The sequence below is a fragment of the Mycobacterium sp. 852013-50091_SCH5140682 genome (genome assembly GCF_001665685.1).
Taxonomy (GTDB): Bacteria; Actinomycetota; Actinomycetes; order Mycobacteriales; family Mycobacteriaceae; genus Mycobacterium.
This window is the reverse complement of record NZ_LZTB01000038.1, coordinates 55,301-111,233: the sequence shown is the minus strand read 5'-3', so window position 1 is coordinate 111,233 and position 55,933 is coordinate 55,301. Positions and strand designations below refer to the sequence as shown.

Sequence of the window (55,933 nt, the reverse complement as noted above, 5' to 3'; positions counted from 1 at the left end):
GGCAACATCGTGCGCGCCGAGGCAGGAGCGGTGTTCGACGACGTGGTGGTGACCGCACTGGCGCACGGATTGGGCGGGCTGGAATGCCTGTCCGGAATACCCGGCTCCGCCGGAGCGACGCCCGTGCAGAACGTCGGCGCATACGGAACCGAGGTTGCCGACACCATCCGGCGGGTCCGTCTGCTCGACCGCCGCAGCGGCGAAGACCGTTGGGCCGCACCGGAAGAACTGCGTTTCGCTTACCGGACCAGCGTGCTCAAGCACTCGGATGCCGTCATCGTGCTCGAGGTGGAATTCGAGCTCGACGCGCACGGCCGCAGCGCGCCGCTGCGCTACCGGGAACTGGCCAACGCACTCGGTGTGGAGACCGGCGAGCGGGCCGATCCGCTGCTGGTCCGGGAAACCGTGCTCAAGTTGCGGGCAGGCAAGGGCATGGTGCTCGACGCGGACGATCACGACACGTGGAGCGTCGGCTCGTTCTTCACCAACCCGGTGGTGTCGGCGGCCCAGTTCGACGCGTTGCGGAAATCGGCCGACGTGCCGCATTACCCGGCCCCCGACGGCGTGAAACTCGCGGCGGGCTGGCTCGTGGAGCATGCCGGCTTCGGCAAGGGCTTCCCCGGTGCCGACGCCCCGGCCCGGTTGTCGACCAAGCACGCCCTGGCCCTGACCAACCGTGGCGGGGCCACGAGCGCCGACGTGATTGCGCTGGCCAGACGTGTGCAGGCCGGTGTCCGCGAGGTGTTCGGGATAGATCTCACACCCGAACCAATTCTGATTGGCAGCTCGCTATCGGTACCCTAGGTCCACGTGAGCTCAGCCGGTTTTTTCCAGGTCCCGGCGCCGGTGATGAACCGGCGCCGAGCCCTGTCCACGCTTGCTGTCGGAGTCGGCGCAAGTGTGCTGGCAGCATGCTCGGGTAACTCGACGCCCAAGTCCGCCCCGGAGGCCGCCCCGGCGGCCCCGAAGGTGACCTACCAGCCCGGTGCTGACGCGTCCGATGTGATCCCGACCGCTGCCGTGGGAGTCCAGGTCGCTGACGGCTGGTTTCAGACCGTCAGCCTGACAAATCCGGACGGCAAAATCGTGGCCGGCGCGCTCAACAGCGACCGCACCGCCTACACGGTCACCGAACCACTCGGCTACGGCGTGACCTACAAGTGGTCCGGGTCAGTCGTGGGGCACGACGGCAAGGCCCAACCGCTGCAGGCCAAGTTCAAGACCATCGACCCGCAGAAGCAGGTCAACGGGCAGTTCCAGCTCGCCGACGGCCAGGTCGTCGGGGTGGCCGCGCCGATCATCCTGCAGTTCGACGCCTCCATCAGCGACGCCGACAAGGTGACCGTCGAAAAGGCGCTCAAGGTCACCACGGATCCGCCCGTGGAAGGTGCCTGGGCCTGGCTGCCCGACGAGGCTGCCGGCTCCCGGGTGCACTGGCGCACCCGCGAGTACTACCCGGCCGGAACCAAGGTCAACGTGAGCGCACCGCTCTACGGCGTGAAGTTCGGCGACGATGCCTACGGGGCCGCCGATTCCACGCTCAGCATCGAAATCGGCCGCCGCCAGGTGGTCAAGGCCGACGCGGCCAGCCACCGCATCCAGGTGATCAACGACGGCGGCGTGCTGTTCGACTTCCCGTGCAGCTACGGCGAGGCCGACCTGCCGCGCAACGTCACCCGCAGCGGCACCCACGTCGTCACCGAGAAGTACGCCGACTTCTACATGTCCAACCCGGCCGCCGGCTACAGCAACGTCCACGAGCGTTGGGCGGTGCGGATCTCCAACAACGGCGAGTTCATCCACGCCAACCCCGCCAGCTCCGGTGCCCAGGGCAACACCAACGTCACCAACGGCTGTATCAACCTGTCCACCGGTGATGCGGAGCAGTACTTCCACACCGCGATGTACGGCGACCCGGTCGAGGTCACCGGCACGTCCATCCAGCTGTCCTACGCCGACGGCGACATCTGGGACTGGGCGATCAGCTGGGACGAGTGGGTGTCCATGTCGGCCATCAACAACAAGAAGCCGCCGGAGATCCCGGTGAGCGCTCCTGCGACGCCCACCGATGCGCCGACCCTGTCGGGTACGCCGACCACCACGACGCCGCCGCCGGCCCGGGGGCCGGGCGGCTAATCCGTCCTGCGGTGGTACCGGGTGGCAGACGCCTGATCGCGCGGCCGGATCACGATCTGGTCCAGGTCGACGTGGCTGGGGCGGGTCGCGACGAAACCGATGACCTCGGCGATGTCCTCGGCCACCAGCGGGGTGAGCCCGGCGTAGACGGCGTCGGCGCGCGCCGCATCACCGTCGAAGCGCAGCAGGGAGAAGTCGGTGTGCACCGCGCCGGGGGCAATTTCGGTGAGCCGCACCGGTTTTCCCAGCAGCTCGCCGCGCAGGGTGCGGTGCAGCGCGCTCTGCGCATGCTTGGCCGATGTGTAGCCGCCGCCGTTGTCGTAGACCTCGAACGCCGCGATCGAGGTGACCGTGACGATCAGTCCGTCACCCGAGGCTTCCAGCGCGGGCAGCAACGCCTTGGTCACCCGCAGGGTGCCCAGCACGTTGGTCTCCCACATCCAGCGCCAGTGATCCAGGTCCGCCGCGGCCACCGGCTCCAAACCTCTGGCGCCGCCCGCGTTGTTCACCAACACGTCGACGCGATCCAAGCCCGCCGCCAGGGCCTCAACTGACGCATCGTCAGTGACGTCCGCCACAATCGCAGTCCCGTCGATCTCAGCGGCGACGGCCTCGATCCGGTCGGCTCGGCGGGCCACGCAGACCACGTGAAAGCCAAGGGAGGCAAGGGTTTTGGCGGTCGCTGCACCGATGCCCGCGCTGGCGCCGGTCACCACCGCCACCCGGCGGTCGTTCTGTGGTGTCGTCATCTGCCCAACTTTAATTGGCGTGCTAAGTTCGTCGTGTGTCTCGGAGTCCTCAGGCTGCCCTCGTGCGGCGTGCGTGTTGTTGTCGCGCACCCCGCCGCGCCTGATTCGTACCCGGACACCGTTTTCCTGTCCTGCTGAGTCGCCAGGTGTGGCCCCCATCCACCGGCCGACCTCCAGTAAGGACCTCTCACGTGACCACCGCTACCGCCGTCAGCACCGCCACCGCCGCCCCGCTGCGTCGTTCCACCCGCGCGGGCGCCGCGCACAACAAGCGCGTGCTCACCCCCGCGAGTGCCCGCTACCCCCAATCGCGCCTGCTGCACATCGTCGCGCCGTCGCTCAAGGTCGCCGACGCGGCCGCCGCATCGGTGTTCAGCGCTGCGCGGCTGCGCGGGCCGATCGCGCGTGACGCCATCGCCCAGCACACCCAGCTCAGCATCGCGACGGTGAACCGTCAGGTCACCGCGTTGCTGGAGGCCGGCATCCTGCGGGAACGCGCCGACCTCGCGGTGTCGGGCGCCATCGGACGCCCCCGGGTGCCCGTCGAGGTCAACCACGAGCCGTTCCTCACCCTTGGCATCCATATCGGTGCCCGCACCACCTCGATCGTGGCCGCCGACCTGTTCGGCCGCACCCTCGACGTGGTCGAGACGCCGACGCCGTCCGGCGCGCAGGCCGCGGCGCTGGCCACATTGGCCTCCAGCGCGCGGCGCTACCTCAGCCGCTGGCACCGCCGTCGCCCGCTGTGGGTCGGCGTCGCCTCCGGTGGCGTCGTCGACAGCACCACCGGCTACCTCGATCACCCCCGGCTGGGTTGGCACGACGCCCCGGTGGGGCCGGTGCTGGCCGAGGCGCTGGGCCTGCCCGTGTCGCTGGCTTCGCACGTCGACGCCATGGCGGGTGCCGAGCTGTTGCTGGCGGGCGCGCGGCGCGGACGTGAGGAGCAATTGGGCCGCGGACGCGAGGAGCAATTGGGTCGCGGACGTGAGGAGCAATTGGGCCGGGGCGCCGACGCCGGCCAGGCCAGGACCAGTCTGTACGTCTATGCCCGCGAAACCGTGGGCTACGCATTGTCCATCGACGGCCGCGTGCATTCCCCGGCCAGCGGGCCCGGCACCATCGCAGCCCTGCCCGCTCAGTCCGAATTGCTCGGTGGTACAGGGCAATTGGAGTCGACAGTGAGCGACGAGGCGGTGCTGACCGCGGCCCGTAAGCTGCGTATCGTGCCCGCCGACGGGCCTGCGTCCACCCTGCCGGCGGTGCTGCGCGCTGCGCGTGCGGGCAACACGCAGGCCGCCGAACTGCTGGCCGACCGGGCCCGCGTGCTCGGTGAGGCCGTCGCACTGCTGCGCGACATGCTCAACCCCGACGATCTGATCGTCGGCGGCCAGGCCTTCACCGAATACCCCGAGGGCATGGCCGCGGTGGAGTCGGCCTTCGCCCGGCGGTCGGTGCTCGCGGCGCGCGACATTCGCGTCACGGCATTCGGAAACCGGGTGCAGGAGGCCGGTGCGGGCATCGTCTCCCTCGGCGGGCTGTACGCCGATCCGATCGGTGCGATGCGGCGCGCTCAGACCCGCCGATCTGCCGCGGTGTAGACATGACGATGTGCGCCTAACTTCAGACGGTTCCGACGTCTCCGCGGAACGGCAGCGGCCCGACGGGCCGCGTCGCGTCGCGGTGCTGTCCGTGCACACCTCGCCATTGGCCCAGCCCGGCACCGGTGACGCCGGCGGGATGAACGTCTACGTGCTGCAGACGGCCCTGCAACTGGCCCGCCGCGGCGTCGAGGTGGAGATCTTCACCAGGGCGACGTCGTCGGCCGATGCGCCAACTGTCGCGGTGGCTCCCGGCGTGCTGGTGCGCAACGTCGTGGCAGGCCCGTTCGAGGGCCTCGACAAGTACGACCTGCCAACGCAGCTGTGCGCGTTCACCGCCGGGGTTCTGCGCGCCGAGGCCACCCACGAACCGGGCTACTACGACGTCGTGCATTCGCACTACTGGCTCTCCGGTCAGGTCGGCTGGTTGGCTAGGGACCGCTGGGCGGTGCCGCTGGTGCACACCGCGCACACCCTCGCCGCGGTCAAGAACGCCGCGCTGGCCGAGGGCGACGCTCCCGAGCCGCCGCTGCGCGCAGTCGGGGAACAGCAGGTGGTCGACGAAGCCGACCGGCTCATCGTCAACACCGAACATGAAGCGCAGCAACTTGTTTCGCTGCATCAGGCGGACCGCTCGCGGATCGACGTGGTGCATCCCGGGGTGGATCTCGAACTGTTCACCCCTGGCGATCGCCGCGAAGCCAGGGCAGCGCTGGGCCTCGCCGCCGACGAACAGGTGGTGGCCTTCGTCGGTCGGATCCAGCCGCTCAAGGCGCCCGACGTCCTGCTGCGGGCCGCCGCGAAACTTCCCGGCGTGCGGGTCCTGGTGGCCGGCGGGCCGTCCGGATCCGGTTTGGCCGAGCCGGAAACCCTGGTTCGACTCGCTGACGAACTGGGTATCACCGACCGCGTGACGTTCCTGCCGCCGCAGTCGCGAGCCGATTTGGTCAACGTGTACCGCGCCGCCGATCTTGTTGCCGTGCCGAGCTATTCGGAGTCCTTCGGGCTTGTAGCCATCGAGGCGCAGGCCTGCGGGACACCCGTGGTGGCCGCCGCCGTCGGCGGACTGCCGGTCGCCGTGCGCGACGGCGTCACCGGCGCGCTGGTCGACGGTCACGACATCGACGACTGGGCCGCGGCCATCGACGATGTGCTGCAACGCGATCCCGTCGCGCTGCGCCGCGCCGCCGTCGCCCACGCCGACGGCTTCTCCTGGGCCCACACCGTCGACGCGTTGCTGGCCAGCTACAGCCGGGCGATGAGCGACTACCGCGCCCGGCACGCCCAGCCCCCCGTACGCCGGTCCGGCCGCAGGTTCTCGATGCGTAGGGGAGTGCGGACATGACGGCGGTTCAGCAGGTCATCGAGGAAACCCTCGACGAGCACGGCCTGGAATACAGTCACCACCCGGGATCGCACGGCGGCCTGCCCGGCCTGGTGGTGGCGCTCCCCGGTGAGCGCAAGCTCAAGACCAACACCATCCTGAGCATCGGCGAGCATTCGGTGCGCGTGGAGGCCTTCGTCTGCCGTAAGCCCGACGAGAACCATGAGGGCGTCTACCGGTTCCTGCTCAAACGCAACCGCAGGCTCTACGGCGTCGCGTACACCCTCGACAACGTCGGCGATATCTATCTGGTCGGCCGGATGGCGCTCGACGCGGTCACGGCCGACGAGATCGACCGCGTGCTCGGGCAGGTGCTCGAGGCCGTCGATTCGGACTTCAACACGTTGCTGGAGCTGGGTTTTCGCAGCTCCATCCAGAAGGAATGGGCGTGGCGGGTGTCCCGCGGCGAGTCGCTGAAAAACCTCAAGGCCTTCGAGCATCTGATCGACGACGGCGACTCGTGAGAAGATCCTCTGGACCGCACGCGAGGAGGACAACCGAAACATGCCGACGCTGATCTTGCTCCGCCATGGTGAGTCCGACTGGAACCAGAAAAACCTGTTCACAGGATGGGTTGACGTCGACCTCACCGAAAAGGGCCGCGACGAAGCCGTGCGCGGTGGCGAACTGCTGGCCGAGCAGGGCGTGCTGCCCGACGTGGTCTACACGTCGCTGCTGCGTCGCGCCATCAACACCGCGAACCTCGCACTGGACAAGGCCGACCGGCACTGGATCCCGGTCCACCGGGACTGGCGGCTCAACGAGCGGCACTACGGGGCACTGCAGGGCCTCGACAAGGCCGCCACCAAGGAAAAGTACGGCGAAGAGCAGTTCATGGCGTGGCGGCGCAGCTACGACACGCCGCCGCCACCCATCGAGAAGGGCAGCGAGTTCAGCCAGGACGCCGACCCGCGCTACGCGGACATCGGCGGCGGACCGCTGACCGAATGCCTCGCCGACGTCGTGGCCCGGTTCGTGCCCTACTACGAGCAGGCCATCGTGCCGGACCTCAAGGCAGGCAAGACCGTGCTGGTCGCCGCGCACGGTAACTCGCTGCGGGCGCTGGTGAAATACCTCGACGGCATGTCCGACGACGAGGTCGTCGGACTGAACATCCCCACCGGCATACCGTTGCGCTACGACCTGGACGAGAACCTCAAGCCGCTGGTGGTGGGCGGGGAGTACCTGGACCCCGAGGCCGCGGCTGCAGGCGCGGCGGCCGTCGCGGCGCAGGGCGCCAAGAAGTAAGTCCGGACATTCGGCAAACAACCGGTGAACCCGGGTAAACGCAGACCGAACTCCTGTGTTTGCCTGTGTGACTTGTCCCAATTTGGCCGCACGCTGCTGGGATGACGTTCACCCGATGCGTACGCTTTTCGCGTGAGTGTTGTGTCGGCGCTACTGCTGACGGTGATCGTCGCAGTGCTTGCGCTGGCTCTCGGGCTGGGCATCGGTGTCGGGTTGATGCCCCGGATCAGGGCTAGGCAGGAGCGGCGGGCGGCCGACGAGGCGGGTCTGACCGTCTCGCAGATGCTGCAGCACATCGTGTCGCTCTCACCGGTGGGCATCGTGGTCGTCGACATGTTCAACGACGTGGTCTATACCAACGACCGGGCCGACGAGCTGGGCGTCGTGCGCGACCGACTGCTCGACGAACGGGCCTGGCGCGCCGCCGAGCAGGTGTTCGCGACCGGGCAGAGCATCGAGGTCGACCTGTCGCCGCTGAAGGTGGCCAACCCCGGCCGGTCGGGCATCTCGGTGCGGGGCACCGTGAAACTGCTCACCGACCACGACCGCCGCTTCGCCGTCGTCTACGCCGACGACCAGTCCGAGCACGCGAGGATGGAAGCGACCCGGCGCGATTTCGTGGCCAACGTCAGCCACGAACTGAAGACGCCGGTGGGCGCGCTTGGCGTGCTGGCCGAAGCGTTGCTGGCCTCGGCCGACGACCCCGACACCGTGCGGCACTTCGCGAACAAGATGGTCGCCGAATCGCACCGGCTGGCCGACATGGTCGGCGAGCTCATCGAGCTGTCCCGGCTGCAGGGCGGCGAACGGCTGCCCGATCTGGATGAGGTCGACGTCGACGCCGTTGTCGCCGAGGCGTTGTCCCGGCACAAGGTGGCCGCCGACAACGCCGATATCGCGATCACCACCGATGCGCCGACGGGCTACCGGGTGCTCGGCGACGAGGCGCTGCTGGTCACCGCCATCGCCAACCTGGTCTCCAATGCAATTGCCTACTCGCCCAACGGCTCTGGCGTGTCAGTCAGCCGGCGTCGGCGCGGCGGCAGCGTCGAGATCGCGGTGACCGACCGCGGTATCGGTATCGCCAAGGCCGACCAGGAGCGGGTGTTCGAACGGTTCTTCCGGGTGGACAAGGCGCGTTCGCGGGCCACCGGCGGTACCGGCCTCGGGTTGGCGATCGTCAAACACGTTGCGGCCAACCACAACGGAACCATCCGGCTGTGGAGTCAGCCGGGAACGGGGTCGACGTTCACGTTGTCGATCCCGGCCTATCCCCATCACGACCGATCAGATGATTCGTACGAACGAGAGGATTAGCGAGAACGATGACCAGCGTGTTGATCGTTGAGGACGAGGAGTCGCTGGCCGATCCACTGGCATTCCTGCTCCGCAAGGAAGGCTTCGAGGCCACCGTGGTGGCCGACGGCCCTTCAGCTCTGGCCGAATTCGAGCGCTCCGGCGCCGACATCGTGCTGCTGGACCTGATGCTGCCCGGGATGAGCGGCACCGACGTCTGTAAGCAGTTGCGGTCCCGCTCGAGCGTGCCGGTGATCATGGTGACCGCCCGCGACAGCGAGATCGACAAGGTCGTCGGGCTGGAACTGGGCGCCGACGACTATGTCACCAAACCGTATTCGGCGCGCGAGCTGATCGCCCGGATCCGGGCGGTGCTGCGCCGGGGATCCGATTCCGACGACACCGGCGCCGGTGACGGCGTGCTGGAGGCCGGCCCGGTCCGCATGGATGTCGAACGCCACGTGGTCAGCGTCAACGGGGAGCAGATCACGTTGCCGCTCAAGGAGTTCGACCTGCTCGAGTACCTGATGCGCAACAGCGGGCGGGTGCTCACCCGCGGCCAGCTCATCGACCGGGTGTGGGGCGCGGACTACGTCGGCGATACCAAAACGCTTGACGTGCATGTCAAGCGGCTGCGGTCGAAGATCGAGGCCGATCCGGCCAACCCTGTGCACCTGGTGACGGTCCGCGGGCTGGGTTACAAGCTGGAGGGCTAGCTAGCCCTCACCGCCGGTCGCGGCGGCGCGGGTCGCCGGGTGTATCGCGATGAGTCCTAAGCTGCTGCGCCGCTTGCACATTGCGGCCAGTTCGGCGTAGGCCTTCTCGCCGAGCAGTGCGGTGAGTTCGGGTGCGTAGGACTCCCACACCTGCTTCTCGCCGACGTGGGCGCCCGGATCGCCGGTGCAGTACCAGTGCAGGTCCGCGCCGCCCTCGCCCCAGCCGCGCCGGTCGTACTCGGTGATGACGGTGCGCAGCACCTGAGTGCCGTCGGGCCTGCTCACCCAGTCCTGGCTGCGCCGGATCGGCAACTGCCAGCACACATCCGGCTTCATGGTCAGCGGTTCGACGCCGATCTTGAGCGCCTTGCTGTGCAGCGCGCAGCCGATGCCCGCGGGAAAACCGGGCCGGTTCAAGAAGATGCAGGCGCCCTTGTACTTGCGGGTGCGCAGATTCGGCTTGCCGTCGTATTCGTCGTCTTCGAGATAACCCTTGCGGCCCAGGCCTTTGTCGCGGAACTGCCAGTCCTCGTCGGTCAGCTGTTTGACCGCATCGTCGAGCCGGGCGCGGTCGTCGTCGTCGGACAGGAAGGCGCCGTGCGAGCAGCACCCGTCGTCGGGCCGTCCGGCCACGGTGCCCTTGCAGGCCGGGGTGCCGAACACACACGTCCAGCGGGACAGCAGCCAGGTCATATCGGCCGCGATGAGATGCTCCGCGTCGTCGGGGTCGTAGAACTCCACCCACTCGCGGGCAAAGTCCAACTCGACTTCCCCAGGATGCACGTCTGTCACGGGGGGAAACGGTACTCGCATCCGGCTGAACCCGATTTATTTCGCGCTCGCGTCGAGCGGGTGGTCCGGGCACGGAACCGGGGCGCTCACCGGATAGGTTGTGGGCGTGCGGTTAGGCGTGCTCGATGTGGGCAGTAATACGGTCCATCTACTCGTGGTGGACGCTCGTCGGGGCGGCCATCCGACCCCGATGAGTTCGACCAAGGCGGCCTTGCGGCTGGCCGAGGCCATCGAACCCTCGGGCAAGCTCAGCCGGCGGGGCGCGGACAAGCTGGTCGAGACCGTCGATGAGTTCGCCAAGATCGCCACCAGTTCCGGCTGCGCCGAGCTGATGGCGTTTGCCACGTCGGCGGTCCGCGATGCCACCAACTCCGAGGACGTGCTGGCCAGGGTGCGCGCCGAGACCGGCGTTTCCCTCGGCGTGCTCAGTGGGGTCGACGAATCCCGGCTGACCTTCCTCGCGGTACGCCGCTGGTACGGGTGGAGCGCGGGGCGGATCGTCAACATCGACATCGGCGGCGGTTCGCTGGAGCTGTCCAGCGGCGTCGACGAGGAGCCCGAGGTGGCGATGTCGCTGCCGCTGGGTGCCGGCCGGTTGACCCGCGAGTGGTTGCCCGACGATCCGCCGGGGCGGCGTCGCGTGGCGATGCTGCGCGACTGGCTGGCCACCGAGCTGTCCGAAGCAGGCGCGACGATGGGCGCGGCCGGGCGTCCTGATCTGGCCGTGGCCACCTCGAAGACGTTCCGGTCGCTTGCCAGGTTGACCGGCGCGGCGCCCTCGGGAGCGGGTCCGCGGGTCAAGCGGACACTCACCGCGGCCGGATTAAGACAGCTCATAGCTTTCATCTCTAGGATGACGGCGGCAGACCGTGCCGAACTGGAAGGGGTGAGTGCCGAGCGGGCGCCACAGATCGTGGCCGGAGCTTTGGTAGCTGAGGCCAGCATGCGAGCCCTCGAAGTCGAATCAGTCGATATTTGCCCCTGGGCGTTGCGGGAGGGGCTGATTCTGCGGAAACTCGACAGCGAAGCCGATGGCACCGCCCTGGTGCAGACATCCACGCGGGATGCTGGACGGTAGGAATAGCTAGCCCTAAAGGCAATACAGGACATGACTGGACCAGAAGATAGCCACGCCGCCACCCGGCCGATCTCGGTTGCGGAACTGCTGGCAAAGAACGGCACCATCGGCGCCCCTCCCGTCGGCGGTCGTCGCAGGCGGCGTCGGGGCAACAGCGACGCGGTGACCGTCGCCGAACTCACCGGCGAGATCCCGATCGTCTCCGACCATGCCGACGAGCCGCCGCAAGCTCCTGTCGAGAAGGTCGAGGAGCCGGCCGCGCCGACCAACGGCGCCAAGGTGACCGATGACACAACCGAGGTCGCAGCCGAGGACACGTCCGGCGGCGGCATCGACGTGGAGGCCGATTACCAGGCTCACCTGGACGCCCGCGACGCCGACCCGGAGCCCGTCGAGTTCAAGCCGAGCAACCGCCGCCCGCAGTACTCACGCCCGCTGGTGCGCGACTACCAGCCGTCGGGGACCGGGGCCGAGCGCATGAGCCCCGACCTGTTGGACGACACCGACGACGAGTCCGCGGAGGATGACGATCGTCCGGCCTACCTGGGCTCGACGCTGGGACCGCTGTTCGGTGGTCAGTCGGTGGCCGACGACGTCGCGCGCAGGCGCGGCCGTCCGGGGCTTGAGGACATCGATCTCGAAGACAGTGACCACGACGAGCACGCCGACCTCGACGAAGCCGATGAGCTCGACCAGGCCGACGAACCCGACGAGCATGAGAAAGCGGCAGGCTCCGGTGCTCGCGTCGGAGGGACCTCGCTGATGCACGGCCTGTGGGTGGTCGGCCAGTGCGTCATCGCCGTCGCCTTCGGGGCGGGCCTGTTCATCGCGTTCGACCAGCTGTGGAAGTGGAACACCATCGTCGCGCTGATCCTCGGTGTCCTGGTCATCCTCGGCCTGGCCGGGGGAGTGCGGGTGGTCCGCAAGACCGAGGACATCGGCAGCACGCTGACCGCGGTGGCCGTGGGTGCGCTGGTCACCTTCGGGCCGTTGGCTCTGCTGCAGGCGAGCTGATAGCCCGGCCGCGCACGCGAGGAGCGGAACAACCGGAGACAATTGCCTCGTGCGCCCTGCCATCAAGGTCGGCCTGTCCACTGCCTCGGTCTATCCACTGAGGACCGAGGCCGCCTTCGAACACGCGGCCCGGCTCGGCTATGACGGCGTCGAGCTCATGGTGTGGGCGGAATCGGTCAGCCAGGACATCAATGAGGTCGAGCGGCTGTCGCGTCAGTACAACGTGCGGGTGCTCTCGGTGCACGCGCCGTGTCTGCTGATCTCGCAGCGCGTGTGGGGCGCCAACCCGATTCCCAAGCTGGAGCGCAGCGTGCGCGCCGCCGAACAGCTGGGCGCCCAGACGGTGGTGGTGCATCCGCCGTTCCGCTGGCAGCGCCGCTACGCCGAGGGATTCAGCGAGCAGGTGGCCGAGCTTGAGGCCGGCAGCGACGTGCTCGTCGCCGTGGAGAACATGTTCCCGTTCCGTGCGGACCGCTTCTTCGGCGCGGGCGAGACGTCCATCGAGAGGATGCGAAAGCGCGGCGGTAGGCCAGGACCCGGCATCTCGGCGTTCGCGCCGTCCTACGACCCGCTGGACGGCAATCACGCGCATTACACGCTGGACCTCAGCCACACCGCGACCGCGGGCACCGACGCACTGGACATGGCCCGCCGGATGGGTGACGGCTTGGCGCATCTGCACCTGTGCGACGGCAACGGCGCGTCCACCGATGAGCACCTGGTGCCCGGCCGTGGTACCCAGCCCACCGCGGAGGTGTGCCAGATGCTGGCGGCCGGGAATTTCTCGGGCCACGTCATCCTGGAGATCACCACGTCGAGCGCCCGGACGGCCACCGAGCGCGATGCGCTGCTGACCGAGGCGCTGACGTTTGCCAGGGCGCATCTGATGCGCTGAGGCGCCGGTTCGGCGCCCGCGCCTGCTCGTGCGATGCTGTGGCCCATGTCGAGAATCGCGATCATCGGTGGCGGAAGCATGGGCGAGGCCCTGCTGTCCGGCTTGTTACGGGCCGGCAGGCAGGTCAAGGACTTGGTGGTCGCCGAGAAGCACCCTGATCGAGCCAAATACCTGGCGGAGAAGTACTCGGTGCTGGTCACGTCGGTCGCCGACGCCGCGGACAACGCGGCCTACGTCATCGTCGCGGTGAAGCCCGGCGACGTGGAGTACGTCGTCGACGAGGTCGCAAGCGCCGCGGCGGCGGCCGACAGCGATACCGAGCAGGTGTTCGTATCCATCGCCGCGGGTGTCAGCACCGCGTACTACGAGGCCAAGCTGCCCGCAGGGGCGCCGGTGATCCGCGTCATGCCCAACACCCCGATCCTGGTCGGTGGCGGCATCAGCGCGGTGGCCCCGGGCCGGTTCGCGACGCCCGAACAGCTCAAGGAGGTTTCGGCGATCTTCGACGCCGTCGGCGGTGTCATCACGGTCGCCGAGGCGCAACTGGACGCCGTCACGGCCGTCTCGGGTTCCGGGCCCGCGTACTTCTTCCTGATGGTCGAGGCCCTCGTGGATGCGGCCGTGGCGGCCGGGTTGTCGCGTTCTGTGGCCACCGATCTGGTGGTGCAGACGATGGCCGGGTCGGCCGCGATGCTGCTGGAACGCCTCGACGAGGTGACTGCTGCGGGAGACGCCGCGCTGGACACCACCGCCGCGGCGCTGCGCGCCATGGTGACCTCTCCGGCCGGTACGACCGCCGCTGGGCTGCGCGAACTGGAGCGTGGTGGATTCCGGGCCGCGTTGGGTAACGCGGTCGAGGCTGCGAAAACGCGGTCTGAGCAGCTAGGAATTACATCTGAGTAATTAGATAATTTCTGACGGATTAGCCCACACCCGTCGCAGTAACCCCACCCGCCACGCTATTCTCCCTTTGTATGCGCGGATTGGTGCCAGCGGTGGGGAAGCCGCTGGAACTGTCCGTGCCTGATTGATTGGGTTGCGATGACGTCTATGAACGGGCCATCGGCGCGGGATTCGGCTGGCGACGGCCAGCCCCGAGCTCAATTTCTCACAGTCGCCGAGGTGGCGAACCTGATGAGGGTGTCGAAGATGACGGTGTACCGGTTGGTGCACAACGGCGAGCTGCCTGCCGTTCGGGTGGGTCGCTCGTTCCGTGTGCACGCCAAGGCCGTGCACGATCTGCTGGAGACCTCCTACTTCGACGCGGGCTAAGCGGCAGCCGTTTTCCGTTTCACTGGCGGGCCCGGGTAAAGTGACCGGGTCAACCAATTGCTGTCTAGGTAGCGGAGTCACCGGGATTCATGGGTTCAGTCATCAAGAAGCGTCGTAAGCGCATGTCGAAGAAGAAGCACCGTAAGCTGCTTCGACGCACCCGGGTGCAGCGTAGAAAGCTCGGCAAGTAGCTTTCAGCCCCGGCCGTTAGGCTTGCCCGATGGATTCTGATGGTCGTTCTCCAGGGCGCACGCCAGGCAGCTCCGGTGATTCAGGTGGCTCAGAATCCACCGACGCGGCGCCCTACCCCAAAGTTGTACTGGTCACGGGGGCCTGCCGGTTCCTTGGCGGTTATCTGACCGCCCGGCTGGCGCAGAACCCCCTGATCAACCATGTGATCGCGGTCGACGCGATCACGCCGAGCAAGGATCTGCTCCGTCGGATGGGCCGGGCCGAATTCGTTCGGGCCGATATTCGTAACCCGTTCATCGCCAAGGTGATCCGGAACGGGGACGTCGACACTGTGGTGCATGCCGCCGCCGCGTCGTACGCGCCCCGCTCCGGCGGGCGGGCCACGTTGAAAGAACTCAACGTGATGGGCGCCATCCAACTGTTCGCGGCATGTCAGAAGACGCCGTCGGTACGTCGGGTGGTGCTCAAGTCCACCTCCGAGGTATATGGCTCAAGCTCGCGTGACCCGGTGATGTTCACCGAGGACAGCAGCGCGCGGCGGCCACCGGGCGAGGGATTCGCCCGCGACAGTATCGACATCGAGGGATACGCCCGCGGCCTCGCACGGCGTCGCCCCGACATCGCCGTCACCATCCTGCGGTTGGCCAACATGATCGGCCCCGCGATGGACACCGCGCTCTCGCGGTATCTGGCAGGCCCCGTGGTGCCCTCGGTGATCGGGCACGACGCGCGTCTGCAGTTGCTGCACGAACAGGACGCCCTCGGCGCGCTGGAACGGGCGACCGTCGCTGGCAAACCCGGCACCTTCAACATCGGTGGCTCGGGAATCATCATGATGAGCCAGGCCATCCGCCGATCGGGCCGGCTCCGACTACCCGTGCCACGTTCGGCACTGGCTGCCGTTGATTCGCTGAGCCGGGCCACCCGCTCCACCGAACTCGATCGCGAACAGCTGAACTACCTCAGCTTCGGCCGCGTCATGGACACCACGCGCATGCACAGGGATCTGGGCTACAGTCCAAAGTGGACGACTGCCGAGGCATTCGACGACTACGTCCGGGGCCGTGGTTTAACGCCGATCCTCGACCCGCGATGGGTACGCTCAATGGAGAGTAGCGCCGTGGCGATGGCGCAGCGTTGGGGACGATAAGAATCAGCTTTACCGGGGTGGGGAGAAGGTATCGACGTGGGCGGCGAACCTAAAGCCAAAGTCATTCCGCTACACGGCAATTCGAATCGCGCGGCATCAGCGCGCCGGGCCGCCCAACGCTCGGAGAGCGCACGGCGGCACCCGTCGCTGCTGGCCGATCCGGGTTCGCGCGCATCCGCGGAACAGATCGCGGCGGTGGTGCGCGAAATCGACGAACGCCGCGGTGCCGTGTCGGGGTCTGCGACCGCCGACAACAGCCCGACCGAGCTTGCCAAGCAGATCGCCACGGCGAGCGAATTCCTCCTCAAGCGGATGGCAGGCGACTACTCCGTCGACGAGTTCGGCTTCGACGAGCACCTCAACAACGCTATCTTCTTGCCTTTGCTGAGAGTGCTCTTCCGGTCATGGTTTCGGGTCGAGGTATCCGGCATCGAGAACCTGCCGGAGACCGGCGCGGCGCTCGTCGTCGCCAACCACGCCGGGACCCTGCCCTTCGACGGTTTGATGACCCAGGTGGCCGTGCACGATCACACCCCGGCCCACCGCGACCTGCGCCTGCTGGCCGCCGACCTGGTGTTCGACCTGCCGATGGTCGGGCAGCTCGCGCGCAAGGCGGGCCACACGGTCGCCTGCACCACCGATGCCCACCGGCTGCTGGCCAACGGTGAGCTCACCGCGGTGTTCCCCGAAGGCTTCAAGGGGCTGGGCAAGAACTTCAAAGACCGCTACAAGCTGCAGCGATTCGGCCGTGGCGGCTTCGTGTCGGCAGCGCTGCGGGCCAAAGCGCCCATCGTGCCGTGCTCGATCGTGGGTTCCGAGGAGATCTATCCCATGATCGCCGACGTCAAGCTGCTGGCCCGGCTGTTCGGTCTGCCGTACTTCCCGATCACGCCGCTGTTCCCGCTGGCGGGCCCGGCCGGGCTGATTCCGCTGCCGTCCAAATGGCACATCCAGTTCGGGGAGCCGATCGACACCGCGGACTACGACGAGACCGCGGCCGACGACCCGATGGTCACCTTCGAGCTGACCGATCAGGTCCGCGAAACCATCCAGCAGACGCTCTACCAGCTGCTGGCAGGCCGCAGGAACATGTTCTTCGGCTGAGGCCCGAGCGCAGGCTCAGGCGTTTTGCCCAGCAATCATCTTGGCGATCGCGGCATCGCGCGCCGCGGCGATCTGCGAGCTGATCTCGCCCGCCTCCTCGGGGTGGGCGGCCTCGCCGAGCATGGTGACGATGCTGGTGGCCACCGGTTTGCCGTCATCGTCGGTGACCTCGGCGCGCACCTCGCAGATCACGGTTCCGTGCGACTCGATGACCGAGTCCAGGTAGGAGTCGAACCACAGGCGGTCGCCGACCATGATCGGGCGGTGGAAGATCAACTTCTGATCGCGGTGCAGCACGCGCTCCAGGTTGATCGGCACGTCGAACTTGTCGAACAGCTCCAGCTGGACGCGCCGTCCGGCAACTGCCAGGAAAGTCACAGACGCCACCAATGTGGCGTGCCCGTGCTCCTCGGCCGCTTCCTGGCTGTAGTGCGCGGGATGATCGTCCTTGACCGCTTTGGCGAATTCGCGGACCTTCTCCCGGCCGACCTCGAAATAGTCGGGGTACCGGAAATGGGTCCCGATGATGTCGCTGGCGATGCTCATGTATCCGCGCTCTCCACTCAGTGTCTGGCGGATGAGAAGCCTATCAGCGCGTCGGTGTTGCTCAGCGAATGTCGTGGCGACGGGAGGCCACCGCGGCCAGGGCACCGCCGAGGGCGCCGAGGGCCAGTGCGGAGGGCACCCCGATCCGGGCGGCCTTGCGTGCGGTGCGGAAATCGCGGATCTCCCAGCCGCGTTCCCGGGCCACGTCGCGCAGCGCGGCATCGGGATTTATCGCCACCGCCGTGCCCACCAGCGACAGCATCGGCACATCGTTGAAGCTGTCCGAATACGCCGTGCAGCGACGCAGGTTCAGGCCCTCCCGGATGGCCAGCGACCGCACCGCGTGGGCCTTACCCGTGCCGTGCAGGATGTCGCCGACCAGCCGGCCGGTGAACACCCCGTCGACAGACTCCGCGACGGTGCCGAGCGCCCCGGTGAGTCCCAGGCGTTTGGCGATGGTCGCGGCCAGCTCGTAGGGGGTTGCGGTGACCAGCCAGACCTGCTGGCCCGCGTCGAGGTGCATCTGCGCCAGCGCACGGGTACCCGGCCAGATCTTGTCGGCGATGATCTCGTCGTAGATCTCCTCGCCCAGCTCGGTCAGCTCGGCGGTCGACCTGCCCTCGATGAACGCCAGCGCCTTCTGCTTGCCCTCTGCGACGTCGTCGCTGTTCTCCTTGCCGGTGAACTGGAACTTAGCTTGCGCATAGACGATCCCGAGGATGTCTGTGTAGGTGAAGTACTTGCGCGCGGCCAGCCCACGCGCGAAGTGCACCAGCGACGAACCATGCACCAGGGTGTTGTCGACGTCGAAGAACGCCGCCGCGGTCAGGTCCGGCGGGGGTGGGGCAGGCGTGGCGCCCGTGCCGGATTCGGCAGCTTCGGTCTGCAGTCCGGCGACCGCCACCTCGGCGCTGGCCTCGGCGGCAAGCTCCTGATCTGGCGCATCGGCACTACCGGTTTCGGACACGGATTCACCCTAAGTCACCGCGCCCGGATACTGGCGGTGTGGAGCACCCGCAGACCGGCGCAGGCAGCCGGCACACCGTGACGTTGCTGACCCGGGCGGGCTGCAGCCTGTGCGCGCGGGCCGCCGAACAGCTGGCCGCGTTGCGCGACGAGCTCGGTTTCACGCTGCTGACCACCGACGTCGACAGCGAGGCCGCCGCGGGCAACCCCGCCCTGCGGGCCCAGTATGGGGACCTGCTGCCGGTGGTCTTGCTCAACGGCGTCGAACACGGCTACTGGGAGGTCGACGAGGCGCAGCTGCGGGAGGACCTCGCCACCCTGTGAACATCGCGGGGGATCCCGGACCGGGCGGAGCGGCCCAGAACCGGCCAGCAGTGCGCTGACTAGGAGAAATTTGGTGGCCAGAGGTAAAACGTTTACCTTAGATGACGTGGTGATGAAGCCGTGAGCGTGTTGCTGTTCGGAGTTTCGCACCGCAGCGCGCCGGTGTCCGTCCTGGAGCAATTGAGCACGGACGAGGCTGAGCAGGCCAAGATCATCGACCAGATCCTGCAGTCGTCGCTGGTGACCGAGGCCATGGTGCTGTCCACCTGTAACCGCGTCGAGGTGTATGCGGTGGTGGAGGCCTTCCACGGCGGTCTGTCGGTGATCGGTCAGGTGCTCTCCGAGCATTCCGGGATGGGCCTCGGGGACCTCACCAAGTACGCCTATGTGCGCTACGCCGAGGCCGCCGTCGAGCATCTGTTTGCCGTGACCAGCGGCCTGGACTCGGCGGTCATCGGGGAGCAGCAGGTGCTCGGCCAGGTGCGCCGCGCGTATGCCTCTGCCGAGGCCAATCACACCGCAGGCCGCACGCTGCACGAGCTGGCGCAACGGGCGCTGTCCGTCGGCAAGCGGGTGCATTCCGAGACGGGGATCGACGCCGCAGGCGCATCGGTGGTCTCGGTGGCACTGGACATGGCCGAGACGAAACTCACCGGCGGATTGGCGGGCCGCACCGCGGCCGTCGTCGGCGCCGGATCGATGGGTGCACTGGCCGGCGCCCACCTGGTACGTGCCGGCATCGAACGTGTGCACGTGGTCAACCGGTCGTTGCCGCGCGCCCAGCGGCTGGCCAAGAAACTGATCGAACAGGGTGTCCAGGCCCGTGCCTTCATCCTCGACCACGTATCCGGGGCACTGGCCGACGTGGACGTCGTCATCAGCAGCACCGGCGCCGTGCGCCCGGTGGTGTCGCTGGCCGACGTGCACCACGCGCTCGCCCAGCGCATGGCCACCGAGCCCGAGCATCAACTGGTGATCTGCGACCTCGGCATGCCCCGCGACGTCGATCCCGCGGTCGCCGGGTTGCCCGGCGTCTGGGTGGTCGACATGGACCGCATCCAGCGCGAACCCTCCGCGCGCGCCGCCGCGACCGACGCCGCCGCGGCCCGCAACATCGTCGCCACCGAGGTTGCCAACTACCTGGCCGGCCAGCGGATGGCCGAGGTCACCCCGACCGTGACGGCGCTGCGGCAACGGGCCGCCGACGTGGTGGAAGCAGAGTTGCTGCGGCTGGACAACCGGCTGCCGGGACTGGACGCCGCCCATCGCGACGAGGTGGCCAAAACCGTGCGCCGCGTCGTCGACAAGCTGCTGCACGCACCGACGGTTCGGGTCAAGCAGCTGGCCAGCGCCCCTGGCGGAGACAGTTACGCCGAGGCGCTGCGTGAGCTCTTCGAGCTCGACCCGCAGGCCGTCGACGCCGTCGCGGCCAGCGAATTGCCCTTCATGACAACAGAACTCGATAAGTCTGAGTAAAGCTTGGCCATCTCTCCTGAAGCTCGTGAAAACGTAATCCGTATCGGCACCCGCGGTAGCCTGCTGGCCACCACACAGGCCGGACACGTCAGAGACGCGTTGCTCGCCGCAGGTCATCCCTGCGAGCTGGTGATCATCTCCACCGCCGGGGACCGCTCCAGTGCCCCCATTGCCGAGATCGGCGTCGGCGTGTTCACCGCGGCACTGCGCGAAGCCATCCACGACGGCAGGGTCGACATGGCCGTGCACTCCTACAAAGATTTGCCGACCGCGGCCGACGAGCGGTTCGTCATCGCCGCGATCCCGCCCCGTGAGGACCCCCGCGACGCGCTCGTGGCCCGCGACGGAATGGTGCTCGGAGAGTTGCCGGCCGGCTCGGTGATCGGCACCTCGAGCCCGCGGCGGGAGGCGCAGCTTAGAGCACTGGGTCTCGGTTTGGAAATCCGCCCCCTACGAGGCAACCTAGATACCAGGTTGAACAGGGTTACGAGCGGTGATCTCGACGGCATCGTGGTCGCCCGGGCGGGTCTCTCCCGCATCGGACGGCTAGGCGTTGTCACCGAGACGCTCGAGCCGGTGCAGATGTTGCCAGCGCCGGCTCAAGGTGCGCTTGCGGTGGAATGCCGCGCCGGCGACACCGAGCTGATCGCGGTGCTTGCGCAGTTGGATGACGCCGACACGCGTGCTGCGGTCACCGCCGAACGGGTCCTGCTCGCCGAACTGGAGGCGGGTTGTTCCGCACCGGTAGGCGCGATCGCTGAGGTGGTCGAGTCGATCGATGAGGACGGCAATGTCTTCGAGGAGCTGTCGTTGCGCGGCTGCGTGGCGACGCTGGACGGATCCGACGTGATCCGTGCGTCCGGCATCGGGACTCCGGAACGGGCCGCCGAACTCGGCGTCTCGGTAGCTACGGAGCTTTTCGAACTGGGGGCACGCGAGCTGTTGGTAGAGCGCGGGAGTGAAACATGACCATGCGAGGCCGCAAGGCAAAGCCCGGCCGCATTACCTTCGTGGGTTCGGGCCCCGGAGATCCAGGTTTGTTGACGGCACGGGCGCAGTCCGTGCTGGCACACGCCGAGATGGTCTTCACCGACCCCGATGTGCCCGAAGCTGTGCTGGCGATGGTCGGCACCGATCTGCCGCCGGCCTCCGGTCCGGCCCCGGCGGCCAAACCCGCCGGCGACGCTGACGCCGCCACCGCCGATTCCGGCGAGCCCGAGGCCGCATCGGCTGTCATCCCCGGCGGCCCCGAGATCCGGCCCGCCCTCGGCGACCCGGCCGAGGTGGCCAAGACCCTGGCTGCCGAGGCTCGCCACGGGTTCGACGTGGTGCGGCTCGTGGCGGGAGATCCGCTGTCGGTCGACGCGGTGATCACCGAGATCGGTGCGCTGGCCAAGACCCACCTGAACTTCGAGATCGTGCCGGGCCTGCCCGACACCACTGCGGTGCCGACCTACGCGGGCCTGCCGCTGGGCTCGTCGCACACCGTCGCCGACGTGCGCGGTGACGTCGACTGGGCCGCGCTGGCAGCCGCACCGGGCCCGCTGATCCTGCACGCGACCACGTCGCACCTGCCGGACGCCGCCCGCACGCTGATCGAGTACGGCCTGGCCGATTCGACCCCCGCGGTGGTGACCGCCAACGGCACCACCTGCCAGCAGCGCTCGGTCGAGACCACCCTGGGTGGGCTGATCGACAAGGGCATGCTGGAAAAGCACGCGGCCTCCGATCCCGCGGGTCCGCTGGCAGGCCCGCTGGTGGTCACCATCGGCAAGACCGTCGCCAACCGGGCCAAGCTGAACTGGTGGGAGAGCCGCGCCCTCTACGGCTGGACCGTGCTGGTGCCGCGCACCAAGGACCAGGCCGGCGAGATGAGCGAGAAGCTGGTGGGCCACGGCGCCCTGCCGATCGAGGTGCCGACCATCGCGGTCGAGCCGCCGCGCAGTCCCGCGCAGATGGAGCGTGCGGTCAAGGGTCTGGTCGACGGCCGGTTCCAGTGGGTCGTGTTCACCTCCACCAACGCGGTGCGTGCGGTGTGGGAGAAGTTCGGCGAGTTCGGCCTCGACGCGCGCGCGTTCTCCGGCGTGAAGATCGCCTGCGTCGGCCAGGCCACCGCGGACAAGGTGCGGGCGTTCGGCATCAACCCTGAGCTGGTGCCGTCGGGTGAGCAGTCCTCGCTCGGTCTGCTCGACGAGTTCCCGCCCTACGACGAGATTTTCGATCCGGTCAACCGCGTGCTGTTGCCGCGCGCCGACATCGCCACCGAGACGCTGGCCGAGGGGCTGCGTGAACGTGGTTGGGAGATCGAGGATGTCACCGCCTACCGCACGGTGCGCGCGGCACCGCCGCCGGCGCACACCCGCGAGATGATCAAGACCGGCGGGTTCGACGCGGTCTGCTTCACCTCGAGCTCGACGGTGCGCAACCTGGTCGGTATCGCGGGCAAGCCGCACGCACGCACCATCGTCGCGTGCATCGGCCCGAAAACCGCTGAGACCGCAGCCGAATTCGGGTTGCGCGTCGACGTGCAGCCCGAGACCGCCGCGGTGGGACCGTTGGTCGAGGCGCTCGCCGAGCATGCCGCCCGACTGCGGGCCGAGGGGGCGTTGCCTCCGCCGCGCAAGAAGAGCCGCAGGCGCTAGCGGGAGGGTCCCGAGACTGTGTTTCCACGACATCGGCCCCGTAGGCTGCGTACCACGCCGGCGATGCGCCGGCTGGTTGCGCAAACCTCCTTGGAGCCAAGACATTTGGTTCTGCCGATGTTCGTCGCCGACGGTCTGTCTGAGCCACGCCCCATCTCCTCGATGCCCGGCGTCCTGCAGCACACGCGAGACTCGCTGCGCCGCGCTGCCGCCGACGCGGTCGCCGCGGGCGTGGGTGGCCTGATGCTGTTCGGGGTGCCGCGTGACGAGTCGAAGGACGCGGTCGGTTCTGTCGGCACCGATCCGGACGGCATCCTCAACGTCGCGTTGCGTGACCTCGCCAAGGATCTGGGCGACGCCACGGTGCTGATGGCCGATACCTGCCTCGACGAGTTCACCGATCACGGCCACTGCGGCGTGCTGGACTCCGCGGGCCGCGTTGACAATGACGCCACCAACCTCCGATATGTGGAACTTGCTGTGGCGCAAGCCAATTCAGGTGCACAGGTGGTGGGCCCGAGTGGCATGATGGATGGTCAGGTGGCCGCCATCCGCGACGGGCTCGACGCGGCCGGGCACACCGATGTCGCGATCCTGGCGTATGCGGCGAAGTTCGCCTCGGCGTTCTACGGCCCCTTCCGCGAGGCGGTGTCCTCCAGCCTGAGCGGCGATCGTCGTACCTACCAACAGGATTCGGGCAACATCCGCGAAGCCGTGCACGAGATCGAGCTCGACATCGACGAAGGCGCCGACATGGTGATGGTCAAGCCCGCGATGAGCTACCTCGACGTGGTACGTGCGGCCGCCGACATCTCGCCGGTGCCGGTTGCGGCCTATCAGATCTCCGGCGAGTACGCGATGATCAGCGCCGCGGCCGCCAACGGCTGGATCGATCTGCAGGCCGCCGCACTGGAATCGCTGGTCGGCATCCGGCGGGCCGGCGCGGACATCGTGCTGACCTACTGGGCGGCCGACGTGGCCGGATGGCTGGCCTGACCCCCCGACCCTCTAGGCTTCCCGGCAATGCCTGCACCGTCGTCGCCGTCCCAAAAGCAGCCGTCGCCGCGGTCGCTGCGCGCCACCATCGCCTTCAGTTGCTGGTTGGCCGCGTCCGTGTTGTTGATCGTCGGCGGTCTCATCGCCGCGACGGTGTCCTGGCCGGGCGCGGTCAACACCCTGTATCGCGGTTCGGGGGTGCTGACGGTGATCGTCGGTGCCGTGATGGCGTTCCTGGCCGGCCGCAGCCGCGGGGGTGACCCGCGATTTCGCCGGGCCGCGATGTCGTTGGCGCTCGCCGCTGCCGTGCTGATCGCCGTAGCGGCGGCACTGAGCCTCGTTCCGGTGCACATGCTGACGCTGGCCGGGGTGATCCTGCTGATCGCCGGGACCGTGCTGAACGCACAGATCTCCAGGGGGAGCGGTGACTGACGAATCCACGCCGCAACGGTTGTTCTACGAACCGGGCGGCAGGTGGCTGTGGCTGCTGCTCGGTCCGTTCTCCGCGATCGGCATGGGGCTGCTGCAGATGACCGGCGGCTATGGGCGTGACCCGTGGATTCCGCTGCTGTTCCTGGTCCTGGTGTCCGGTTTCGTGGCCGTGCAGATCAAGGCCGCGAGGATTCACACCTCGGTGGAGCTGACGAGGGACACGCTGCGGCAGGGCACCGAGAAGCTCAATCTGGACGAGGTCGTCAAGCTGTACCCCGAGGCCAGCGGCGCGGACATGCCGAAGTGGCAGTCCGCCCGGGCGCTCGGTGAGCTCACGGGGGTACCCCGCGGCCGGACCGGGATCGGCCTCAAACTCAAGGGCGGCCGCACCGTGCAGGCGTGGGCCCGCAGGCATCGGCAGCTGCGCGAGCAGTTGGATGCGTTGATCGAGGAGCGCACACCATGAAGATCCGGGCCGTGATCGAGTTGGTGGTGGCGGTCTGCGCGGCCGCAGGGTGTGTGGTGAGCTGGCTCGCGGCCCGCACCACCGTGGACGTGGCGCCGATCCTGCCCGGCGAACCGTCGACCACGTCGGTCGTGCATTCTGCCCCGTTGCTGGTGCTGTCGTTGCTGCTGGCGATCGTCGCCGGGGTACTCGCGGTGCTGGGTATCGCGCGGTTGCGCCGCGGCTAACGCTCCTGGTCCAGCCAGCCGGGTTCGGTGATCCCCGGGTACGCGGACCGCGCGGTTCCTGGCTCGGGTGCCCTGGCGTACAGCGAGCGGGGCGCAGGCGTCGACGCGGGCGCGGTGTCGGCCTCGGTGAACCGGCGATGAGCTGAACCCGCCGGTCGTCGCGCCGCCGGGGGTGGCGGGGATGCCGGTTCCTGCTCGGCCCGGGCCGGCCGCGGTTCGCGCCGACCCGTGGTGGTCTGGATTCCGTAGTCGTCGGCGGGGGCGACGACCTCTTCCCCGGGACTGGGTGGGCGGCCGGGTGCTCCGTCGCCTTCGCTGGGCCGGCCCGTCGCCTCGCCCACGGTCTGCTCCAGGTAGTGCCGCCACGCCTGCAGATAGGTGAGCAGCTGCTGGGCGTAGTCGGGCGCGGCAGGTGCCGAGGTGCCCGGCGGGGTCAGCAGCGCACCCCCGAGCCCGCCGAGCCCCGCCTGCTGCAGGTACTGCCGCCAGGCCTGCAGGTAGGTGAGCAGGTGCAGTGGCTCGGGTGGCATGGTCGGCTGGGTCATCGGTAGGCCTCCTGGAGCGGGGAGCAGCAGCGGAGCCGCAGTGTCCAATGGGTGGGGCAGCGCCTCCCGGCAGTACTGGCCGTCGAGCGTGCGCAGGGGGCGGGCGTCGGCGGGTTCGCGGTTCTCGATGTCGAAGACATAGCAGTAATCCCCGGCCGGCGACGGCATCCGGACGGGGCTCGAGTAGCCCTGGTCGAGGAAGTCGTAGGGAAATCGCCAGTCCAGCGTGGTGTTCTCGCGGTGATCGGTGCCGCCCGAGGCCACCCAGATGTAGTGGTCCAGGATCGCGTTGACGGCGTGGCGGGCCGATTCGCAGGCCGCCTCCATCGACGTCATCCGCGTGAACGTCTTGGTCCAGGTGCCCGCGAACACCACCGAGTTGTGGTGCACCTGGTAGCCGCCGTGGCGGGCCTGCCAGACGTTGCGCTCCCGCAGCTCCCGCAGCCAGGTCTCCTCGGTCGGCCGGGTGCCCCAGGATCCGCCGTGCGGATTCCACGGGTCCGGGCCGGGGCGGTTCTCCCAGTCCCCGACGATCGGCACGAGGTAGGGCGTCTCGTTGCGCACCGCCTTGCCGTGTCCCTGGCCGGGTCCGTCGCCCATGACCAGGCCCCGGTCCAGCGCATACCAGGTGGGCCACGGCATGAGCGCTTCGGCGACATTGTCGACGTCGCTGGTCAGGGCCCAGACGATCTGGCGCCACACCTCGGTGGCGATTTCGTCGGCCGTGCAGTCGCGGGCCGCCTTGCCGCGCCCGGATTCGTCGAGCAGGGACCGCGAGGGCGTGTTGAAGTCGCCGATGTCGACCGACAGCACCGAGACGTGGCCGTCGCGGGCCAGCGTCGGCCTGCGTTCCCACAGGCCGTGCTGGTTGATCGACGACAGCGCCCACTCGGTGCCCGAGTAGTACATGTGGCCCCGTAGCAGCTGGAATTCGGTGTCGAAGTAGTACTGGATGCCGCCGAGCGTCTGGAACCGGTCCCACGGCACCCGGCCCATTTCGTCCATGGCGTACGGGTCGCGCCGGGTCTGCGGGCGGGCGTGGCCGGGCTGCAGCGGACCGTCGTCCGGCGGCGACGACGTGGTGAACCCGTCGAGCCCGGCCACGGTGCCGCCCGTGCCCGCTGCGCGCAACGCGGCGGTGATCTGTTCGGCCGCCGGGGCGTCGACCGCGACGACGGTGTAGTCCGGGGCGAGCCGGGTGCCGTCGGCCAGCATCACCTGCACCCGTGGCCGCAGGTGCGGCGGCTGTCCCGGGTCGGACGCGGGTGGTTCCAGGTGCCCGGCGCAGGCCCGGACGAAGCGGACGCCGAGTTCTACGAGGTGGCGGTGCCAATGGTCGAACCACGATTCGGTGGTGGGGCCGTTGAGCACCCCGTCGGCCTTGTTGTCGCGGCGGTCCATCTGCAGCTGCAATTGCAGATAGGTGGTCAGGTTGGTGCGGGCGTCGCCCCAGCGGGTGTCGAATGCGGCCAGGACGCGGGGCATCTCCAGCAGTAGGGAGTCGAACCGCGGCGAGTAGGTGAACCGGGGTTGCTCGGCAGTGTCGTCGCGGCCGACGAAGAAGTCGTAGGCCGACAGGTTCTGCAGTTCGGCGGCGCGGCGCAGCGGGCTGGTGACGAGGTAACGCACGAGCCTGCTGACGAACCTGTCGATATCTGACGCCGTGAAACCCAATTCGGTCAATTGCCCGGCGATGGTGAGGAATTCGGCAGGCGTGCGGGGCGCCTCGCGCGGGAACACCAGCGACGGCTTTCCGTCCACGGTGGTGCCCTGGGTGACCACGCGTCGGACGTTGTCCATGATGGTCCGCGCTGTGGGCACCCAGTCGACCGTGCCACCGGCTCCGTCGATGCGCTGGTAGACGGGGATGCGCTGGAACAGATCCCAGGTGTGCAGGTAGTACGCGGGGAAAAAGCGGAAGCCGTGCTCACCGGCGACGGCCCGCGCGGGTGGACGCGGGTCACCGCGACGGCCGGGGAAGGGCCGCAACTCGGCGGCGCTGCCGTCATGCGTGCCGACCGTCGAGTACTGCGAGGCGGCCAGCCCGCCGAGCTTGACGGGCGGATAGGTCTCGGGCGGTGCGCCGCCCAGCCCGACGCGTTCATCGACGCGCGGCTCGTACACCGTGACGTCGAAACCACGCTGCGCCAACTCATGTGCCGCGGTCAGCCCCGCGATGCCTGCGCCGAGGACCGCGACGCTCGGCCGCCGCGCGCACGACGCGGGTGTGGTGATGACCTCACCGGTCACGGCTCGTCCTCTCGCAGCGCGGACAGCAACCCAGGAAGCGACGGTGCCCGGACCGCGGCGTGCACATAGGCCAGCAGGGTGTCGTGCACCTGCAGGATGTCGTCGAGCGAGCCTTCGACGGTCACCGAGCCCGCCTGCACGGCGTCGGGCAGCCCGATCCTGGCGTCGAGCACGTCGAGGATGGCGGCGCGCGACGTGGTGATCCGCGGGCCGCCGGAAACATCGCCGTCGGCCACCTCGAGGTGGGGCCCACCGCGCAGCGCGAAGCGCTCGCCGTCGACGTCGAGCGCGACCACCAGCGGCCCGAGCCGCTCGAGCACCAGGCGGTAGCTCGCGGGCACCTCGTCCGCGAGATTTCCGACCGACCGGCGCAGCAGCGCCGCCACCGGCTCAGCCATGGAGAAACTCGAATACGCCGGTGCCGGTGAAGTCGATGGTTGCGCCGTTGATGGATCCGGTCATCCTGGCCGTTCCGCTCGCCTCGCACAGCACGGTCGAGCGGTCCAGGCTGACCTCGCTGGGCTGGGCCAGCCGGGCGTAGGACTGGGGCCGGAACTCGGCGTGAACCGTGTCGCCGGCCCGGGTGGCGCTGACCTCGACGAGCTCGGGGACGCCTGGCACGTCACCGTCGATCAGCAGCCGCATCGGCGGTGGCAGGGTGCAGTCGGGCGCCCGGCCGAGCCGCCCCGACGTGCGTATGCGCACCTCGGCATGCCGGAAGATCGCCGCGGGCTCGTCGTGATGCCACACATAGAGCGCCTGCGACAGGAACCGCAGCCGGTGCCGGTCGGTCATCTGCAGCAGCACCGCCGACCACGGGTCGCCGGGCGCTGACGGCAGGATCGTGCCCCACGTCCAGCCGAAGTCGTCGCCCCACCGGAACCGGCCCCAGTTGTGGTCGTGATACGCCAGATCGGCGTCCAGCCGATGCTCTCGACCTGCGATGCGCAGCCATCCGTCGGCCCGCAGCCGCGGCACGAACAGCCATGACATGCGGCCCTGCCCGACAGGCTGGTTGTTGACGGCGAACGGTCGGCTGACCGGGGTGAGGCGAAGTTCCCCGCCGATACCGGGCAGGTCGACGAGCACCTCGTAGCCGTCGGGCCGCACGGTCATGCGGTTGGCGCCGATGGAGCACGCGCCGAGATCGGCCGAGATGTCCAGGGCGGTCTCGGCGAAGCGCTCGACGGCGCCGGTCCACTGGCGGTCGTGGGCGATGACGATGACGCGTGGCGCCATGCGGGAGTGCCCGCTCGAGGTGTCCTCGCAGGCCAGGCTGAAGTTGATCAGGAACCTGCCGGTGCGGCCGTGTACCACGAAGTGGTGCCACTCCTTGAAGCCTGCGGGCTGCGCGGCGGCCAGGACCGGGGCCCGCAGGAAATCACTGGCCGCCAGCGTCATCGCAGCCACCTCACCGACGAGTCCGGTGCCACAACAGGCGACATAGGCGGCGCGGGCGGGGCCAGCCGTTCCACCCGGGCGCCCAGGGCCGCGAGCCCGAGCAGCACGTGCACGAAGTCGTCGGCATCGCGTCGCTCGCCGCCGCCGATGCTCAGCGTGCGCACGAGTCGGCCCAGGGCTGCCAGGCCCACCAGATAGTCGATCAGGCCGGAGTTCTCGGCCAGTGCGGCTCGCGGCTCGGTCAGGCTCACGCGAACCCCTCGGGGCGCAACCGGGCCAGCACCGGATCGTCGGCGCGGGAAGCCCCGATGATCGCGTCGGCCAGCAGCTCGATCCAGGCGGTCGGCGCGGCCGCGGGCGGGGCGGGACCGTCGAGCACGTTGAGGCTCACGGTTTCCCATACCCTGCGCAGGTTCTCGACGGCCTCGGACGTGGTCAGCGCGTCGCGTAGCTGCGCCCCCTCCGGCGTCTGCGCGTACCGGAGGCCCTCGGCCACCAGCAGATCGTGCACACCGCGGGCGGCGGCGGGGTTGCCGAGCACCGCGCGCCGCGCCCCGAGCAACAGCTCGTACACCGCACGCTCATGCCCGGAGGCGTCCTGCGGCGGGGCGGGCAGCAGTTGCGGGGCGCTGCGCTCGACGAGGTCCAGCGTCAGGGCCCGGATCCGGTCCAGCTCGGCCAGCATGCCGACGAGTGCTTCGGGCGTCATCGCGTGCGCCCGTGCACGTAGGCGACGAGGTCGGTGAGCATGTCGCGGTGCTGACTGGGCGGCAACCAGTCGAGGGCGGCCAGCGCGGCTGCCGCGTCTCGTGCGTGGGCTGCCGCGACCTCGCGCGCGTGGGCGAGTGACCCGGTCTGGTGCAGCAGGCGGTGCAGCCACCGGATGTCGTCGAGCGTCTTGGCCTCGGTGTCGTGGCGGCCCAGCACCTGTGCCGTGATCGCGTCGCGTCCGACGCGGGACAGCTCGCCGCGGGCGGTGAGCCGGTCGAGCAGCTCGGCCAGGCCCAGCTCGCCGGCCGCGCTCGGGCGCCGCCTGGCCAGGATGGCCACGGCGCGCTCGCGGTCGTCGGGGTCGGCGCGCCGCAGCGCGTGCAGCAGCATCAGCGTCCGCTTGCCCTCCCACAGGTCGCCGCCGATCTCCTTGCCGTAGTCCTGCGGGTCGGCCCGCAGGTTCAGCAGGTCGTCGGTGATCTGGAACGCGGCGCCGAGGTGGCGGCCGAAGATTTCCAGCGCGGCCAGCTGGTCGGCCCCGCCGCCCGCAGCGATGACGCCCGCCTGCAGCGGGATGATGAACGAGTACCAGCTGGTCTTCAGCTCCACCATGCGCAGGTAGTCGGCGTCGTCCAAGCGCCAGATGTTGGACCGCACCCATTCCAGCTCGATCGCCTGGCCCTCGACGGTCTGCCGGGTCATGTGGGCGACGGCCCGCAGGATGCGCAGTGCGGGACCCAAACCGATGCGTTCGACGTTGTCGAGCAGCGGCTGCAGCGACAGCGAGAGCATGGCGTCGCCGACGTTGACCGCGATGGGGATGCCGTGGTCGATGTGCAGTGTGGGCCGACCGCGCCTGCGCCAGGAATCGTCTTCGATGTCGTCGTGGATGAGGAACGCGTTGTGGTAGAGCTCCAGGGTCGCGGCGGTCGGCAGGACCGCCTCGAGGTGACCGCCGAGCCCAAGGCACGTCGCAATGCTCAGGGCCGGCCGCAGCGCCTTCCCGCCGCGCAGTGGGTAGTCGAGGATCAGCTCCCGCAGCCCGCTCGGGCCGCAATCGCTTGAGCCGTAGAGCCTTTCGATCTCACAGTCGCATGCCTCCTTGCACCGGGCGAGATAGTCGTCGAGGCCCGATGCGTGCGCAGGCAGTTCCGCGACCGCCGGCACGGGAGGGTCAGAAAGCGATGCCGACGACACCGCCCGGATCCTTGATCCGCAGTGCGTACCGGATCCGCACCGCCAGTTCGATCGCGCCGCCCGCGGTCTCGCCGATGAGCTCAAGGCTTGGCGCGACGGCGACGGCGAGGTCCACCGGCTCCTCACCCGGTGAGGCCGTCGCGGCGGCGCCTTGGGCGATGCGTTGCCGACGGCCCAGCATGATCATGCCGTCGCCGTCGACGCGGTAGAGCGTGGTGACGCCGCCCGCCTTGAGTACCGCCTCGGCGATGTCCTCTCCGCTCTCGATGTGATTGAGCAGTTTGAGGCCGTCGGTGCCGGTGAACAAGCAGGACGGGGCCCGGTAGCCGGCCGTCTCGACTGCGGCCCGGGCGTCGATGAGGGTGTCCAACAAGTCCTGCGTGGTGGCGCCTGCGGCCTTCAGCGATTTGGATTCCTTGGCGCGTAGCTTTGCCAGCACCGCGGCGTCGATGGTCGCGGCGAGTTCGACGGTCTTCGCCATCAGGACGGCCAGCAGCGGGTCGGGCAGCGGTGCGCCCGCCTGAGCGAGCGTCACCGTGAATCTCTTGTTGACGGTGACGACTTCGAGAAAATCCGGCGGGATGGTGTCGCTGCGCACCCAGGTCTGCCCCGGATCGCCGGTGTCCCAGTGCGGGATCGCCTGCCAGGCAACGCTGGTCTGTTCGAACGTCTCGCGTACGGCCCGGTCGGCCACGGCCAACCGCTCGGCGCTCAGGTACATGGGCTGCGACCCCCTCGACGAGTGTGGTCCAAATCATGGCAGAGGATGCGGGGTGTCGAGGGCCGATTGGCGCAGCTACTTCTGCGCGAGCGCGACCTCCTGACCAGGGGACATGTCACCGCGGGCAACGGCATCGCAGTGCGCTATGTGCAGCGTGGCCACGGTGTCGTCCGGCAGCAGCAGGCGGCAGTTCTCGAACGCGGCGCGGGCCCGGGCGGCGTCTCCCGCGTCGAACAAGCCGAACGCCTCGTCGAACGTCGGTTGGGCCGCGCGTTTCGCCTCCCGCAGCGGGGCCGGATCCTCGTCGTACACCTCGTAGACGGTCACCGGCCTGCGCCGGTTGACCACCATCACGCGCTCCATCCGGCGGATGGCGAACTGGCCCTGCGCAGCGACGCGCGCGTAGGTCGCGTCGGAGATGAGCAGCGCGGTGCCGTAGCGCTTGTTGGTGCTTTCGATGCGTGCGGCGACGTTGACGGCGTCGCCGATGATGGTCAGGACCATGCGGTTGACGCCGCCGACGAGGCCTACCCCGACCGGGCCGGTGTTGATGCCGATGCCGACCTGCAGCGCGTCGGATCCGTGCGCGCGCCGGTCGCGGTTGTGCTCGCGCAACGAGCGCAGCATGGCCAGACCGCCGCGTACGGCGTCGGTTTCCGATTCGAAGACCGCGACGATCTCATCGCCGCGGACGTCCTGGATCATGCCGTTGCAGCTGATGATCGGCAGCTCGACGGCACGCAGGAACCCCATCGCCAGATTGCTGGCATCGGAGACGTTCATGTCCTCCAAAAGGGTTGTGTAGCCGCGGATGTCGGAGATCAGCACGGTCATCTCCCGCTCGACGCGGTAGCCGCTGTGTACGCGGCGCAGATCGTCGATGTCGAGGATGCGCAGCAGTTCGTTGGGCACGAACTTGGACTGCGCGTCCATCAGCGAGCGGCGGTATTCGTCGGCGGCCTGCAGCTGCGCCTCGAGCTGAAAGTTCCACATCGGCGCGGCGGCCTGGTCGCAGACGAACGACACGGCTTCTTCGTGATGCGCGCCGAAATGCTGTGCTGGATCATCATGTTCGGCGTAGACCATGCCGATGATGTTGTCTTGCAGGCGAATCGGTGCGGCAAGCACCGACGGCGCCGGGTGGCGCTGGCCGTTGGGTCCCGGGCGCCGTGTGGAGTCGGCGGCCATGATCAGCGGGGTGCCGCAGTCGACGACGCGGCGCACCAGGCTGCGGTCGTAGGCCACCTCGGTCCATGGCCCTTCGACCGGCGTGATCTCGCCGCCGTCGAGCACGGTCCGCACACTGAGGTGTTCGGGCTCACCGGTGAGCAGCAGCACGCGGTGGGCACCGGTGGTGTCGGCGACGGTCCGCAGCACGATGTCGGCCAGGCTGTCCGCGCTGCGTGCCGCGGACAGGGCACGCGCCAGATGGTGGGCGCCTGCCGGATCGATGCCTGCCGAATCCGGCGTGACGAGATCGCGGCTGAGCAGCCACGGATGGGCGCGGGCCAGCCGCTCGGTCCGCAGCGTCAGGCCCAACGTGGAGAACCGCTGATACGCCGTGCGCAGCATGTGCTCGCTGAGCCGGTTGCGGCCGGTGTCGGCGTAGAGGATCGCGGCTTGTTCGTGGGCCGCCGCGGCGATCAGCGGCAGCTGGTGCTCGTCGGCCAGTTCCATCGCGCGGTGCAGGGCCAGTTCGGCCGTCTGGTGCCTGCCGCGGGCGTGTGCCCAGGTGCCCTCGATCAGCGCGTACGGCGCCGCGTAGTTCGCCGGGGATTCCGCCGCCCACCTGCGATGCAGTGCCAGAGCGCGGTGCGCGCAGCGACGGGTCGAGCGCGCGGTGGGTGCGACGTGGATGCGGCTCAGCGCATCCACCATGTGCACGAGCTGCATGATGGCGGTGCCCTCCATGCCGCCGATGTGCTCGACGGCATCGTCAGCGACGTCGACCGCCCCGGCGTAGTCGCCGGCCCAGAAGTGCAGGCCGAGGCGCATCGTCGCCGCGGCGCCGAGGGCCACCTCGTCGCCTTCGCGGCGGGCCGCGGGCAGGGCCACCCGCTCGTCGTAACCACTCTCGCCCGCCAGCAGGAAGGGGTCCTCGCTGCGCCCCATCATGTTCAGGCAGATCTGCTGGACGGCCTGGCACAGCCCTCGCGGTACCGGCTGCGACCAGATCTCGGGGATCAGAGTCTGGGCGAGCTCGTCGATCTCGGCCAGCGGCCTGCCGATCCAGAAGTACTGCGAAAGGAGAACGGCGCCAAGGAATCCCGCGTATTCCTGGTCGCCGTGGTCGAGTGCCTCGGTCACCGCGTCGCGCAGCGGGCCGAAGCCGTCGCGCAGTGGGTGCCGCCAGTGCCGGATGAAATTCAGGTGCATGAACAGGGTTTCGGGCCGGGCGTCGCGGAATTCGGGCCGCTCGGTGAGCAGCAGGGCGGTCTCGCCGAACCGTTGCGCGCCTGCGCGGTCCCCGGTCAGCACCAGCAGCACGCCGTAGCTGACGAGCACCAGTGGCAGCGACGGCGTGTGGCCGTGCGCGAGGGTCAGCTCCAGCTGCTTGCGCACGATGAGCGGGAAGAGGTTGGGCCGCGCGATGTAGGACAGGCTGCGCAGTTCGGCGAGGATGCGCTGGATCTCCGCCACCCGCCGGTCCTCACACCGCGGCAACTGGAGCAGTTGGTCGGTGCTCCAGTGCCGCACCGTGAAGCGCATCTGCAAGAGCGCGTTGACCATTCGCGGTTTGCCTGCGTCGTGCGGCAGGGCCTCGCCGAGCTCGTCGAGTGCCCGCAACCCGGTGTCGAGCGCCTCCTTCAACCTGTTCTGGGCCATGCGCCCCTTGAGTCGCAGATAGGCCAGCCGGCTGCGGTCGGCCGGTTCGTGCAAGGCGGTCTCGGCCTCGTCGAGCAGGGTGTGCAGCCCCGCTACGTCGCCGACCAGCAGCGCGGCCTCGGCCGCCTCGAGCTGCAGTTCCCTGGCGACGTCGAAGTGCCGGGTCCACCGTTCGTCGCCCAAGAGGTCCAGCCCGTTGCGGCAGTACGTCAGCGCCAAGGGAAATGACGCCTGCGCCCTGGCCTTGCGCGCCGCGCGCCGCAGCACGTCGACGAACCGGACGCGCTCGGCGTCGTCGGCCAGTCCGTGGCCGCCGATGCCGAGGTGCCGCGCGGCCTCGAACAGCCGCTCCTCGCCCTGCTCGACGAGTTGCCTGCCGAGCCTCAGGTGCGTATCGCGTGCGACGTCGTCGGAGAGGTCTTCGCGGGCTGCCTCCGAAACCCGGTCGTGGCTGAACCGGTAACGCGCGTCGTGGCTGATCGTGTTGGCGATGCGCTGACCGCGGCTGTCGACGGCTTCGAGCAGCCTCAGTTCCAGGGCCGACCACAGTGCCTGCGCGACGACGTCGGTGGGCTGCGCGGCCGCCGTCGTCGCGTCGGTGAGGTCGAATTCACCGCCGATGCAGGTCAGCGTGCTCAGCACGGCGCGGTGTGCCGGGCGCAGCTGGTCGAGGTAGCGGTTGAGGAACTCGGCGGCGGAGTCGGTCACCTCGATGGAGGACAACACCCGCAGGTCCCAGCTGCAACGGCCGCTCGCGCCGACCGGGGTGAGCGCACCTTCGCGCTGCGCGCGGTACAGCAACTGGCGGACCTGCAGCGGATTGCCGCCGGTGCGGTGGTGGAATTCGGCGGCCACGTCGCCGAGTTCGACGGCGCGGCCGCACACGCCGGCCAGCAGCTCTTCGACGGTGTCGCGGGACAGCGGCGCGAGCCGGACGCTGGACAACCCGGCCGTGGGCAGGCCGGCACCGTTCGGGTCGAACTCGCCGGCCCGGTGCGCGCCGAGCACCAGCACATTGCGCAACGACACCGCGAGCAACTCGGAGAGCATCAGCAGGGAGTCGTGGTCGGCCCATTGCAGATCGTCGATCGCGAGCACCACCGGGCGGTAGGAGGCGGTTTCGGAGATCAGCCTGATGGCGGCGCGGTGCAGCCGGCGGCGTGGATCGGCGGCCTCGCGATCGCCGGTTCCGGTTGGCTGTCCGAGCACCTGCCCCAGTTCCGGTACCAGCTCGGACAGGACGCCGGACAGGGCCGCCATGCCGGTGGCGAGATCGGCGCGCCAGCTGTCCCGTTCGGCCGGGCCGGTGGTCTCCATGGTCTGCACGATCGAGCTGAAGGCGTCCCCGAGTGCCGCATAGGGCGCCGGGGCGCCGTCGCGGCACCGGCCGTAGGCGAAGACGCAGTTGCGTTGCGCCAGCTCGACACCGAAGGCCTGCACGAGTGTCGATTTGCCCACCCCGGGGGCGCCGCTGACCAGGACGCAGCGGCCGCCGTTGCGTTCGGCGTCGGTGATGGCGGCGCGCAGCGCGCTCGACTCCGCGGCCCGTCCGACGACGCGGCCGTCGAGGTCGAGTACCGGAGCGGACACGGCCACCGTTCCCTTCCGCCCCCCGCAAACGTGCACTCATCGTAGTGAGCGATGCCCGCCGGAGTGCGGCGATGAGAAAGCTCGTCGAGTTGTCGTGAGTTGCGCCACACGCGTTGGAACAAAGTTCAAAATTTGTAACACTGTTCCTATGACCGATCTGGCTGAACCGTCGCAGCAGGCCGACTCCCTGCCGCTGGGCCCGCAATCGCTGGTGTGGAAGTACTTCGGTGACAACCGCATGTACCTGATCGGTCCTCGGCCCGCGGTGTTGCAGAACATGCTCGCCGAGCTGGGCCAGGGCGTACTGGATCATTCGACGTTCTTCTCCGATACCGCAGAACGGCTCAAACGCACTGTGCCGCCGATCTTCCGGACCGTGTACGGGACGGAGGACGATAACGCGGGCACTCAGGTCCGCGACTTTCACCACCACGTCAAGGGCGTGATGCCCGGCCCCGACGGAGAACCGGTGGCGCGCTATCACGCGCTGGACCCCGAGACCTACTTCTGGGCACACGCGACATTCGTCGAGCAGGTGCTGTACTTCGCCGACACCTTCGTCAAGCGGTTGACCCGCGAGGAGAAGGAGCAGATCTACCTCGAATCGAAGACCTGGTATCGCCGCTACGGCGTCAGCGACCGGCCCATGCCCGCCGACTACGCCGAGTTCGAGCAGTACTGGGACCGGATGATGAACGAGGTCGCCGTCGCCCACAAGAGCGCCCGGTACGGCGTCGGCTACGTCACCAAGGGCTTCCCGTGCCCCAAAGCGGTGCACCCGGCCCTGTGGCGGGTGGTGGCGACGGTGTTCAACCCCGTCGCGGCTTTCCTGACCACCGGCGGCCTGCCGCCCCGCGCTCGCGATCTGCTACAGCTGCCGTGGTCGGAGCGCCAGGAGCGCAACTATCAGCGGTTCGCCGCGTTCTGGCGGTCGGCTCCGGTCAACTGGGTGTGGGACCATCTGCCGATGAGCGTGCGCTACAACCGGTTCGCCCAGAGGGGCTATGCCCGCGACTGACGCGACGGGGTCGGAATCGACCCGGCGGATCCTGGACGCGGCCCTTGCCGAATTCGAACGGCACGGTTTCCGCCGGGTCGCGCTCGACGATGTGGCCCGCCGGGCGGGCGTCAGCCGCACCACCATCTACCGCAGGTTCGCCAATCGTGACGAGTTGGTCGCCGCCGTCATCGAGCGCGAGAACGTGGCACTGTTCGCCGACATCGCGCGCGAACTGAAAGATGCTGGGCCGCAATCGAACTACTATGTCGAAGCGTTCACCCTGTCGATCCTGAGGTTCCGCACGCACCGGGTGCTCAATCAGATGATCGTCGACGAGCCCGCGCTGGTGCTGGAGTTGATGCACCGGCACTACGGCGCGGCGATCGAGCGGATGGCTGCCGCGCTGCGGGTGATCTTCCCGGACGGGTTCGCCGACCGCATCGGCCCGCAGGCGGTCAACGACCTGGCGGACACCATCCTGCGCTACGCGGCGATGGTGTTGTTGCTACCCAGCGTCCAACCGGTGCAGACCCCCGAGGAGATCCGGGCGTTCGCGGCGCGGCATTTCCTGCCGAGCCTGCCCGCGTCGGTGCGTACGGTCTCGGCCTGAGCCGTTTGGCGGCCCGGCTTTTTGGGCAGCCGTTACTCATGGCTACCGAGAAACAACCGCATATCACCGAGGAAAACCGCAGACAGGCCGAAGAGGTCATGAAGTCGTATGACGACACCCGGCCCACCGTCACCATGCCCGGAACCGGGGGCACGGTCTCGGGGACTGCGGTCAACGACTGGCTCGACGACGAGGGAAAGCCCATTTACGGCCAGTCGGAGAAGAACGACGACAAGGGCGCCGACAAAGACGCCGACAAGGGCGACGACGGGTAATAGCCTCGCTCGTGTGACCTCACTGGAGCGCATCGCGCCTGCCTTCGTCGAGATGGCCCATTCGATCGTGTGGGCCTCGGCGGCCACCGTCGACGCTGACGGACGCCCGCGCAGCCGCATCCTGCACCCGATCTGGGACTGGGACGGCACCGACCTGTTCGGCTGGATCGCCACCGCGCCCACGCCGGTCAAGAAGGCTGATCTCGCCGCGCACCCCTACCTCTCGGTGAGCTACTGGACCGCCAGCCACGACACCTGCTCAGCGGACTGTCTGGTCGAGTGGTATCTCGACGACGACACCCGCCGTCAGGTGTGGGACCGCTTCGCCACTGCGCCTGCGCCGGTCGGCTACGACCCGGCGATCATTCCGGGGTGGGACGGGCCGACCTCGCCCAGTTTCGCGGCGCTGCGGTTGAGCCCGTACCGGCTGCGTGTCATGCCCGGGACGGTGCTGACGGCCGGCGAAGGGGAAGTGCTGAATTGGCGGTCCTGACGTCCGACCGGCCGCCTGTCGGGCTTGTTACAGCCATGAAAAAAAATCACATTTTGCCGTAGACATCAGCGCAGAGTTGTCATAGATTCACACGCTGTGCGGGTAACAGCGGTATTTCTTGCGAAATTGCGCTCCATGCGTGTGAAAGTTGCACACGAATGGTGGGTGTGAGCGTGGACGCCAAGACTCGTCGCGATCGCATCGCCGAGCGGGTACGCACCGATTTTGAGGTGGGCTACGCGGAGCTGGCCGCCGAGTTCGACGTGTCCGAGATGACCATCCGTCGCGATGTCGAGGCACTCGAAGCGCTCGACGTCGTGCGCCGGGTGGTCGGCGGTGTCATCGCCTTGACGGGCAAGCGCACCGAACCGTCGTTCGCCACCCGGGTGGCCGACGCGGCTGAGCAGAAACGGCATATCGCCGACGCCGTGGCGGACCTGATCGGTCCCGAAGAGACGCTCATCCTCGATTCCGGCAGTACGGCGCTGGCCGTGGCGCGCTCGTTGCGGGGCCGCGGGCTGAGTTTGACCATCGTGACCCCCAGCGTGCTCGCGGCCGTCGAGGTCGTTGACGAGCCCGACACCAAGGTGGTGCTGACCGGCGGTGAGCTGCGTCCCGGCGAACTGAGCCTTATCGGTTCGACCACAGAGGACACGCTCGCCCAGTACAACTGCGACACGTTCGTGATGGGCGTCGCGGGAATCGACGTCGACCGTGGAATCTCCGACTATCACCAGGCGGAGAGCCGGGTGAAGCGTGCCGCCGCCAAGCGTGCGGATCGGGTCATCGTCGCGGCAGACAACAGCAAGCTCGGGCGGGTCACGTTCGTCAGCATTGCCGCGTTGGCCGACATTGACGTCATCGTGACCGACGGGCCCGCCGACCACCCCGCACTGATCGCAGCCCGAGATGCGGGTGTCGAGGTGATCTGCGTTGCCGGGCAAGAAGATCCGGCATCCGGCGGCGAGGCGGACCGGGCATGAGCCGCTACACCATCGGGGTCGACATCGGCACGACCGGCACCAAGACCGTGCTGTTCGACGTCGACTGCGGCATCGTGGCGACCGCCAACCGCGAGACCACACTGCACTCGACGGGCCCCGGTATCGCAGAGGCCGACACCGGTCAGTGGCATCGCAATGTCGTCGAGTCCATCCGGGAAGTGGTCACGACCGGTGGCGCCGACGCCGGTGATATCGGCGCGATCGCAACGTCGGGCATGGTGCCTGCCGTCGTACCGCTCGACGGGTCGGGAAAGCCGTTGCGCCGTGGCATTCTTCAGAACGACGCGAGGGCGCACCACGAGGTCGGCCGGCTCGCCGAGTCGCTGGCGGGGGTCGACCTGGTCGGCCTGACCGGCTCTGCGCTCACCCAGCAGTCGGTCGCGCCGACGATGGTGTGGCTTCGCGAACACGAGCCCGAGGTGTATGCGCGCACCGCGCACTGGGTCGGCTCTTACGACTGGGTGCTCACAGCGCTGGGCGCGCAGGTGCACGTTGAACAGAACTGGGCGCTGGAATCCGGGCTGTTCACCATCGCCGGGGAGCGGGCCGAACCCGTGCTGGCGGCAGCAGACGTCGACCCGGTGACCCTCGCCCCGGTGTTCCGGCCGGGCACCAGGGTGGGCGAGCTGAGCCGGGAAGCCGCGGACCTGACGGGCTTGCGTGCGGGCACGGCACTCGTGGTCGGCGGCGCCGACCACGTGCTCTCGGCGTATGCCGCCGGCGTCAATGCACCCGGTGACGCCCTGGTGAAACTCGGTGGGGCGGGCGACATCCTGGCCGCCAGCAACACCAGGGTGGTCGACGAGCGGCTCTACCTCGACGCCCATCCCGTGCCGGGGCAGTGGTTGCCCAACGGCTGTATGGCCACCAGCGGCAGCCTGATCCGCTGGTTTCAGGCCCTGATCGGCGGTGCCGAGCTGACGGCGCTCGACGACGAGGCGGCCGGCCGGGCCCCAGCGGAAGTGATGTGCCTGCCGTACTTCCTCGGTGAGAAGAGCCCGATCCACGACCCCGACCTGCGAGGCGTGTTCGCGGGCCTGCACCTCGGCCACACCAGGGCCGACATGTATCGCTCGGTGCTGGAGGCCATCGCCTTCGGATTCCGGCACCACATGGACGTATTCGCCGAAATCGGCCTCCCGCTGCGCCGCGTGATGATCACCAACGGCGGGTCGAAATCGACACTGTGGAAACAGATCCACGCCGACGTCCTCGGCCTGGAGATGTTGCCGGTCCGTGGTCATCCCGGCGCCTCTCTGGGGGCCGCGGTGATCGCCGCCATCGCCATCGGCGCGCTCGGTGACTGGTCGGATGCGGCCCGGTTCATCACCCTGGATGCGCCGTATGTCCCGGACCCGTCACGCAAGTCGACCTATGACGCCGCGTACGCCACCTGGCGAGACCTGGGTGACGCGGTGGCACCCATCTCACACACCTTGGCTCGCACCTCCCGATGAGAATCAACTCCGAAAGGATCAGTGCCGTAATGAAAATCACCACTAACCCGACACCAGGGCGGAGGCGGCCGTTCTATGTTGCCGTCGTGATCGCCCTGGTGTCAGCGGTCGCCCTGTTGCTGAGCTCCTGTGCCGGCAGCGGGGGTCCCGCGCAGCCTCAGGCCACCGGCAGCGGCGAGATCGCCAAGGACACCTCAGGCACCGTGCGCATCCTCATGGAGAACGTCCCGGACACCGACATCGTCAAGGCGATGGTGGCCGAGTTCAACAAGGACTACCCCAACATCAAGGTGGACATCGAGACGCTCACCTACGACCAGATGCGCGACAAACTGGTCTCCTCGTTCCAATCCAGCTCTCCCACATATGACCTGGTGATCGTGGACAACCCGTGGATGGTCGACTTCGCCAAGGCGAAGTTCCTGCAGCCGCTGGACGCGCGCATCGACGGCACACCCGGGTACGACGCCGCCGACTTCTTCAAGCCTCTGACCGATATCACCACGGTAGACGGGGTGCGCTACGGCGTGCCGTTCTACAACTACGCGCTCGGATACCTCTACAACACAGAGGATCTCGCGCAGGCCCACCTGCAGGTCCCGGCGACGCTGGACGAACTGGTGAGCACCAGCAAGGCACTCAAGACCCCCGACCGTGCCGGCATCGCGCTGCAGCCACAGCGTGGCTACAAGATTTTCGAGGAATGGGGCAACTGGCTGTTCGCGGCGGGCGGGTCCATCTACGACGCCGACGGAAAGATCACCCTCGACACCCCTGAGGCCAAGCGGGCACTGAACGCCTACATCGAAACCTACAAATCGGCTGCGCCCCAAGACAGTCTCAACTGGGCATTCGACGAGGCCTTCCGCTCGGTGTCGTCAGGGCAGTCCGCATCGATGATCAGCTACAACTGGAATCTGCCCGCGCTCAACGCTCCTGGCTCCGGTCCGTTCGCGGGCAAGTACAAGCTGGCCCCGATCCCGGGTGGCAAGCAGGTGCTGGGTTCATGGAGCTGGGCCATTCCCGCGAACTCCGGTGCGTCGGATGCGGCCTGGGCATTCGCCTCCTGGATCACCGCAAAGCCGCACGACGTGACGCGCACCGAGAAGGGTGGTGCGGCCATCCGCAAGAGCACGCTCGCCGATCCCGCGGTACTGGCGGGCCCGCTCGGCGCCGACTACTACGCGACGGTCGAGAAGATCCTGGCCAACGCATTCCCCCTCAGCCAGGGGGCGAGCGGCGAGGAGATGATCCAGGCGGTCGGCACCGAACTCAACGAGGCGGTGGCCGGTACCAAGAGCGTCGACGACGCCCTTGCGGCCGCCCAGGCAGCTGCCCAGAAGATCCAGGGCTGATCGCAGGTGAGCAGAGGGAATCCGGCCACCCGAGCGAAAGGAGCCCGGCGAGTATGACATTCAAGCACGGCATGATCGCCCCGCTGATCGCTCTGTTCCTCGGCGTGGTCGGTTTCCCGCTGGCCTACGCGTTCTACCTGAGCGTCACCGACTACAAGCTGACCGATCACGGCACCCCGAATCTGGTCGGCGCCTCCAACTACGTCGCGACATTCGGCGACGGCAAGTTCTGGCACGCATTCGGCACCACCGCGCTGTATGTGTTCGTGGCGGTCGGGCTCGAGTTGGTGATCGGGTTGGCGATTGCGCTGGCACTGCAGAAACAGCGCTGGGCAAAGGATCTCACCCGGTCGATGCTGCTGGCGCCGATGTTCATCACGCCCATCGCGGTTGGACTGATCTTCCGTTTCCTGCTCAACGACCAGCTCGGCGCTATCCCGCACCTGCTGCATGCAATCGGGGTCGATTACGACTTCTTCGGGCCGGGGCGCGCGCTGTTCACCCTCGCCTTCATCGACGTCTGGCAGTGGACCCCGTTCATGGTGTTGCTCCTGCTGGCCGGGCTGGAATCCATTCCGCGCCAACCGTTGGAGGCTGCCCGCGTCGACGGTGCCGGCGGATGGTACATCCTGCGGCGGGTGACCCTGCCGCTGCTGGCGCCCGTGCTGGTCGTGGCCATCATGCTGCGCTGCCTGGACGCCATGAAGGTCTTCGAGTACGTGTTCGCCACCACTCGGGGCGGGCCAGGCACCGAAACGGAAACCCTGCAGTACTTCATCTACCAGACCGGAATCCAGTTCTTCCGGCTCGGATCCGCCTCGTCCATGGCCTTCGTGGTGCTGGTGGTGGTGCTCGCGGTCATCGTGCTCGCATTCCGCCGGATGGAGAAGGCGAAGGAGTCATGAGGAATTCGATCGCACTCACCGTATGCCGGATCGCCCTGCTGTGGGCCGCGGCCATCTCGGTGCTGTTTCCGGTGCTGTGGGTCGCGCTGGCCAGCGTGAAAACCCCGCAACAGCTCAATGATCCGTTCTTGTTCGCGTTCACCCCGGTGCTCGACAGCTGGAGAAACGTGTTGTCGTCGGGAATCTTGGCCGCGGCCGGCCGCAGTGCCGTCGTCGCCACCGTCACTGTCGGCATCAGCGTGGTCGTGGGCAGCATGGGCGCCTACGCGATCGCGCGCTACCGGGCCGGCGGCACCGCGACCCGCTTCGGCATGTTGGCCGCCCAGGTGCTGCCGCCCGCGGTATTGGTGTTCCCGTTCCTGACCATGGCCTACGCCCTGCGGCTCAACGACACACTGGTCCCGGTCATCTTCGCGCACCTGAGTTTCGTTCTGCCCGTGGTGACGTGGTTTCTGATCGGCTTCTTCGAAGCAGTGCCGCGGTCCCTGGAGGAGCAGGCCCAGGTCGACGGTTTCACCCGGTTCGCGGCGTTCCGCACGGTGGTTCTGCCGCAGGTGTATCCGGGCATCGGCGCGGCCGCCATCTTCGGCTTCACGTTGTCGTGGAACGATCTGTTCTACGGCCTCATCCTGGCGCCCGGCAAGGCAGCGATCCTGCCCGTGGCCATCGCCGGTTTCAACACGTTCCGCGGTGTGCAGATCGGCTCCATGAGTGCGGCGATCCTCATCGCGGTCGTACCGGTAGTCATTGCAAGCTTTTTCATTCAGCGCAGGCTGGTGCAGGGCATCAGCGGTGGCGCGGTGAAGTTCTGACAAGGTTGGTGATCAACGCTTCATGGCAATAGTCCGATTTTCGGGTGTCAACAAGTCCTACGGTTCGACGTCCATCGTCGAGGATTTGGACCTGGAACTGCCCGACGGTTCGTTCACGGTGCTGGTCGGCCCGTCCGGCTGCGGCAAGTCGACTTCGCTGCGCATGCTGGCGGGGCTGGAAACGGTGACCGCAGGAACCATCACGATCGGCGACCGAGACGTCACGCGCCTGCCGCCGCGCGACCGGGACGTCGCGATGGTGTTCCAGAACTATGCGCTCTACCCGCATTTGACGGTGCGGGAGAACATCGCGTTCCCGTTGCGCGCGTCGAAGACGCCCCGCCACGATGCGCTGGCGCGTGCCGACGAGGTCGGCGAATCCCTCGGCCTGGGAAAACTGTTGTCCCGCAAGCCCAAAGACCTCAGCGGCGGCCAGCAGCAGCGGGTGGCGATCGGACGTGCGATCGTCAGGAAGCCTTCGGTGTTCCTGTTCGACGAGCCGCTGTCGAACCTGGACGCCAAACTGCGGGTCGAAACCCGCACGGAGCTCCTGCAGATTCAGCGCCGGCTCGGCATCACCTCGGTCTATGTCACACATGACCAGGAGGAGGCGATGACGCTGTCGGACCGGATGGTGGTGATGCGCGACGGCCGCACCGCGCAGGAAGGCACGCCGCTGCAGGTCTACAACAACCCGGCGGACACGTTCGTCGCCGCGTTCGTGGGCAGCCCGAAGATGAACCTTGTCGACGGCCGTCTCGACGGTTCGACGTTCACGTTGCCGACCGGTTTCTCCTTCGCGGTCCAAGGGGCCGACGCGTCCGGCGCGGTAACCCTCGGTGTGCGCCCAGATGATCTGTTACCCACGGTCGCCGCCGAGAGCGACGATGCGGCGGCGACTGTGACGCTGGTCGAACTACTCGGGCCCCGTGCCATCGTCACGATCGACGCGGATGGAACCGAGCTCACCAGTGTCGTGGAGGTGTCCCGCATGTCGGGCATCCGGGAGGGGGCCCGGGTCAACCTCGAGGCCCGGCCGGGTGCCGTCCACACCTTCGACCAGACCACCGGCCGACGTCTCACAGGCGCCGGCAAGTAACCGAAAACGGATAGGAACAAAGCACACTCATGACCAAGACAGTCGTCGTGACCGGCGCAGGTTCGGGGATCGGGCGCGCCATCGCCACCACCCTCGCGCAACGGGGCTGGCGTGTCGTCGTCACCGACATCAACGGGGACTCGGCACGGGAGGTCGCCGCGTCACTGGCCAACCCGGATGTGGGCCACGAATCCGCGGTGCTCAACGTCAGTGCACCCGAAGACGCCGCCGCAGTGGCCTCCGGGGTCGCAGACCGACTCGGCCTCGATGCCTGGATCAACAACGCCGGCATCTCGTTCATGCACAAGTTCCTCGACGCTCCGGTCGCCCGGTACGACCAGACCATGGACGTGAACCTCAAAGGAGTCTTCGTCTGTGGGCAGGCGGCCGCGCGGGCAATGGTGCGCACCGGGACCGCGGGAGCCATCGTGAACACGGCCTCGATGGCAGGTAAGCAGGGCCGGGTGCCGTTCCTGTCCGACTACGTGGCCTCGAAGTTCGGAGTCGTCGGCCTGACTCAGGCGATGGCCTACGAACTCGGCGAGCACGGCATCACCGTGAACTGTGTCTGCCCGGGATATGTCGAAACACCCATGCAGTCACGGGAACTGGAGTGGGAGGCCGGTTTGCGCGGGATCACCCCCGACGGTGTGCGCACCATGATGATCGACGACACCCCGCTGGGCCGCCTGGAGCAGCCTGAGGACGTTGCCCGCGCCGTGGCCTTCCTGCTGTCCGAGGACGCCCGCTTCATCACCGGTGAAGCGCTGGCCGTCAACGGTGGCGCCTACATGGACTAGCTCGAAAACGACTGCGAAGCAAGATAAACAGAAAGGCACAAGTAGTGACCACCACCTGGCTCGACGAGGTTTTCCATGTGCGCAAACCCGTCATCGCCATGCTCCACCTGAGCGCACTGCCCGGCGATCCCGCATACGACAGCGCGGGCGGTATCGCCGCGGTCGTCGACCGGGCCCGCGAAGAACTCGATGCCCTGCAGTCCGGGGGAGTGGACGCAGTGATGTTCAGCAACGAGTTCAGTCTGCCGTACCTGACCAGGACCGAACCGATCACGGCGATCACCATGGCTCGCATCATCGGTGAGCTGCTGCCGGATATCACGGTGCCCTACGGGGTCAATGTGCTGTGGGACGGCAGGGCGTCCATCGATTTGGCGGTCGCGACCGGGGCGCAATTCGTCCGCGAGATCTTCACGGGCGTGTATGCCAGTGACTTCGGGTTGTGGGACACCAACGTGGGCGAGGTCGCCCGGCACCGCGCCCGGGTGGGCGGGGCCGGTGTGAAACTGCTCTTCAACATCGTGCCGGAGTCGGCCACCTACCTCGCCGCGCGCGACCTCGCATCGATCACGCGTACCACGGTGTTCGCGACTGCGCCGGACGCCATCTGCGTGTCCGGCGCGACGGCCGGGTCGCCGACGGACGTCGAGGCGCTGCGCGTGGTCAAGTCGGCGGCGGGTGCGGTCCCGGTGTTCGTCAACACCGGGGTTCGTGCCGAGAACGTCGCCGACCAGCTGGCCATCGCCGACGGTGCGGTGGTCGGCACCTACTTCAAAGCCGATGGTGTTTTCGAGAACAGGGCGCAGCGGGCCCGGGTGGAAGAGTTGATGGGCAACGCACGCGCATACCGCGAGCAGCTGGTTTGAGGGTGACGGCACGCGTGGGCGGACCGCTCACGCGTGCCGAATCCTCGGTCTGGTGTTGGTGTAGTCCCGGGTAATACGAGCGGGGCGTGACGTCCGCATTGCCGCGCTTTGATATCGAGACTCACACCAGGGATAAAACTCGCGTCGGATTTGTCCCTGGTGTGAATCTCGATATCGGAAATTCCGGAGGCTTTGTGTGTGAGTGAATTGATCCGCAATTGGCGCAGCTAAGGTCTAGCGGGACAAGGGCTTACGAGCGGTCTGGGCGCTTCCTCTTGGGAATTGTGTCCTCGGATGCGGCGGCCTTGCGTTTTGCGGCCCGCCGCTCCTTGATGGTCATCGCCGGTTTTTTGGGAAGGCGGCCCTGAGATTTATCAGCCATCGTTGCTCCTTTTATTCGCAAACAATCACTGAGCGCGACCATACCCGAGAAAAAATTAAAAGCCAGTCGCGCTGATTACGCCGGCCGATGCCGAATCCGCGGTGTGGCGTTGGTGTCGTCGCGGTGCGGCAGCGGCACGAGCATCGAGACGTGCCGCCGGTAGTCGAGGTACTTATCGCCCAGTGCCGCAACCAGATCCCGCTCTTCGAGCTGTATCGCCGCCAGGATGTAAGCCGTGGTGACGATGGCGAACAGCAGGTGCCCCGCGGTCATGGTCGGGGCCGCCCAGAATGCCACGATGAAGCCGACCATGATCGGGTGGCGCACCAGCCGATAGAACATCACGGACTGGAATCCCAGTTCGCGATAGGGCTGACCCCGCCACGCCAGATACACCTGCCGGAGCCCGAACAGGTCGAAGTGGTTGATCATGAAGGTGGAGCTGAACACCGTGGCCCAGCCAGCCCAGAACAGCACCCACAGAACCCATTGCCCGACAACCGATTCCACCTGCCAGACGACGGTGGGCATGGTGCGCCACTGCCAGTACAGCACCAGCAGCGCGAGGCTGGACAACAACACGTAGGTGCTGCGCTCGATGGCTTGGGGCACCATCCGTGTCCACCACCGTTTGAACGCGGGCCGCGCCATCACGCTGTGCTGCACCGCGAATACCGATAACAGCAGCACATTGACCATCACGGCCTCGACGAGCGGTGCTGTGATGCCTGAGTCGATGGTGCGGGGCACGAGGAAATTGCCGACGAAAGCGATCGCATAGAGGAACGTCACGACGAACAGCAGATAGCTCGCGACTCCGTAGGCGACGGTGAGTGAACGCTTCATGGTGACCTCCTGCCACCGGTGGGACAAGTTGTGCTCCGTGCGCCCCTCCGCAGCGTCACCTCTTCACGGTAGCCCTCGAAACCCCAGGTGAACAGTGGTTTTCTTCCCCGCTCGCAGGGAAACGATCACCCGTCGGCGCGCACCGCTTCGATCAGAGCGTCGGCGGCGAGCAGGCCGAGATTGTTCGACGCGAGTGGGCTGTCACCGGTGAGGAGTTTGCGGTCGCGGTGGACCTGTCCGGTCATCTGATCGTTGACGACCGTGAGGCCCTGCTTGCCGAGCAGGTCGGCGACCAGCCAGCGCAAATGTCCTGGCAAATAACCGATCTCGATGTTCGGCCCCTGGTCGAGCGCGTCCGGGAAGACACATACCGAGTAGCCCTTGAACGGCGATTCCTGCTTGCCGAGCGCGCCGGCCAGCAGCGCGGCCGGGCCATGGCACAGCGTGATGATGAACTTGTCGTTGGCCAGCGCCCAATCGAGCGTCTGCTCCACGTCTTTGCTCGCAGGCAACCCGACCACGGCCGCATGACCGCCCGGGATGAACACCGCGATGTAGTCGGAGTCCGGGCCGAGATCATCGGCGATCACGTCGGCAAGTTTCTTGGGCTGCTTGAGCTTTGGCTTGAGTGCCTGGTAGGTCGACATCACCGCCTCGTCCTCGCGGGGCATGGCCCAGAGCTCCAGCTTGGCCGGGTAGCCCGACAGCGTCGCGATGTCGATCTCGAAGCCCGCCTCCATGAGGTGGTGCAGCGGGAGCAGCATCTCGATGGGATGGTTGCCGGTCGAGAACATCTTGCCGTTCTCCAGCAGGACGTAGCGTTCCTCGGCGGCGATCATGAGGACCTTCCACCTGCCGCCGGTGTAGGCGTCCTTGTGCTTGACGCCGGCGAAATCGGTCTTGGCAGTGGTGTACTGGCTCAGCGAGTACGGCGACGGGAAGTAGGCGTTGTCTTCGGCCGGGTCCGGGGTCGGTTCTCTGCTCAGATCGTCTGCGTTGGCTGCCACGGCGTCCACCTGCTTTCTCCTCGTTGTCGGTACCTCCATCGTGGTCGTCTCGGGCCTGCCGGTCGATGGCGTGCCGAACAAGACCCACCCGACGGGGTTTGTCTGCCGGCACAAGACCGCGTGCGGCGACTTCGGCCATATGGGGCCGGGCGCCGCATACGCTGGCATCGTGCGTGATCACACCCCGGACGCCGGTGCGACGATCGCCGCGGCGCTGCTGGCGCGCGTCGATGAGTTGGCGCAGGTACTCGTCGACCGCATCCGCGACAACATCGAGGTCTACCGGGCCGATGGTGTGGTGCCTGCGGACGACCTCTACACGTCGTGCCATACCAACCTGGAATTCATGATCCGCCATGTTGCGCACGAGCCGCTGCTCGATCTGGACGCGCCACGGCAGACCGGGCATCGGCGCGCGGAACAAGGTGTTCCGTTGGCCATGGTGCAGAACGCATTTCGGCATTCGTTCGCGTGTATGTGGGACATGATCGTGGCCGAAGCGGCGCGGACGGACACGGTCACCGACGCCGATCTGGTGGAGATCGCCGGTGAGGTGTGGTCCTATCACGACACTTTCACCACGGCGATGATGAACTCGTTCACCGAAACCGCGGCGCTGCTGATGGTGCAGCGCGATCAGGAGCGTTCTGCGCTGGTCGAGGCGGTGCTGCAGGGAGGCACCGGCGACACCAAGACCATTCTCGATGCCGCCGATCTGCTGGCCCTGCCGTATCAGGGCACTTTTGCGGTCGTCGTCGCCGACGCCCCGGGCCTGGCCCGGCACGCGTTGCCCAATGTGGAGCCGGTGCTCAGTGCCCGGGACATCGGGTCGGCGTGGCGGCTCACGCCGGACCTGCACGTCGGGATCGTATCGATGCGGGGTACCGACGGCATGACCGAACTGGTCGACGCGCTACGGGCGCTGTCGGTCGGGCCCGTCGGCGTGAGCCCGTCGTACACCCGGTTGGACCAGACGCCGCAGGCGCTGCATCTGGCACGCAACGCGCTTGCGGGTGCCGAGGCGGGCGTGGCCCGCGTGACGGTGTTCGACGACGCGCCGCTGCCGATGCTGGTGGTGAGTGCGCCGTCGACGGCGGCGACCATCAGCAAGCAGATCCTGGGTGAGCTGCTCGACCTGCCCGAGGCCGATCGAGAGCTGCTGCTCACGACCATGGCCATCTACTTCGCCGTCGACGGCTCGGCCAGCGAGGCCGCCGAGCGGCTCTACTGCCACCCGAACACGGTCCGTTACCGCCTGCGCCGCATCGAGCAGCTGTCGGGGCGCTCGTTCGACCGCAGGCTTGATTCCGCCGAGCTGTACATCGCTCTGGACGCCGTGCGACGCCTGCCGGACTGCCGGATCTCGGTGCCGTGAGTTACCCGACGTACGGGCGTTCGCGGCGTAATTCGTTGCGCGCCACGGTGCGCCGGTGGACTGCGTCGGGGCCGTCGACGATCCGCAGCACGCGCGCCCAGCTGTAGAAGTAGGCGAGCGGGTAATCGTCGCTCATCCCGCCGCCGCCGAACACCTCGATGGCGCGGTCGATCACCCGGGTGGCCATGTTCGGCGCCGCCACCTTGATGGCGGCGATCTCGGTGGCGGCCCCTCGCGCGCCGTGCTGGTCGATCAGCCATGCCGTGTGCAGCACGAGCAGACGGGCCTGGTCGATCTCGATGCGGGACTGGGCGATGAGGTCACGCACCACACCCTGCTCGGCCAGCGGCCCGCCGAACGCTTCGCGGTTCTGGGCACGGTCGACCATGAGCGCCAATGCCCGCTCGGCCATGCCGATGGCCCGCATGGCGTGGTGGATGCGCCCCGGACCCAGGCGCGCCTGCGCGATCATGAACCCGTCGCCCTCGCCCGCGAGCATGTTGGCCACCGGAACGCGGACGTTGTCGAACACGATCTCGGAGTGCCCGTGCTGATCCTGGTATCCGAAAATCGGTAGGTGCCGGACGATCTGGAGTCCCGGGGTATCGCGGGGGACCAGCACCATGGACTGTTGCCGGTGCGGCGCCGCGTCGGGATCGGTCTTGCCCATCACGATGAAGATCTGGCAGGCCTCGTCAGCCACGCCGGTGATCCACCATTTGCGGCCGTTGATGACGTACTCGTCGCCGTCACGGGTGATCGAGGTGGTGATGTTGCGGGCGTCCGAGCTGGCCACGGCGGGCTCGGTCATGGCGAACGCGGACCGGATCTCGCCGGTGAGAAGGGGTTCGAGCCACCGTTTCTTCTGCTCGTCGGTGCCGAACATCAACAGCGTCTCCATATTGCCGGTGTCGGGCGCGTTGCAGTTCATCACCTCCGGAGCGATGACGGGCGACCACCCGGTGATCTCGGCGATCGCCGCGTATTCGGTGTTGCTCAGCCCGGATTCATGCGGCAGGAACAGGTTCCACAATCCTCGCCGCTTGGCTTCTTCCTTGAGTTCTTCGAGGATCGGTGGCCGCGCATGGTCGGAGTTCGCCGCACGCCAGTCCCGGTAGCTCGACTCGGCGGGAAACACCTTCTCGCGCATGAAGTCCCACACCTTGTCGGTGAGCTCGACGGTGCGTGGTGATGGGCTGAAATCCATGGTGTGCTCCTTGTCTGGGGTCAGTGGCCGGACATGCCGCCGTCGACGGGCAACGTGATTCCGGTGATGTAGCTCGACGCGTCGCCGGCCAGAAAGATCAGGGCGGTGTCGAGTTCGTGTTGGCGGCCGAGGCGTTTGAGTGTCGAGGTCTGGTCGACGAATGCCGCGAGTTGGTCACCGGGGATGGCCGCGGTCATCTCGCTCTCGAAGTATCCGGGCGCGATGGCATTGACTCGGATGCCTTTGCGACCCGACCACTGCTGGGACAGATCCCGGGTGAGGCCGACGACGGCGGCCTTGCTGGAGGCGTATGCCGCTTGGGGTGCATAGGATTTGATGAGCCCGAGCACGCTGGCGATGTTGACGATGCTCGACCCCGGGTTCATCACCCGGGCCGCGGCCTGGGCCATCCAGTACGTGCCCATGAGGTTGACGTCGATGACGCCGCGGAACTCGTCGGGGGTTTCCCGCAGCGCGGGCACCGCGGTGCCGACCCCGGCGTTGTTGACCAGGACGTCGAGGCGGCCGAATTCGGCGATCGCCAGCTCGGCCAACGCCGTGCAGTCCTGCGGATCGGTGACATCGGTGCGCCGGGTGCGGACCAGGTCGGTGTCGAATTCGCTTGCCAGGGAGTGCAGTTGATCCTCGCGTCGGGCTCCCAGGACAACCCGCGCGCCGGCGTCGACCAGTGCCCTGGCGAATCCGGCGCCCAGGCCTGAGCTCGCCCCGGTCACCACCGCGACCCGCCCGTCCAGCCGGAACCGGTCGATGATGCTCTCCATCACGCCGCTCCCAACGCGTCGAGGCCGGCCTCGGCGAGCCGGATGACGTCGCTTTCCACCTCGCCGAAATCTTGGCCCGCCATCATTCCCGCCGCCGATCGCGCTGCGACGCCCTGGATGATGACGGCGAATTTGAACCGTGCGAACGCTTCGTAGAACGGCACCGCCGAGACGTCGCGGCCGGTCCGTTCGGCGTAGCGGGACAACAGATACGACCGCGGCGGGAAACCCTCCTGTGTGGTGACCGTCGGCACCAGCGGGATGTTGGGTTCACCGTGCTGCGGCCAGTAGAACATCAGGAGGCCCAGGTCGGTGAGCGGGTCGCCGATCGTCGACAGTTCCCAGTCGAGAACTGCCGCGACGCGGCCCGGGTCTTTCGGATCCATCAGGCAGTTGTCCAATCGGAAGTCGCCGTGCACGATGGCCGGCGGCGGGCTGGCGGGCAGGTCAGCTTCCAGCGCGGTCGCCAGGGCATCGAGCGCGGGCACGTCGCGAGAACGACTGGCCAGCGACTGCTTTCGCCAGCGGCTGACCTGCCGGGCCAGGAAACCCTCGGGCCTGCCGTAGTCGTCGAGGCCTACGGATGCGGGTTGGATACCATGCAGGTCGGCCAATGTGTCGATGAGGGCGTCGGCGATCTTGCGCCGATCTGCGGGCGCCGTCGCGTAACCCGCAGGCATGGCGTCGCGGATGGCGTGGCCGGCGACCTTCTCCATCACGTAGAACGGGGTGTCGAGGGTCAGCGCCGCGGTCTCGGTGAACACGATCGATGCGACCGGCACGGATGTCTGTGCCAGCGCCCGTTGCACGCGCGCCTCGCGGGCCATGTCGTGCGCACTCGGTAGCAGAGGCCCCTGCGGTGGGCGGCGCAGAATCAATTCTCCTGCGGCAGAGGTCAGTTCGAAGGTCAGGTTCGACTTGCCGCCGGCGATGAGCCGAGCGTCGAACGTAGCCCAGCGGTCGTCGGCGGTGGCCTTGGCCAGAGCTGGGCCCAGTCGGGCCGGGTGCAGCAGCGATTCGACGTCGGTCATCAGGTGTTCCGTTCTGAGGCTGGTGGGACGCAATCCCGACCGAACGTTCGATAACGCTCGGTAATCCAATGTTGAAGCGGATACAGCCGTTTTGTCAACAGGGTCGACTCGACCGGATTGAAATGTTCAGTTGAGCTGAACAGTGAACCTCAGTTGCCGCCGCGCATGATGTCGACGGCGAACCGCGCGTACTCCCGCGCGATCTCCGACGCCGACGTCGGCCCGGAGGGCTGGAACCACGACGGCAGCGACGTGCACATGGTGGATATCGCCCGGGTGGCGTCGCGGGCGTGCGGCGTGCGGAATTCGCCCGTCGCGATCGCGTCGTCGGCCGCGTCGTCGAGCATGTACTGGATGTCGTTGCGTAGCGCGGAGATTCGCTCGTGGTCAGGCGGCAGAATGCTGCGCATCTCGCTCGCGCCGATGAAGGCCAGGTCCCTGCGGTGGGTGTGGAACAGCGCGAGTGCCTCGACCATGTTGCTGAATCGCTGGGTGGGCGTGGCCCCTTCGGTCCTGGCCGCCGGGATGAGCCAGTGCAACTCGCTCATCGCGACGTCGAGAATCGCCACCAGCAGGCGCTGCTTGCTCGGGTAGTGGTGGTAGACGCCGGGGACACTCATGTGCGCGGCGGTGGCGATGGTCCGCATGGTGGCCCCGTGGTAGCCGGTGCGGACGAACACCGAGATGGCGGCCATGAGCACTGGGTCCAGGTTCAACGCGGGAAACGCGCGCCAGTCTGCGCCAGGGATGTTGTCGTGGACGCGGGGCCGCGGAACATGGTCGGGCTCGGGTGCCCGCAACATCTCGGTGGCCGACGTGCCCAGCGCCTCGGCGATCGCGTAGAGCCGATCCACGCTGAGGCCTGCCTTGTCGTTCTCGATCGCGCTCATCGTCGCCGGGCTCACGCCGATGCGGGTGGCCAGCTGGCGTAACGAGACCCCGGCCCGCACGCGGGCGGACCGCACGAGCGCGCCAGTGTGTTCAGCCATGCTGAACATGATAGGCGTCGCCCCGGCTGATTGTCCCGGCCCACACGATCCCGGGCCCCGGTTTGTCCCGCGCACCATTGTCGGAGCGCGGCACCGGCGGACATGGTTGAGGCGTCGAAACTTCCCCATTCGTAGGAGTACCGGGTGACCAATGTTGCGGTTAATCTGCGCGAGGCGGCAGCGATGTATCCGGACGCCGACGCGCTGACGCTCGGCGAGCGCACGGTGACGTTCCGCGCGTTCGACGAATCGGCAAGCCGGGTCGCGGCTTTCCTGCACGCGGGCGGTATCGGCCCGGGGGACCGGGTGGGCCTGATGTTGCCGAACGTGCCCGCGTTCGCCATGCTCTACTACGGCATCCTGCGTGCCGGCGCGGTCGTCGTCCCGATGAATCCGCTGCAGAGTGCGCGAGAAGTCGACTTCTTTCTCTCCAATACCGATGCACGCCTTCTCTTTTCGCACCCCGACCACGCCTCGGCCGCCCACGCAGGTGCGGCGAGCGCCGGTGTGCCGGTGTGCGTGGTGGATGACGACGGACTTGCCGCGTTGACCGAACATCAGGCGCCCGTGCGGGATTCGGTCGTCCGCGGCGATGACGACACGGCCGTCATCCTGCACACGTCCGGCACGACTGGTGTTCCCAAGGGCGCCGAACTCACCCACGGCAACCTGCAGAAGAACCAGGCCGTGGCGGCTCGGCAGGTGATCCGATCGGGCCCCGACGACGTCATCCTGGCCTGCCTGCCGCTGTTTCACGCGTTCGGGATGACGTGTGCGCTCAACGTGGCGGTGGCGACGGCAGCCAACCTCGTCATGCTGCCCAGGTTCACCGGTGAGGACACCCTGGACCTCATCGCGCGCCGGCGCGTGACGGTGTTCGCCGGGGTGCCGACGATGTACTCGGCGATGCTGCACGCGGCAGGCGAGTGGAACACCGGCTCGTTGCGCATATGCCTGTCCGGTGGTGCGGCCCTGCCGCGAGAGTTGTTGCGCGGCTTCGAAGAACGCTTCGGCTGCGTCGTCCTCGAAGGCTACGGGCTATCCGAGACGTCCCCGCTGGCGTGCTTCAACCCGCCCGACCGGGAACGCAAGATCGGCTCGATCGGCGTTCCGATCGAAGGTGTGCAGATGCGGGTTGTCGACGATCGGGGAGTGCCCGTGGCATCAGGCGTGGCCGGTGAGATCCAGATCCGCGGCCACAACGTGATGAAAGGCTACTCGGGTCTGCCCGAGGCGACCGCGCACACGATCATCGACGGGTGGCTAGCCACCGGCGACATCGGCCGCACCGATGATGACGGCTACTTCTACGTCGTCGACCGCAAGAAGGCATTGATCATTCGGGGCGGGTACAACGTCTACCCGAGCGAGATCGAGGACGTCCTCTACGCGCATCCCGCCGTCGCCGCGGCTGCCGTGGTCGGCCTGCCTCATGAGTCGCTGGGGGAGGAGGTCGGCGCGGCGGTGGTGTTGAAGCGCGGCTCGCATGCGACGCCCCACGAGCTGCGGGCGTTCGTGAAAGAGCAGGTGGCTGCCTATAAGTACCCGCGGAAGGTGTGGATCGCCGACACCCTGCCGATGAGCGCTACCGGCAAGATCCTGCGGCGCGAGGTCCGCCCACCCGCCGACATGTCACTCGCCTAGGTGCCCCGCCGGCTGGCTACGCCGAGCGCTCAGCCTTGGCGGCCTCGCGCGCGA

At 67.9% G+C, this 55,933-nt stretch carries 58 protein-coding genes (2 of these 58 cut by a window edge); 38 read left to right on the top strand and 20 right to left on the bottom strand.

What is annotated here, in order from left to right:
- Together A5784_RS12780 and A5784_RS12775 are read left to right on the top strand one after the other, a co-directional pair.
- A protein-coding gene (locus A5784_RS12780) for a UDP-N-acetylmuramate dehydrogenase (protein ID WP_064945267.1) crosses the window boundary here: on the top strand, nt 1–804 show its 3' portion. 261 nt of this gene lie to the left of the window's left edge; the window shows 804 of its 1,065 coding nt (coding positions 262–1,065); its start codon lies beyond the left edge, outside the window; the stop codon is at nt 802–804.
- A gap of 45 nt (nt 805–849) precedes the next feature.
- On the top strand, nt 850–2,136 hold the full coding sequence (locus A5784_RS12775) for a L,D-transpeptidase (RefSeq protein WP_197514728.1): 1,287 nt from the start codon (nt 850–852) through the stop codon (nt 2,134–2,136).
- On the opposite strand, the gene A5784_RS12770 is transcribed toward A5784_RS12775, so the two are convergent.
- Entirely contained in the window at nt 2,133–2,885 is a 753-nt protein-coding gene (locus tag A5784_RS12770) for an SDR family oxidoreductase (RefSeq protein WP_064945265.1), read from the bottom strand. The two genes, A5784_RS12775 and A5784_RS12770, sit on opposite strands and share 4 nt — an antisense overlap.
- Nucleotides 2,886–3,160: 275 nt before the next feature.
- On the opposite strand from A5784_RS12770, the gene A5784_RS12765 reads away from it, so the two are divergent.
- The 6 genes from A5784_RS12765 (at nt 3,161) to regX (ending at nt 9,127) form a co-directional block, all read left to right on the top strand.
- Nucleotides 3,161–4,483, top strand: coding sequence for an ROK family protein (locus A5784_RS12765; RefSeq protein ID WP_232006027.1), 1,323 nt, complete (start codon nt 3,161–3,163; stop codon nt 4,481–4,483).
- 10 nt (nt 4,484–4,493) lie between these two features.
- Entirely contained in the window at nt 4,494–5,828 is a 1,335-nt protein-coding gene (mshA, locus tag A5784_RS12760) for a D-inositol-3-phosphate glycosyltransferase (protein WP_064945306.1), read from the top strand.
- Nucleotides 5,825–6,331: a type III secretion system chaperone family protein gene (locus A5784_RS12755; RefSeq protein WP_064945263.1), complete on the top strand. Its 507-nt coding sequence runs from the start codon at nt 5,825–5,827 to the stop codon at nt 6,329–6,331. The genes mshA and A5784_RS12755 overlap by 4 nt, the downstream gene beginning before the upstream one ends.
- A gap of 40 nt (nt 6,332–6,371) precedes the next feature.
- Complete coding sequence (locus A5784_RS12750; protein ID WP_064945262.1) at nt 6,372–7,115, top strand: phosphoglyceromutase; 744 nt, start codon at nt 6,372–6,374, stop codon at nt 7,113–7,115.
- Between the two features lie 132 nt (nt 7,116–7,247).
- Complete coding sequence (locus A5784_RS12745) at nt 7,248–8,432, top strand: sensor histidine kinase (protein ID WP_064945261.1); 1,185 nt, start codon at nt 7,248–7,250, stop codon at nt 8,430–8,432.
- An 8-nt stretch (nt 8,433–8,440) separates the two neighbouring features.
- Nucleotides 8,441–9,127 carry a two-component sensory transduction protein RegX gene (regX, locus tag A5784_RS12740; RefSeq protein WP_064945260.1) on the top strand — a complete coding sequence of 229 codons (687 nt, stop codon included), beginning with the start codon at nt 8,441–8,443 and terminating at the stop codon, nt 9,125–9,127.
- On the opposite strand, the gene A5784_RS12735 is transcribed toward regX, so the two are convergent.
- A complete protein-coding gene (locus A5784_RS12735) occupies nt 9,128–9,919 on the bottom strand; it encodes a DUF3109 family protein (protein WP_064945259.1) in 792 nt (263 codons plus the stop codon).
- Between the two features lie 106 nt (nt 9,920–10,025).
- Here A5784_RS12735 and A5784_RS12730 point away from each other — a divergent pair, with 106 nt between their 5' ends.
- The 8 genes from A5784_RS12730 (at nt 10,026) to A5784_RS12700 (ending at nt 16,624) form a co-directional block, all read left to right on the top strand.
- Entirely contained in the window at nt 10,026–10,997 is a 972-nt protein-coding gene (locus A5784_RS12730; protein ID WP_064945305.1) for a Ppx/GppA family phosphatase, read from the top strand.
- A gap of 30 nt (nt 10,998–11,027) precedes the next feature.
- Nucleotides 11,028–12,011: an Rv0497 family membrane protein gene (locus A5784_RS12725; RefSeq protein WP_064945258.1), complete on the top strand. Its 984-nt coding sequence runs from the start codon at nt 11,028–11,030 to the stop codon at nt 12,009–12,011.
- A 49-nt stretch (nt 12,012–12,060) separates the two neighbouring features.
- Nucleotides 12,061–12,906, top strand: a complete 846-nt coding sequence (locus A5784_RS12720) for a sugar phosphate isomerase/epimerase family protein (protein WP_064945257.1) — start codon at nt 12,061–12,063, stop codon at nt 12,904–12,906.
- A gap of 45 nt (nt 12,907–12,951) precedes the next feature.
- Nucleotides 12,952–13,809, top strand: coding sequence for a pyrroline-5-carboxylate reductase (gene proC / locus A5784_RS12715; RefSeq protein ID WP_156750521.1), 858 nt, complete (start codon nt 12,952–12,954; stop codon nt 13,807–13,809).
- A 138-nt stretch (nt 13,810–13,947) separates the two neighbouring features.
- Complete coding sequence (locus tag A5784_RS12710) at nt 13,948–14,178, top strand: cell division/environmental response transcriptional regulator (RefSeq protein ID WP_026256699.1); 231 nt, start codon at nt 13,948–13,950, stop codon at nt 14,176–14,178.
- Between the two features lie 89 nt (nt 14,179–14,267).
- Nucleotides 14,268–14,369 (top strand): 30S ribosomal protein bS22, encoded by a 102-nt coding sequence (locus A5784_RS37535; RefSeq protein WP_003402602.1) that lies wholly within the window; start codon nt 14,268–14,270, stop codon nt 14,367–14,369.
- 29 nt (nt 14,370–14,398) lie between these two features.
- Nucleotides 14,399–15,520: an SDR family oxidoreductase gene (locus A5784_RS12705; RefSeq protein ID WP_064945255.1), complete on the top strand. Its 1,122-nt coding sequence runs from the start codon at nt 14,399–14,401 to the stop codon at nt 15,518–15,520.
- Between the two features lie 36 nt (nt 15,521–15,556).
- Nucleotides 15,557–16,624, top strand: a complete 1,068-nt coding sequence (locus tag A5784_RS12700) for a lysophospholipid acyltransferase family protein (RefSeq protein ID WP_064945254.1) — start codon at nt 15,557–15,559, stop codon at nt 16,622–16,624.
- 15 nt (nt 16,625–16,639) lie between these two features.
- Here the strand turns inward: A5784_RS12700 and A5784_RS12695 are convergent, their stop codons facing one another.
- Nucleotides 16,640–17,170 (bottom strand): FAS1-like dehydratase domain-containing protein, encoded by a 531-nt coding sequence (locus A5784_RS12695; RefSeq protein WP_064945253.1) that lies wholly within the window; start codon nt 17,168–17,170, stop codon nt 16,640–16,642.
- A 61-nt stretch (nt 17,171–17,231) separates the two neighbouring features.
- Complete coding sequence (locus A5784_RS12690) at nt 17,232–18,137, bottom strand: HAD family hydrolase (protein ID WP_064945252.1); 906 nt, start codon at nt 18,135–18,137, stop codon at nt 17,232–17,234.
- A 38-nt stretch (nt 18,138–18,175) separates the two neighbouring features.
- On the opposite strand from A5784_RS12690, the gene A5784_RS12685 reads away from it, so the two are divergent.
- The 8 genes from A5784_RS12685 to A5784_RS12650 all read left to right on the top strand — a co-directional run bounded on the left by A5784_RS12685 (nt 18,176) and on the right by A5784_RS12650 (nt 24,699).
- Nucleotides 18,176–18,460 (top strand): glutaredoxin family protein, encoded by a 285-nt coding sequence (locus tag A5784_RS12685; RefSeq protein WP_232006023.1) that lies wholly within the window; start codon nt 18,176–18,178, stop codon nt 18,458–18,460.
- Nucleotides 18,461–18,580: 120 nt separating this feature from the next.
- On the top strand, nt 18,581–19,936 hold the full coding sequence (locus tag A5784_RS12680; protein ID WP_064945251.1) for a glutamyl-tRNA reductase: 1,356 nt from the start codon (nt 18,581–18,583) through the stop codon (nt 19,934–19,936).
- A gap of 9 nt (nt 19,937–19,945) precedes the next feature.
- Entirely contained in the window at nt 19,946–20,905 is a 960-nt protein-coding gene (gene hemC, locus A5784_RS12675) for a hydroxymethylbilane synthase (protein WP_064945303.1), read from the top strand.
- Nucleotides 20,902–22,578 (top strand): bifunctional uroporphyrinogen-III C-methyltransferase/uroporphyrinogen-III synthase, encoded by a 1,677-nt coding sequence (locus A5784_RS12670; RefSeq protein ID WP_064945250.1) that lies wholly within the window; start codon nt 20,902–20,904, stop codon nt 22,576–22,578. The genes hemC and A5784_RS12670 overlap by 4 nt, the downstream gene beginning before the upstream one ends.
- An 18-nt stretch (nt 22,579–22,596) precedes the next feature.
- The gene (hemB, locus tag A5784_RS12665) at nt 22,597–23,574 is read left to right on the top strand and encodes a porphobilinogen synthase (RefSeq protein WP_082944809.1); all 978 of its coding nucleotides are present in this window, start codon (nt 22,597–22,599) and stop codon (nt 23,572–23,574) included.
- A 27-nt stretch (nt 23,575–23,601) separates the two neighbouring features.
- Complete coding sequence (locus A5784_RS12660; RefSeq protein ID WP_064945248.1) at nt 23,602–24,006, top strand: hypothetical protein; 405 nt, start codon at nt 23,602–23,604, stop codon at nt 24,004–24,006.
- Nucleotides 23,999–24,472 carry a transport-regulating membrane protein Mce1N gene (gene mce1N / locus A5784_RS12655; RefSeq protein ID WP_064945247.1) on the top strand — a complete coding sequence of 158 codons (474 nt, stop codon included), beginning with the start codon at nt 23,999–24,001 and terminating at the stop codon, nt 24,470–24,472. The genes A5784_RS12660 and mce1N overlap by 8 nt, the downstream gene beginning before the upstream one ends.
- On the top strand, nt 24,469–24,699 hold the full coding sequence (locus A5784_RS12650) for a hypothetical protein (RefSeq protein WP_064945246.1): 231 nt from the start codon (nt 24,469–24,471) through the stop codon (nt 24,697–24,699). Before mce1N ends, A5784_RS12650 begins: the two co-directional genes overlap by 4 nt.
- Here A5784_RS12650 and A5784_RS12645 read toward each other — a convergent pair.
- The 8 genes from A5784_RS12645 to A5784_RS12610 all read right to left on the bottom strand — a co-directional run bounded on the left by A5784_RS12645 (nt 24,696) and on the right by A5784_RS12610 (nt 35,940).
- Entirely contained in the window at nt 24,696–27,494 is a 2,799-nt protein-coding gene (locus A5784_RS12645; RefSeq protein ID WP_064945245.1) for an FAD-dependent oxidoreductase, read from the bottom strand. The two genes, A5784_RS12650 and A5784_RS12645, sit on opposite strands and share 4 nt — an antisense overlap.
- Nucleotides 27,491–27,892 carry a hypothetical protein gene (locus tag A5784_RS12640; RefSeq protein WP_064945244.1) on the bottom strand — a complete coding sequence of 134 codons (402 nt, stop codon included), beginning with the start codon at nt 27,890–27,892 and terminating at the stop codon, nt 27,491–27,493. The genes A5784_RS12645 and A5784_RS12640 overlap by 4 nt, the downstream gene beginning before the upstream one ends.
- The gene (locus tag A5784_RS12635; RefSeq protein WP_064945243.1) at nt 27,885–28,895 is read right to left on the bottom strand and encodes a hypothetical protein; all 1,011 of its coding nucleotides are present in this window, start codon (nt 28,893–28,895) and stop codon (nt 27,885–27,887) included. Before A5784_RS12635 ends, A5784_RS12640 begins: the two co-directional genes overlap by 8 nt.
- Complete coding sequence (locus tag A5784_RS12630; RefSeq protein ID WP_064945242.1) at nt 28,892–29,146, bottom strand: hypothetical protein; 255 nt, start codon at nt 29,144–29,146, stop codon at nt 28,892–28,894. Before A5784_RS12630 ends, A5784_RS12635 begins: the two co-directional genes overlap by 4 nt.
- On the bottom strand, nt 29,143–29,604 hold the full coding sequence (locus A5784_RS12625) for a hypothetical protein (RefSeq protein WP_064945241.1): 462 nt from the start codon (nt 29,602–29,604) through the stop codon (nt 29,143–29,145). Before A5784_RS12625 ends, A5784_RS12630 begins: the two co-directional genes overlap by 4 nt.
- Nucleotides 29,601–30,773 carry a polyprenyl synthetase family protein gene (locus A5784_RS12620; protein WP_064945240.1) on the bottom strand — a complete coding sequence of 391 codons (1,173 nt, stop codon included), beginning with the start codon at nt 30,771–30,773 and terminating at the stop codon, nt 29,601–29,603. Before A5784_RS12620 ends, A5784_RS12625 begins: the two co-directional genes overlap by 4 nt.
- Before the next feature lie 7 nt (nt 30,774–30,780).
- Entirely contained in the window at nt 30,781–31,524 is a 744-nt protein-coding gene (locus A5784_RS12615) for a hypothetical protein (protein WP_064945239.1), read from the bottom strand.
- 75 nt (nt 31,525–31,599) lie between these two features.
- On the bottom strand, nt 31,600–35,940 hold the full coding sequence (locus A5784_RS12610) for an AAA family ATPase (protein WP_064945302.1): 4,341 nt from the start codon (nt 35,938–35,940) through the stop codon (nt 31,600–31,602).
- Between the two features lie 148 nt (nt 35,941–36,088).
- Here A5784_RS12610 and A5784_RS12605 point away from each other — a divergent pair, with 148 nt between their 5' ends.
- The 12 genes from A5784_RS12605 (at nt 36,089) to A5784_RS12550 (ending at nt 46,616) form a co-directional block, all read left to right on the top strand.
- Complete coding sequence (locus A5784_RS12605; protein ID WP_064945238.1) at nt 36,089–36,958, top strand: oxygenase MpaB family protein; 870 nt, start codon at nt 36,089–36,091, stop codon at nt 36,956–36,958.
- Nucleotides 36,945–37,550, top strand: coding sequence for a TetR/AcrR family transcriptional regulator (locus A5784_RS12600; protein ID WP_064945237.1), 606 nt, complete (start codon nt 36,945–36,947; stop codon nt 37,548–37,550). Before A5784_RS12605 ends, A5784_RS12600 begins: the two co-directional genes overlap by 14 nt.
- A 38-nt stretch (nt 37,551–37,588) precedes the next feature.
- Entirely contained in the window at nt 37,589–37,825 is a 237-nt protein-coding gene (locus tag A5784_RS12595) for a hypothetical protein (RefSeq protein ID WP_064945236.1), read from the top strand.
- A 13-nt stretch (nt 37,826–37,838) separates the two neighbouring features.
- The gene (locus A5784_RS12590) at nt 37,839–38,318 is read left to right on the top strand and encodes a pyridoxamine 5'-phosphate oxidase family protein (RefSeq protein WP_064945235.1); all 480 of its coding nucleotides are present in this window, start codon (nt 37,839–37,841) and stop codon (nt 38,316–38,318) included.
- A gap of 158 nt (nt 38,319–38,476) precedes the next feature.
- Entirely contained in the window at nt 38,477–39,301 is an 825-nt protein-coding gene (locus A5784_RS12585; protein ID WP_064945234.1) for a DeoR/GlpR family DNA-binding transcription regulator, read from the top strand.
- Nucleotides 39,298–40,779 carry an FGGY-family carbohydrate kinase gene (locus tag A5784_RS12580; RefSeq protein ID WP_064945233.1) on the top strand — a complete coding sequence of 494 codons (1,482 nt, stop codon included), beginning with the start codon at nt 39,298–39,300 and terminating at the stop codon, nt 40,777–40,779. Before A5784_RS12585 ends, A5784_RS12580 begins: the two co-directional genes overlap by 4 nt.
- Nucleotides 40,780–40,808: 29 nt before the next feature.
- Complete coding sequence (locus tag A5784_RS12575; protein ID WP_064945232.1) at nt 40,809–42,134, top strand: ABC transporter substrate-binding protein; 1,326 nt, start codon at nt 40,809–40,811, stop codon at nt 42,132–42,134.
- A gap of 53 nt (nt 42,135–42,187) precedes the next feature.
- Nucleotides 42,188–43,039, top strand: coding sequence for a carbohydrate ABC transporter permease (locus tag A5784_RS12570; protein ID WP_064945231.1), 852 nt, complete (start codon nt 42,188–42,190; stop codon nt 43,037–43,039).
- Entirely contained in the window at nt 43,036–43,851 is an 816-nt protein-coding gene (locus tag A5784_RS12565) for a carbohydrate ABC transporter permease (protein ID WP_064945230.1), read from the top strand. Before A5784_RS12570 ends, A5784_RS12565 begins: the two co-directional genes overlap by 4 nt.
- Before the next feature lie 22 nt (nt 43,852–43,873).
- On the top strand, nt 43,874–44,950 hold the full coding sequence (locus A5784_RS12560; RefSeq protein ID WP_064945229.1) for an ABC transporter ATP-binding protein: 1,077 nt from the start codon (nt 43,874–43,876) through the stop codon (nt 44,948–44,950).
- A gap of 29 nt (nt 44,951–44,979) precedes the next feature.
- Nucleotides 44,980–45,750 (top strand): SDR family NAD(P)-dependent oxidoreductase, encoded by a 771-nt coding sequence (locus tag A5784_RS12555; protein WP_064945228.1) that lies wholly within the window; start codon nt 44,980–44,982, stop codon nt 45,748–45,750.
- A 44-nt stretch (nt 45,751–45,794) separates the two neighbouring features.
- The gene (locus A5784_RS12550) at nt 45,795–46,616 is read left to right on the top strand and encodes a BtpA/SgcQ family protein (RefSeq protein ID WP_082944807.1); all 822 of its coding nucleotides are present in this window, start codon (nt 45,795–45,797) and stop codon (nt 46,614–46,616) included.
- 250 nt (nt 46,617–46,866) lie between these two features.
- Here the strand turns inward: A5784_RS12550 and A5784_RS39635 are convergent, their stop codons facing one another.
- From A5784_RS39635 to hchA, 3 genes are all read right to left on the bottom strand, one after another.
- Nucleotides 46,867–46,998, bottom strand: coding sequence for a hypothetical protein (locus A5784_RS39635; protein ID WP_286159424.1), 132 nt, complete (start codon nt 46,996–46,998; stop codon nt 46,867–46,869).
- A 75-nt stretch (nt 46,999–47,073) separates the two neighbouring features.
- Nucleotides 47,074–47,844 (bottom strand): methanethiol S-methyltransferase, encoded by a 771-nt coding sequence (mddA, locus tag A5784_RS12545; RefSeq protein ID WP_064945227.1) that lies wholly within the window; start codon nt 47,842–47,844, stop codon nt 47,074–47,076.
- 125 nt (nt 47,845–47,969) lie between these two features.
- On the bottom strand, nt 47,970–48,890 hold the full coding sequence (hchA, locus tag A5784_RS12540; protein WP_064945226.1) for a glyoxalase III HchA: 921 nt from the start codon (nt 48,888–48,890) through the stop codon (nt 47,970–47,972).
- A gap of 130 nt (nt 48,891–49,020) precedes the next feature.
- On the opposite strand from hchA, the gene A5784_RS12535 reads away from it, so the two are divergent.
- A complete protein-coding gene (locus A5784_RS12535) occupies nt 49,021–50,226 on the top strand; it encodes a PucR family transcriptional regulator (protein WP_197514719.1) in 1,206 nt (401 codons plus the stop codon).
- A gap of 1 nt (nt 50,227) precedes the next feature.
- Here A5784_RS12535 and A5784_RS12530 read toward each other — a convergent pair whose 3' ends face one another.
- From A5784_RS12530 to A5784_RS12515, 4 genes are all read right to left on the bottom strand, one after another.
- Nucleotides 50,228–51,433 carry an acyl-CoA dehydrogenase family protein gene (locus tag A5784_RS12530; protein WP_064945225.1) on the bottom strand — a complete coding sequence of 402 codons (1,206 nt, stop codon included), beginning with the start codon at nt 51,431–51,433 and terminating at the stop codon, nt 50,228–50,230.
- Nucleotides 51,434–51,453: 20 nt separating this feature from the next.
- Nucleotides 51,454–52,215: an SDR family NAD(P)-dependent oxidoreductase gene (locus A5784_RS12525; protein ID WP_064945224.1), complete on the bottom strand. Its 762-nt coding sequence runs from the start codon at nt 52,213–52,215 to the stop codon at nt 51,454–51,456.
- Nucleotides 52,215–53,246, bottom strand: a complete 1,032-nt coding sequence (locus tag A5784_RS12520) for a phosphotransferase family protein (protein WP_064945223.1) — start codon at nt 53,244–53,246, stop codon at nt 52,215–52,217. The genes A5784_RS12525 and A5784_RS12520 overlap by 1 nt, the downstream gene beginning before the upstream one ends.
- A 149-nt stretch (nt 53,247–53,395) precedes the next feature.
- A complete protein-coding gene (locus A5784_RS12515) occupies nt 53,396–54,235 on the bottom strand; it encodes a TetR-type transcription factor C-terminal domain-containing protein (RefSeq protein WP_064945299.1) in 840 nt (279 codons plus the stop codon).
- A gap of 144 nt (nt 54,236–54,379) precedes the next feature.
- Here A5784_RS12515 and A5784_RS12510 point away from each other — a divergent pair, with 144 nt between their 5' ends.
- Nucleotides 54,380–55,879, top strand: a complete 1,500-nt coding sequence (locus A5784_RS12510) for a long-chain-fatty-acid--CoA ligase (protein ID WP_064945222.1) — start codon at nt 54,380–54,382, stop codon at nt 55,877–55,879.
- A gap of 16 nt (nt 55,880–55,895) precedes the next feature.
- Here the strand turns inward: A5784_RS12510 and A5784_RS12505 are convergent, their stop codons facing one another.
- Nucleotides 55,896–55,933 carry the final stretch of an acyl-ACP desaturase gene (locus A5784_RS12505; protein ID WP_064945221.1) on the bottom strand. The gene runs 928 nt beyond the window's last position, so only the last 38 of its 966 coding nucleotides appear in the window; its start codon lies beyond the right edge, outside the window; it ends in the stop codon at nt 55,896–55,898.

What these genes read in the sequence shown, in the direction of transcription:
- hchA (WP_064945226.1), bottom strand. Translation starts at nt 48,890, where the DNA reads ATGGAGGTACCGACAACGAGGAGAAAGCAGGTGGACGCCGTGGCAGCC.
- A5784_RS37535 (WP_003402602.1), top strand. Translation starts at nt 14,268, where the DNA reads ATGGGTTCAGTCATCAAGAAGCGTCGTAAGCGCATGTCGAAGAAGAAG.
- A5784_RS12770 (WP_064945265.1), bottom strand. Translation starts at nt 2,885, where the DNA reads ATGACGACACCACAGAACGACCGCCGGGTGGCGGTGGTGACCGGCGCC.
- A5784_RS12750 (WP_064945262.1), top strand. Translation starts at nt 6,372, where the DNA reads ATGCCGACGCTGATCTTGCTCCGCCATGGTGAGTCCGACTGGAACCAG.
- A5784_RS12725 (WP_064945258.1), top strand. Translation starts at nt 11,028, where the DNA reads ATGACTGGACCAGAAGATAGCCACGCCGCCACCCGGCCGATCTCGGTT.
- A5784_RS12660 (WP_064945248.1), top strand. Translation starts at nt 23,602, where the DNA reads ATGCCTGCACCGTCGTCGCCGTCCCAAAAGCAGCCGTCGCCGCGGTCG.
- A5784_RS12695 (WP_064945253.1), bottom strand. Translation starts at nt 17,170, where the DNA reads ATGAGCATCGCCAGCGACATCATCGGGACCCATTTCCGGTACCCCGAC.
- A5784_RS12555 (WP_064945228.1), top strand. Translation starts at nt 44,980, where the DNA reads ATGACCAAGACAGTCGTCGTGACCGGCGCAGGTTCGGGGATCGGGCGC.
- A5784_RS12570 (WP_064945231.1), top strand. Translation starts at nt 42,188, where the DNA reads ATGACATTCAAGCACGGCATGATCGCCCCGCTGATCGCTCTGTTCCTC.
- A5784_RS39635 (WP_286159424.1), bottom strand. Translation starts at nt 46,998, where the DNA reads ATGGCTGATAAATCTCAGGGCCGCCTTCCCAAAAAACCGGCGATGACC.
- mddA (WP_064945227.1), bottom strand. Translation starts at nt 47,844, where the DNA reads ATGAAGCGTTCACTCACCGTCGCCTACGGAGTCGCGAGCTATCTGCTG.
- regX (WP_064945260.1), top strand. Translation starts at nt 8,441, where the DNA reads ATGACCAGCGTGTTGATCGTTGAGGACGAGGAGTCGCTGGCCGATCCA.
- A5784_RS12520 (WP_064945223.1), bottom strand. Translation starts at nt 53,246, where the DNA reads ATGACCGACGTCGAATCGCTGCTGCACCCGGCCCGACTGGGCCCAGCT.
- A5784_RS12615 (WP_064945239.1), bottom strand. Translation starts at nt 31,524, where the DNA reads ATGTACCTGAGCGCCGAGCGGTTGGCCGTGGCCGACCGGGCCGTACGC.
- A5784_RS12640 (WP_064945244.1), bottom strand. Translation starts at nt 27,892, where the DNA reads ATGGCTGAGCCGGTGGCGGCGCTGCTGCGCCGGTCGGTCGGAAATCTC.
- A5784_RS12525 (WP_064945224.1), bottom strand. Translation starts at nt 52,215, where the DNA reads ATGGAGAGCATCATCGACCGGTTCCGGCTGGACGGGCGGGTCGCGGTG.
- A5784_RS12600 (WP_064945237.1), top strand. Translation starts at nt 36,945, where the DNA reads ATGCCCGCGACTGACGCGACGGGGTCGGAATCGACCCGGCGGATCCTG.
- A5784_RS12515 (WP_064945299.1), bottom strand. Translation starts at nt 54,235, where the DNA reads ATGGCTGAACACACTGGCGCGCTCGTGCGGTCCGCCCGCGTGCGGGCC.
- proC (WP_156750521.1), top strand. Translation starts at nt 12,952, where the DNA reads ATGTCGAGAATCGCGATCATCGGTGGCGGAAGCATGGGCGAGGCCCTG.
- A5784_RS12605 (WP_064945238.1), top strand. Translation starts at nt 36,089, where the DNA reads ATGACCGATCTGGCTGAACCGTCGCAGCAGGCCGACTCCCTGCCGCTG.
- A5784_RS12755 (WP_064945263.1), top strand. Translation starts at nt 5,825, where the DNA reads ATGACGGCGGTTCAGCAGGTCATCGAGGAAACCCTCGACGAGCACGGC.
- A5784_RS12565 (WP_064945230.1), top strand. Translation starts at nt 43,036, where the DNA reads ATGAGGAATTCGATCGCACTCACCGTATGCCGGATCGCCCTGCTGTGG.
- A5784_RS12595 (WP_064945236.1), top strand. Translation starts at nt 37,589, where the DNA reads ATGGCTACCGAGAAACAACCGCATATCACCGAGGAAAACCGCAGACAG.
- A5784_RS12650 (WP_064945246.1), top strand. Translation starts at nt 24,469, where the DNA reads ATGAAGATCCGGGCCGTGATCGAGTTGGTGGTGGCGGTCTGCGCGGCC.
- A5784_RS12710 (WP_026256699.1), top strand. Translation starts at nt 13,948, where the DNA reads ATGACGTCTATGAACGGGCCATCGGCGCGGGATTCGGCTGGCGACGGC.
- A5784_RS12775 (WP_197514728.1), top strand. Translation starts at nt 850, where the DNA reads ATGAACCGGCGCCGAGCCCTGTCCACGCTTGCTGTCGGAGTCGGCGCA.
- A5784_RS12560 (WP_064945229.1), top strand. Translation starts at nt 43,874, where the DNA reads ATGGCAATAGTCCGATTTTCGGGTGTCAACAAGTCCTACGGTTCGACG.
- A5784_RS12670 (WP_064945250.1), top strand. Translation starts at nt 20,902, where the DNA reads ATGACCATGCGAGGCCGCAAGGCAAAGCCCGGCCGCATTACCTTCGTG.
- A5784_RS12580 (WP_064945233.1), top strand. Translation starts at nt 39,298, where the DNA reads ATGAGCCGCTACACCATCGGGGTCGACATCGGCACGACCGGCACCAAG.
- A5784_RS12530 (WP_064945225.1), bottom strand. Translation starts at nt 51,433, where the DNA reads ATGGATTTCAGCCCATCACCACGCACCGTCGAGCTCACCGACAAGGTG.
- A5784_RS12705 (WP_064945255.1), top strand. Translation starts at nt 14,399, where the DNA reads ATGGATTCTGATGGTCGTTCTCCAGGGCGCACGCCAGGCAGCTCCGGT.
- A5784_RS12625 (WP_064945241.1), bottom strand. Translation starts at nt 29,604, where the DNA reads ATGACGCCCGAAGCACTCGTCGGCATGCTGGCCGAGCTGGACCGGATC.
- A5784_RS12575 (WP_064945232.1), top strand. Translation starts at nt 40,809, where the DNA reads ATGAAAATCACCACTAACCCGACACCAGGGCGGAGGCGGCCGTTCTAT.
- A5784_RS12635 (WP_064945243.1), bottom strand. Translation starts at nt 28,895, where the DNA reads ATGACGCTGGCGGCCAGTGATTTCCTGCGGGCCCCGGTCCTGGCCGCC.
- A5784_RS12585 (WP_064945234.1), top strand. Translation starts at nt 38,477, where the DNA reads ATGGTGGGTGTGAGCGTGGACGCCAAGACTCGTCGCGATCGCATCGCC.